Annotated in this window: 48 protein-coding genes, 1 tRNA gene, 3 other RNA genes and 2 pseudogenes; 25 read left to right on the top strand and 29 right to left on the bottom strand. The window is 40.4% G+C overall.

All coding sequences use genetic code 11. The features are described from left to right. Window positions 1–164 precede the first annotated feature (164 nt). The 5 genes from WA352_RS19040 to WA352_RS19020 all read left to right on the top strand — a co-directional run bounded on the left by WA352_RS19040 (window position 165) and on the right by WA352_RS19020 (window position 3,346). Window positions 165–404 (top strand): DUF551 domain-containing protein, encoded by a 240-nt coding sequence (locus tag WA352_RS19040; protein WP_336143644.1) that lies wholly within the window; start codon window positions 165–167, stop codon window positions 402–404. Further along, window positions 404–655, top strand: a complete 252-nt coding sequence (locus WA352_RS19035) for a hypothetical protein (protein WP_336143642.1) — start codon at window positions 404–406, stop codon at window positions 653–655. The genes WA352_RS19040 and WA352_RS19035 overlap by 1 nt, the downstream gene beginning before the upstream one ends. A 3-nt stretch (window positions 656–658) precedes the next feature. Next, entirely contained in the window at window positions 659–925 is a 267-nt protein-coding gene (locus WA352_RS19030; protein ID WP_291349715.1) for a hypothetical protein, read from the top strand. A gap of 116 nt (window positions 926–1,041) precedes the next feature. Beyond that, window positions 1,042–1,626: an anthranilate synthase component II gene (locus tag WA352_RS19025; protein WP_004652659.1), complete on the top strand. Its 585-nt coding sequence runs from the start codon at window positions 1,042–1,044 to the stop codon at window positions 1,624–1,626. Between the two features lie 355 nt (window positions 1,627–1,981). Next, window positions 1,982–3,346, top strand: coding sequence for an L-cystine transporter (locus tag WA352_RS19020; protein ID WP_336143637.1), 1,365 nt, complete (start codon window positions 1,982–1,984; stop codon window positions 3,344–3,346). A 59-nt stretch (window positions 3,347–3,405) separates the two neighbouring features. On the opposite strand, the pseudogene WA352_RS19015 reads toward WA352_RS19020, so the two are convergent. Together WA352_RS19015 and WA352_RS19010 are read right to left on the bottom strand one after the other, a co-directional pair. Next, window positions 3,406–6,178, bottom strand: a pseudogene (locus WA352_RS19015) (M1 family metallopeptidase). Between the two features lie 7 nt (window positions 6,179–6,185). Further along, the gene (locus tag WA352_RS19010; RefSeq protein ID WP_336143635.1) at window positions 6,186–8,918 is read right to left on the bottom strand and encodes a TonB-dependent receptor plug domain-containing protein; all 2,733 of its coding nucleotides are present in this window, start codon (window positions 8,916–8,918) and stop codon (window positions 6,186–6,188) included. A 369-nt stretch (window positions 8,919–9,287) separates the two neighbouring features. Between WA352_RS19010 and trpD the strand changes: the two genes are divergently transcribed. From trpD to WA352_RS18980, 6 genes are all read left to right on the top strand, one after another. Then, the gene (gene trpD / locus WA352_RS19005) at window positions 9,288–10,337 is read left to right on the top strand and encodes an anthranilate phosphoribosyltransferase (RefSeq protein ID WP_032812186.1); all 1,050 of its coding nucleotides are present in this window, start codon (window positions 9,288–9,290) and stop codon (window positions 10,335–10,337) included. Window positions 10,338–10,346: 9 nt separating this feature from the next. Further along, complete coding sequence (gene trpC, locus WA352_RS19000; RefSeq protein WP_336143631.1) at window positions 10,347–11,153, top strand: indole-3-glycerol phosphate synthase TrpC; 807 nt, start codon at window positions 10,347–10,349, stop codon at window positions 11,151–11,153. Window positions 11,154–11,281: 128 nt separating this feature from the next. After that, window positions 11,282–11,701, top strand: a complete 420-nt coding sequence (locus WA352_RS18995; protein ID WP_336143630.1) for a hypothetical protein — start codon at window positions 11,282–11,284, stop codon at window positions 11,699–11,701. A 205-nt stretch (window positions 11,702–11,906) separates the two neighbouring features. Then, entirely contained in the window at window positions 11,907–12,596 is a 690-nt protein-coding gene (locus WA352_RS18990; RefSeq protein ID WP_171549729.1) for a Smr/MutS family protein, read from the top strand. 91 nt (window positions 12,597–12,687) lie between these two features. Next, the gene (gene folE / locus WA352_RS18985) at window positions 12,688–13,236 is read left to right on the top strand and encodes a GTP cyclohydrolase I FolE (protein ID WP_005202404.1); all 549 of its coding nucleotides are present in this window, start codon (window positions 12,688–12,690) and stop codon (window positions 13,234–13,236) included. A gap of 16 nt (window positions 13,237–13,252) precedes the next feature. Next, on the top strand, window positions 13,253–13,615 hold the full coding sequence (locus WA352_RS18980) for a cupin domain-containing protein (RefSeq protein WP_336143626.1): 363 nt from the start codon (window positions 13,253–13,255) through the stop codon (window positions 13,613–13,615). Window positions 13,616–13,658: 43 nt separating this feature from the next. On the opposite strand, the gene WA352_RS18975 is transcribed toward WA352_RS18980, so the two are convergent. The 4 genes from WA352_RS18975 to hemE all read right to left on the bottom strand — a co-directional run bounded on the left by WA352_RS18975 (window position 13,659) and on the right by hemE (window position 18,183). Then, complete coding sequence (locus WA352_RS18975; RefSeq protein ID WP_336143624.1) at window positions 13,659–15,539, bottom strand: Lnb N-terminal periplasmic domain-containing protein; 1,881 nt, start codon at window positions 15,537–15,539, stop codon at window positions 13,659–13,661. 78 nt (window positions 15,540–15,617) lie between these two features. Further along, complete coding sequence (locus tag WA352_RS18970) at window positions 15,618–16,088, bottom strand: DUF3015 family protein (RefSeq protein WP_004808553.1); 471 nt, start codon at window positions 16,086–16,088, stop codon at window positions 15,618–15,620. Between the two features lie 184 nt (window positions 16,089–16,272). Then, the gene (locus WA352_RS18965; RefSeq protein ID WP_336143622.1) at window positions 16,273–17,067 is read right to left on the bottom strand and encodes a DUF817 family protein; all 795 of its coding nucleotides are present in this window, start codon (window positions 17,065–17,067) and stop codon (window positions 16,273–16,275) included. A 42-nt stretch (window positions 17,068–17,109) separates the two neighbouring features. Next, window positions 17,110–18,183: a uroporphyrinogen decarboxylase gene (hemE, locus tag WA352_RS18960; protein WP_241271792.1), complete on the bottom strand. Its 1,074-nt coding sequence runs from the start codon at window positions 18,181–18,183 to the stop codon at window positions 17,110–17,112. 197 nt (window positions 18,184–18,380) lie between these two features. Here hemE and WA352_RS18955 point away from each other — a divergent pair, with 197 nt between their 5' ends. Then, window positions 18,381–19,586 carry a L,D-transpeptidase family protein gene (locus WA352_RS18955; protein WP_336143620.1) on the top strand — a complete coding sequence of 402 codons (1,206 nt, stop codon included), beginning with the start codon at window positions 18,381–18,383 and terminating at the stop codon, window positions 19,584–19,586. A 51-nt stretch (window positions 19,587–19,637) separates the two neighbouring features. On the opposite strand, the gene WA352_RS18950 is transcribed toward WA352_RS18955, so the two are convergent. Then, complete coding sequence (locus tag WA352_RS18950; protein WP_171549722.1) at window positions 19,638–20,915, bottom strand: diguanylate cyclase; 1,278 nt, start codon at window positions 20,913–20,915, stop codon at window positions 19,638–19,640. A 163-nt stretch (window positions 20,916–21,078) separates the two neighbouring features. Between WA352_RS18950 and pyrC the strand changes: the two genes are divergently transcribed. The 3 genes from pyrC (at window position 21,079) to WA352_RS18935 (ending at window position 22,858) form a co-directional block, all read left to right on the top strand. Then, on the top strand, window positions 21,079–22,113 hold the full coding sequence (gene pyrC, locus WA352_RS18945) for a dihydroorotase (RefSeq protein ID WP_005202392.1): 1,035 nt from the start codon (window positions 21,079–21,081) through the stop codon (window positions 22,111–22,113). Then, window positions 22,098–22,763, top strand: a complete 666-nt coding sequence (gene rnt / locus WA352_RS18940; protein ID WP_026057574.1) for a ribonuclease T — start codon at window positions 22,098–22,100, stop codon at window positions 22,761–22,763. Before pyrC ends, rnt begins: the two co-directional genes overlap by 16 nt. Before the next feature lie 19 nt (window positions 22,764–22,782). After that, window positions 22,783–22,858 (top strand) — tRNA-Glu (locus WA352_RS18935). 68 nt (window positions 22,859–22,926) lie between these two features. On the opposite strand, the pseudogene WA352_RS18930 reads toward WA352_RS18935, so the two are convergent. The 7 genes and pseudogenes from WA352_RS18930 to WA352_RS18900 all read right to left on the bottom strand — a co-directional run bounded on the left by WA352_RS18930 (window position 22,927) and on the right by WA352_RS18900 (window position 33,999). Beyond that, window positions 22,927–23,472 (bottom strand): annotated as a pseudogene (locus WA352_RS18930) (DUF2726 domain-containing protein). Between the two features lie 119 nt (window positions 23,473–23,591). Continuing rightward, on the bottom strand, window positions 23,592–24,836 hold the full coding sequence (locus WA352_RS18925; RefSeq protein WP_336143615.1) for an NADH:flavin oxidoreductase/NADH oxidase family protein: 1,245 nt from the start codon (window positions 24,834–24,836) through the stop codon (window positions 23,592–23,594). Window positions 24,837–24,947: 111 nt separating this feature from the next. Next, window positions 24,948–26,543: an ABC transporter ATP-binding protein gene (locus tag WA352_RS18920; protein ID WP_336143646.1), complete on the bottom strand. Its 1,596-nt coding sequence runs from the start codon at window positions 26,541–26,543 to the stop codon at window positions 24,948–24,950. After that, entirely contained in the window at window positions 26,521–27,531 is a 1,011-nt protein-coding gene (locus WA352_RS18915) for an ABC transporter permease (protein ID WP_005202386.1), read from the bottom strand. Before WA352_RS18915 ends, WA352_RS18920 begins: the two co-directional genes overlap by 23 nt. Next, window positions 27,531–28,601, bottom strand: a complete 1,071-nt coding sequence (yejB, locus tag WA352_RS18910) for a microcin C ABC transporter permease YejB (protein WP_005202384.1) — start codon at window positions 28,599–28,601, stop codon at window positions 27,531–27,533. The genes WA352_RS18915 and yejB overlap by 1 nt, the downstream gene beginning before the upstream one ends. A gap of 295 nt (window positions 28,602–28,896) precedes the next feature. Then, window positions 28,897–30,738: an extracellular solute-binding protein gene (locus WA352_RS18905; RefSeq protein WP_005202380.1), complete on the bottom strand. Its 1,842-nt coding sequence runs from the start codon at window positions 30,736–30,738 to the stop codon at window positions 28,897–28,899. Window positions 30,739–30,744: 6 nt separating this feature from the next. Beyond that, a complete protein-coding gene (locus tag WA352_RS18900) occupies window positions 30,745–33,999 on the bottom strand; it encodes a LysM peptidoglycan-binding domain-containing protein (RefSeq protein ID WP_005202376.1) in 3,255 nt (1,084 codons plus the stop codon). A 531-nt stretch (window positions 34,000–34,530) separates the two neighbouring features. Between WA352_RS18900 and dnaQ the strand changes: the two genes are divergently transcribed. The 3 genes from dnaQ to nudC all read left to right on the top strand — a co-directional run bounded on the left by dnaQ (window position 34,531) and on the right by nudC (window position 38,415). After that, window positions 34,531–35,889: a DNA polymerase III subunit epsilon gene (gene dnaQ / locus WA352_RS18895; RefSeq protein ID WP_005202374.1), complete on the top strand. Its 1,359-nt coding sequence runs from the start codon at window positions 34,531–34,533 to the stop codon at window positions 35,887–35,889. A gap of 127 nt (window positions 35,890–36,016) precedes the next feature. Then, entirely contained in the window at window positions 36,017–37,663 is a 1,647-nt protein-coding gene (locus WA352_RS18890) for a hypothetical protein (RefSeq protein WP_005202373.1), read from the top strand. Further along, entirely contained in the window at window positions 37,663–38,415 is a 753-nt protein-coding gene (nudC, locus tag WA352_RS18885) for an NAD(+) diphosphatase (protein WP_004808578.1), read from the top strand. The genes WA352_RS18890 and nudC overlap by 1 nt, the downstream gene beginning before the upstream one ends. A gap of 18 nt (window positions 38,416–38,433) precedes the next feature. Here the strand turns inward: nudC and WA352_RS18880 are convergent, their stop codons facing one another. From WA352_RS18880 to WA352_RS18865, 4 genes are all read right to left on the bottom strand, one after another. Beyond that, window positions 38,434–39,306 carry an alpha/beta hydrolase gene (locus WA352_RS18880; RefSeq protein WP_005202371.1) on the bottom strand — a complete coding sequence of 291 codons (873 nt, stop codon included), beginning with the start codon at window positions 39,304–39,306 and terminating at the stop codon, window positions 38,434–38,436. A gap of 3 nt (window positions 39,307–39,309) precedes the next feature. After that, window positions 39,310–40,020, bottom strand: a complete 711-nt coding sequence (locus tag WA352_RS18875) for a BON domain-containing protein (protein WP_004808582.1) — start codon at window positions 40,018–40,020, stop codon at window positions 39,310–39,312. Between the two features lie 71 nt (window positions 40,021–40,091). Next, complete coding sequence (locus tag WA352_RS18870) at window positions 40,092–40,496, bottom strand: YraN family protein (RefSeq protein ID WP_005202369.1); 405 nt, start codon at window positions 40,494–40,496, stop codon at window positions 40,092–40,094. A gap of 12 nt (window positions 40,497–40,508) precedes the next feature. After that, window positions 40,509–41,441 carry a penicillin-binding protein activator gene (locus tag WA352_RS18865; protein WP_005202366.1) on the bottom strand — a complete coding sequence of 311 codons (933 nt, stop codon included), beginning with the start codon at window positions 41,439–41,441 and terminating at the stop codon, window positions 40,509–40,511. A 16-nt stretch (window positions 41,442–41,457) separates the two neighbouring features. Here WA352_RS18865 and rsmI point away from each other — a divergent pair, with 16 nt between their 5' ends. Beyond that, window positions 41,458–42,300, top strand: a complete 843-nt coding sequence (gene rsmI / locus WA352_RS18860) for a 16S rRNA (cytidine(1402)-2'-O)-methyltransferase (RefSeq protein ID WP_005202365.1) — start codon at window positions 41,458–41,460, stop codon at window positions 42,298–42,300. A 65-nt stretch (window positions 42,301–42,365) separates the two neighbouring features. Here the strand turns inward: rsmI and WA352_RS18855 are convergent, their stop codons facing one another. After that, entirely contained in the window at window positions 42,366–43,007 is a 642-nt protein-coding gene (locus WA352_RS18855) for a cation transporter (RefSeq protein WP_005202363.1), read from the bottom strand. Window positions 43,008–43,068: 61 nt separating this feature from the next. On the opposite strand from WA352_RS18855, the gene WA352_RS18850 reads away from it, so the two are divergent. Then, window positions 43,069–43,518 carry a MerR family transcriptional regulator gene (locus WA352_RS18850; RefSeq protein WP_005202360.1) on the top strand — a complete coding sequence of 150 codons (450 nt, stop codon included), beginning with the start codon at window positions 43,069–43,071 and terminating at the stop codon, window positions 43,516–43,518. 23 nt (window positions 43,519–43,541) lie between these two features. Here WA352_RS18850 and WA352_RS18845 read toward each other — a convergent pair whose 3' ends face one another. From WA352_RS18845 to WA352_RS18825, 5 genes are all read right to left on the bottom strand, one after another. Beyond that, a complete protein-coding gene (locus WA352_RS18845; protein WP_005202358.1) occupies window positions 43,542–43,790 on the bottom strand; it encodes a hypothetical protein in 249 nt (82 codons plus the stop codon). A 173-nt stretch (window positions 43,791–43,963) separates the two neighbouring features. Then, complete coding sequence (locus tag WA352_RS18840) at window positions 43,964–45,196, bottom strand: FAD-dependent monooxygenase (RefSeq protein WP_005202356.1); 1,233 nt, start codon at window positions 45,194–45,196, stop codon at window positions 43,964–43,966. Next, window positions 45,193–46,404 carry a 2-octaprenyl-6-methoxyphenyl hydroxylase gene (ubiH, locus tag WA352_RS18835; RefSeq protein ID WP_005202354.1) on the bottom strand — a complete coding sequence of 404 codons (1,212 nt, stop codon included), beginning with the start codon at window positions 46,402–46,404 and terminating at the stop codon, window positions 45,193–45,195. The genes WA352_RS18840 and ubiH overlap by 4 nt, the downstream gene beginning before the upstream one ends. 183 nt (window positions 46,405–46,587) lie before the next feature. Further along, entirely contained in the window at window positions 46,588–47,907 is a 1,320-nt protein-coding gene (pepP, locus tag WA352_RS18830) for a Xaa-Pro aminopeptidase (RefSeq protein WP_005202353.1), read from the bottom strand. Between the two features lie 69 nt (window positions 47,908–47,976). Then, entirely contained in the window at window positions 47,977–48,609 is a 633-nt protein-coding gene (locus tag WA352_RS18825; RefSeq protein WP_005202352.1) for a UPF0149 family protein, read from the bottom strand. A gap of 66 nt (window positions 48,610–48,675) precedes the next feature. Between WA352_RS18825 and WA352_RS18820 the strand changes: the two genes are divergently transcribed. From WA352_RS18820 to ssrS (WA352_RS18800), 5 genes are all read left to right on the top strand, one after another. Beyond that, window positions 48,676–49,230 carry a hypothetical protein gene (locus WA352_RS18820; RefSeq protein ID WP_004808598.1) on the top strand — a complete coding sequence of 185 codons (555 nt, stop codon included), beginning with the start codon at window positions 48,676–48,678 and terminating at the stop codon, window positions 49,228–49,230. A gap of 2 nt (window positions 49,231–49,232) precedes the next feature. Next, window positions 49,233–49,517 carry a cell division protein ZapA gene (locus WA352_RS18815; protein ID WP_005202351.1) on the top strand — a complete coding sequence of 95 codons (285 nt, stop codon included), beginning with the start codon at window positions 49,233–49,235 and terminating at the stop codon, window positions 49,515–49,517. 309 nt (window positions 49,518–49,826) lie between these two features. After that, a non-coding RNA gene (ssrS, locus tag WA352_RS18810) (6S RNA) lies at window positions 49,827–50,016 on the top strand. 139 nt (window positions 50,017–50,155) lie between these two features. Then, window positions 50,156–50,344, top strand: a non-coding RNA gene (gene ssrS, locus WA352_RS18805) — 6S RNA. 137 nt (window positions 50,345–50,481) lie between these two features. Further along, window positions 50,482–50,663, top strand: a non-coding RNA gene (gene ssrS / locus WA352_RS18800) — 6S RNA. 104 nt (window positions 50,664–50,767) lie between these two features. Here the strand turns inward: ssrS (WA352_RS18800) and WA352_RS18795 are convergent. From WA352_RS18795 to WA352_RS18775, 5 genes are all read right to left on the bottom strand, one after another. Then, on the bottom strand, window positions 50,768–51,208 hold the full coding sequence (locus WA352_RS18795; protein WP_005202350.1) for an SMI1/KNR4 family protein: 441 nt from the start codon (window positions 51,206–51,208) through the stop codon (window positions 50,768–50,770). 80 nt (window positions 51,209–51,288) lie between these two features. Continuing rightward, window positions 51,289–52,527 (bottom strand): putative solute-binding protein, encoded by a 1,239-nt coding sequence (locus WA352_RS18790; RefSeq protein ID WP_005202349.1) that lies wholly within the window; start codon window positions 52,525–52,527, stop codon window positions 51,289–51,291. A 230-nt stretch (window positions 52,528–52,757) separates the two neighbouring features. Next, complete coding sequence (locus WA352_RS18785; RefSeq protein ID WP_004808602.1) at window positions 52,758–52,958, bottom strand: hypothetical protein; 201 nt, start codon at window positions 52,956–52,958, stop codon at window positions 52,758–52,760. A gap of 419 nt (window positions 52,959–53,377) precedes the next feature. After that, window positions 53,378–54,169, bottom strand: coding sequence for a trimeric autotransporter adhesin/peptidogylcan-associated protein TpgA (gene tpgA / locus WA352_RS18780; RefSeq protein ID WP_005202348.1), 792 nt, complete (start codon window positions 54,167–54,169; stop codon window positions 53,378–53,380). A gap of 65 nt (window positions 54,170–54,234) precedes the next feature. Beyond that, the coding region (locus WA352_RS18775; RefSeq protein WP_336143604.1) for a YadA-like family protein at window positions 54,235–56,729 on the bottom strand (2,495 nt) is incomplete at its 5' end.

The raw sequence follows: 56,729 nt of genomic DNA, 5'->3' as shown, positions 1-56,729 counted from the left end.
TTGCGTGGTGGTGCCAGTTGAGATGCCTGATTCATTTAATGATGCAACAACAGACTACTTTAACGATATATCTGAAGGTGAAAATTATGATGCTTTTGTAAAACTTGTTGATATAGACAATAAATCAATTTGGGCGATGGCTGTAGAAGCAGCAAGGGGTGGAAATGAGTAATTGGATTAGTGTTGATGATCGGCTGCCTGAATTTAGTGTTCCTGTCTTTGCTGGATTTTATAGAGATGGAGAGTTCGTTTGGTGGATATTTGAAAGATATGACGAAGATGAAGGTTGGTGCTGGGCTAGATATGAGGGCGATTTAGAAAGTGATGCCTATGCAGATGAATATGAAATTACGCATTGGCAACCATTATTAGAAGATCCAAAAGCGGATGCGGAGGAATCTTAATGTCAAATTCTTACGAGATTAGAACCTTATCTGATTTATTAAAGGTTCCTACAGATCGATTGCATGACTGCATGGCTGAGCTTGCTGATGGAATAATAGCTTTTAAAGCTAACTGTGAAGCACTAGACATTCACAATGGACTAGATGAAATCACTTGGCATGATGATCAAAAGAAAGACCAGCGGCATAGTTTCCTCTGTGAAGATGGTAGAGAGCTAAGAATTGATTTAAAAGCGGATGCGGAGGGGTGATAGATGCAAACAAGCGAACAAGAACTTCTTCAGGAGATTTTGCTTGAGGTTAAGCAAATGAAACAGCAGTTAGCCCGAGTCAATGAGGAGCGAGTTTGTATTGAAGAATTTTGCCGTAGACTGAATTGGAAGAAAACAAAGTTTTATTCCAGAATACAACAAGGTGAAATTGAATCCCCTATTAAAGATGGTCGATTCAGTTACTACCTAAATTCATATGTGAATGAGGTAGTCACAAGAGAATCAAAATCTGCTACATTAGCCGCTTAAGTAAAGCGGCTTTACTTTATTTATAACAGCCACTTCTCTTAAAGTGAGTAACAATGTGAGTAACACCACACAGCACTCAAACAAACATTTAATATAATCAATAGGTTGATTCTAAAATGCTTCTAATGATTGACAATTATGACTCATTTACTTACAACATCGTTCAATACTTTGGCGAGTTGAATCAAGAAGTAAAAGTTGTTCGTAATGATCAAGTGACATTAGAGGATATTGAGCGATGGCAGCCAAAATATCTGGTGATTGGTCCTGGTCCATGCTCTCCAAGTGAAGCAGGCATTTCAATTCCAGCCATCAATCACTTTGCAGGCAAAATTCCTTTGCTTGGTGTTTGCTTAGGTCACCAAGCCATTGGACAAGCCTTTGGTGGCAATATTATCCGTGCCAAAACAGTGATGCATGGTCGCCTATCTGACATGCACCATAGCGACAAAGGGATTTTTAGCAACTTGCCATCGCCTTTTGCTGCAACACGTTATCATTCATTGGTGATTGAGCAAGAAACTTTGCCAGAGTGCTTAGAAGTGACATGCTGGACCAATCAAGCAGATGGCACGATTGAAGAAATCATGGGAGTCAAACATAAAACACTGCCTGTGGAAGGTGTGCAATTTCACCCTGAGTCTATTTTGAGCGAACATGGTCATCAAATTTTCAAAAACTTCTTGGATATTTATGCTTAATCTCAAGATTTAACAATACGAAGCATCTAAACAGCCTATTTTTATAAGTAGGCTGTTTTTATTTTGAACATATAAAAACAATATACAACTCATACATACGGTATAAATTTTCAGCATTAAAATTAATCTGAAAACTTACACTTAAAAACAAGTCATTCTTTTTCAATAATTAATCCACTTTTCACACGTTATAAAAAGTAAGTTCAATCCTCAATTTCTGTTTTGTCTGATTGCATTTTACTTTTTTAGATTAACTATAGTCATAGGAATGATTAAGTTTCAGGGCGGCTGGATGATAGAATCTAAGTCATTGTTCTTAGCATTCCCCCTGAATGATCTATCAGGATAACCTATTGTGAATACCTTGGTTTTATTGAATATTATTGTTTTCGTCCTGCTCATGGCAGGATTGTTTTTTAGCTACCGTAAAGATTGGAGTCTCTCCAAAAAAGTTCTGATCGGTATGATCGTAGGTATCTTTTTTGGTTTAGCCCTTAAAGCGGTCTATGGTGATAACCCTGTTATTGAACATTCAATTGCATGGATTAACCTTGTTGGTAATGGTTATGTACAACTATTACAAATGGTGATCATGCCACTGATTTTCATTTCAATTTTAAGTGCAGTGGTGAAACTACATCAAACCACGTCTCTTGGAAAAATCAGTGTACTCGTGATTGGTATCTTGTTAGTGACCACGGCAATTGCCGCACTTGTCGGTGCAGGCATCACCAATTTATTCGGCTTAACGGCTGAAGGACTGGTACAAGGCACCAAAGAAGCAGCACGTCTAGCAACCATCCAAAGTCAATACATTGGGCAAGTGACAGATTTAGACGTTCCAAAACTCTTACTTTCACTATTCCCTCAAAACCCATTTGCTGATTTAACCGGTGTTCGTCCAACAGCGATCATCAGTGTGGTAATTTTCTCTGCATTTTTAGGTGTGGCAGCACTTAAACTGATGGATAAAGACACCGTCAATGGAGAAAGAATCAGACACGGGATTGAAGCACTGCAAGCCTTGGTGATTAGTCTTGTCCGCTTAGTGATGCAATTTACGCCTTATGGTGTATTGGCATTGATGACCAAAATGGTGGCAACAGCAAATGTAGCCGACATCTTTAAATTAGGTGAGTTCCTCGTTGCATCTTATCTTGGGCTTGCAATCATGTTCCTCGTACATGCACTGATTTTGCTGTTTGTACGTGTCAATCCAATCGACTTTTTCAAGAAAGTTTTTCCTGTTTTAACTTTTGCATTTACCAGTCGTTCAAGTGCAGCCAGTATTCCACTCAATATCGAAGCACAAACCAAACAATTGGGTGTGCCTGAAGGGATTGCCAGCTTCTCTGCTTCCTTTGGTGCAACCATTGGTCAAAATGGTTGTGCAGGCTTATACCCTGCGATGCTGGCAGTCATGGTTGCGCCAACAGTGGGTATCAACCCGCTTGATCCATTGTGGATTGCTCAGTTGGTTGTGGTGGTGACCCTGAGTTCGATTGGTGTTGCAGGCGTTGGTGGTGGTGCAACCTTCGCTGCTTTAATCGTCCTCCCAGCCATGGGCTTACCGATTACTTTAGTCGCGTTACTGATTTCGATTGAGCCATTGATTGATATGGGGCGTACTGCTTTAAACGTCAACGGTTCGATGACTGCAGGCACAGCGACCAGTCAATTACTCGGTGTTAGAAATCCACAACCCGATAATGATGCTTAAAACACACTGAAAATAAAAAAGCCAACGCATGATCGTTGGCTTTTTTATAATTGAATAAATTACAACTTCAACTGTTGCACGAGTGAACCATCTTGCTTCGCCACTAAGGATTCACACAGTTGGATACGTTCCTTAGTTTGATTTAAACCACGCTCAACCCCAACCAGTTCTTTGGTTCTCGGTGCAAAGAAGGTATTTAGCTGTGTTGCGTCTTGTTGTGAACAGGCTGCACCACTAAACATGGCGGGGAAACGTCCAGCAGAAGATCTACCTAGACGATCAAACACAGCATCGTGATTGGCCTTAAACCATGACCAGAGTCCGCCTTGTTCACCGCTATAGCTATTGATTGAGTTAATCACGGTACGTACCTCACCGACTTTCACACGTGGGTCTAAAACTAACTGACGTGCCTGCTGACGTGTTTCCACCTGATTGGCAGAGCCTAAGGCTGTGAGAATCGCCAAACGTTGGGTCGGTTGAGTAATCCGTTGCAGTTCTCCCACTAAACGATCAAATGTAGGCTGTCCTTTTTCTTGGACACGGACTGCCAAAATCGTTGGCAATAATTCTGGGGTGAGCTGGGCAAAATTCAGTTGTTTTTGAGCGAATAGAGCATCGGATTGTTTTAACAATTGCTCACGCACTTCAGGTACCTGAATTTCCAATGCAAGAAATTGGGCTAATTCACTCCGCCACAAGCTATCCTCAGCAGACTCACCTGCTTTGCTCGCATAACCCAATTGATTCAATTTAGGTAGATACAAATTCGCCAGCACTTTTCTAAAATGTTCACGTTCTGGCTCTGTCTTCAACACATGGCGCTGGATTGTGCTAAGCTGCTGAAACAATGCCGTACTAATTTGTCGGCTATTCGAGTTCGCAAATTTCTTCGCCACATCCACTACCGCTAACAGGTTAATATCACCATGGTTAAATGCTGCTGAAACAGCATAGGCATAGGCCAATTGTTCAGTATTGGAGAGTTTTTCCGTAGCGGCGGTCAGACGAGCAAGTTCTGGTTCAGGCAAACTAAATTGGTAATAGCCTGCGGCATCAGCATTTGGAATATACCAACTGTTAATACTTGCACCTTTAAGTTCAATTTTTGCTTCAGCTTGGTCAACCAGTTCACATTGGACTTTACTCGCTGCATTTGGAACTTCATAGCGTACACATAATGGTACACCCCAAAGGCTATTGGCATTGCCTTTAGAACCAACAGGTAAATAACGCGTTTGTTTTACATTTAAAAAGACTTTATTGCCTTGTTGCTGTAATGAGGTATTCAGCAACGGTACACCTGGTTGATCAATAAAACTTTTCGCCGCTTTGCTAAAACGCTCAGCTTGACCAGACTGTTCTGCGAGGGAGCTAATTAAATCATTAGCGGTAGCACTGCCATATTGATGCTTGTGAATGTAATTACGCACGCCTTGTTTGAATTTTTCTTCGCCTAAATAGCTCTCAAACATATTTAAAACGGCTGCACCTTTTTGATAAGTAATGCCATCAAAAGCCGTTTGAATATCTGCATTACTTAAAATTGGCTGACGGATACGGCGTACACTGACCAAACTATCGCTTTTCATCGCGCCTGCGGTATCAACGACACGTTCTAAGTCAGCGTTGAATTCAGGATGTAATTGTTGGGTAATTTTACTTTGCATCCACGTGGCAAAAGATTCATTCAACCACAGGTCATCCCACCACGGCATGGTCACCACATCCCCAAACCACTGATGTGCCAACTCATGTGCATTGACATTAAATGAACTCTGCACAAAAGACACGGGAGAGTCTTTATCCAGCAACATCAAATAATCTCTAAATGTGATCAGCCCTGGATTTTCCATAGCGCCAGCAGCAAAGTCAGGTGCAGCAAGCAAATCCAGCTTGTCGAATGGATATCCGAATGCAAAATAATCTTCTAATGTTTTTAAAATCGCGGGGGTTTCAGACAAGGCATGCTGCATTTTTTCGGCCTTAGCATCGGGTGCCAGACCTCGTAATTTAATCGCCTGTTTACGCCACTCAGTCGCACCAATATCAGGACCTTGTTGTACTTGCCAAGGACCAACCGCCAATGCCAGTAGATAGGTTGGTAGTGGTTTGGTCGGTGCAAAGCTTAAAGTTTTCCACCCCGATTGTTCGACCTGTTCAGAGACTTGATTGGTATTGGCAAAACCAGAATATTTGATTGGTATGGTTAAGCGAATATTAAATGGCGTTTTAAAGCGCGGCTCATCAAATGATGGAAAAGATTGACGGGCACTGATCGCTTCCATTTGGGTCATGACATAAGGTTTACCCTCAAACTCAATTTTATAAATACCATCCAGTTGCTGATCATAATCTGCGTTAAAATCCAATACTAAGCGGTATTGTCCTGCGGGTAGTGTCTTGGCAAATTTAATCAGACTGACACCATCGACTTCCGAAGCTTGCTCATATTTGGCCGTGGTTTTCTGCCCAGTTGCGGATAGGATGTTGGCGTCTTTTACCGATAAAGATTTACCATGAATCCAAACATGATCGGTTGCTTGGGTCAGTTTTAAATGGATTGTGGTTTTACCCGTATAACTTTTTTGTGCAGGATCAATTTTAAAATCTAAATCATAAGATTCAGGTATGGCCCATTCAGGTAATTTGCCGATTGGAATTTGTTCATTGCTATTTGATGCAAAAATCTGTGTTGCAGATAATGAAAGTAATGTTGTCAGTAGCAATTGTTTTTTAAATGAAGGTTTGACCAACATAGGAGATCTGTCCTCTGTAGTTTTTAAAATAAAAAGACGCAGCAAATGGTGTACCACGTCGCTGCATCCACACATCATTCTTAGAATTTATAATTAAACTCCAACCAACCCTGACGGCCGATTGGTGAATATGATCCTATTGGATAATATGGCCATCCGCCTGTGTCATCGTGTTTCACTTTGTCAAATAGATTGTTCACAATGATTGATGCAGAGGCCTTGGGTGAAATTTTATAAGTTCCACTCCAATTGACTAAATAAGTCGGGCTTAAGTAAGCCGTTTGATTACCGTTTGGAATCTTGCCATAGCGATTGACTAATATGGTTGATGCCCAATCACCGAGACTCCAACTGAGACTGGTATTAAAGCGGTCTCGCCAATCTGGAATGGTTAAGTCTTTTAAATAGTTATCTTTCTCGCCATCTTTTGACTGTTGATATTCACGTTCAAGCACACGGCTATAATTCACCGTCCACAGGAAGTTACCTAAATTTTCTGTTTTCCAACGCCATTTACTGGTGAAATCAATCCCTCGAGTATGATCTGAGGCAGCATTGATCGGAACAATATTGATATTGTTGATCACATTTGGATCAACCACTGCATTTGTAGGATTGCGCTCTACACGTGCCAACGCATCAACACATTGTGCCGAATTGATATCTTGTGCACCCAAACGACAATCAGCTTCTAAGCGTAAAATCTTATCTTCACTTAAATTGGTTACCAGATTATCAATTTTGATATCCCAATAATCAACGGAAATATCAAACTTATTACTCGGAGACCAAACAAACCCTGCACCATAAGATTTACCTTCTTCTGGCTTTAAATCTTTGTTGCCCGTTAGTGTGTAGTTCGCGCCAGGCGAATAATCTTTAAAGCTACATTTATCTAACGCTTGCCCCGTTTGACTACAACGTAAATAATCGGTGGTACTTGGGAAATACCCTCTTTGTTTATTTAAAAACAGATAGTTCATATCTGGTGCACGAAAACTGGTGGCGTAGTTGCCTCGCACCAATAAGGTTGGATATGGTCTAAATTCTAAGCCTGAACCAAATGTGAATTTATCAATACTACTATCTGACAAGGCATAGCGGTCATAGCGTCCAGATAAGGTTAAATTGAGTGGCTTGGCTAAAGGTAAGAATAATTCCGTACCCAACGCCTGACGGGTACGTGCCCCACCATATTCGCCACTGGAAGTGGCATTATAGAAGTCCCCATTTTCCACCGCCTTATCGGGTTTGATTTTAAAACCTTGGCGTCCAATTTCTGCCACCGCAGCAAGCTTAGCTGTTCCTGCAGGCAATTCAAACACATCACCGTTGGCACTTATAGTTAAACTCTGTGCCCAAGACTTGTCGTTTTCCTCAGTTGTACCTGAAATGCTTCTAAACTCACTCGCGGTCAGTGGCCGACTGATACGATCTAAATGCGGGGAATAAATTGGAATACCATCTTGATCTGCCCCCAATTGCCGACCTAAGAAATATTCATCAACATTCGAACGTACCAGCCCTTGTTTACCCAATTGACTGGTATAAATCGAGCCATTATAGGCTGCTTCATAACGCCAGCTACTGTCCCCAATATCGCCACGGATACCAAAGTTCAAATTAGAAGATAGTTCTTTCCATTTTTTATTGGCTTGCTCGACACCACCGAGTTCTTCTGGTGCAAAACGTCGTGTCCAGATTTCATAATTTCCTGTGTCTTGATTGAGGAAATAGCCACTACTTGCGCCTAAAGAAGTCCATGTCGGGCCACGGGTATTGTTTTCAATTTGATTGGCACCAATCAAAACATCTGCGAACAACTGGATTTTCTCATTCAGTTCATAATCTAAACCGAGATAACCATTTTGACTGCGATTCTTGGTTTGGACCGTCCAATAGGTCGGTCGGGCCAGACCACTGGCACAATTATCGGTCCCCGCTTTTCCAATATTTTTTACTGAGCCTTTAAATAGATCATCAAATGCGTCACAGCCACCTATAGAAAGGTACTGACCTGTCTTGGCATTTTTACGTCCAACGATCGTGTCTGGCTTTTCCCCTCGAAGCGTTCGGCTCGACATGAAATCTCGGTCAGCCGCCCAAATTGGTTCGCGCCCACTCAGTTCAACACCATAAACCAGATTGAGCTTGTCCAATGTTTTACTGCCACTCAATTGTAGACGTAAATTTTCACCACCTTCTTTAGTGCCACCTGCCTTGATATTGAATTGTGTCCCATCAGTTTTCTTTTTCAGGATGATATTGACTACACCCGCAATCGCATCTGAACCATAAATCGCGGAAGCTCCACCATTTAAGATTTCAATGCGGTCAATAATCGCAGTCGGAATATTGGCTAAATTGACAAAATTCACAGCGCCGTCATAAGGCACTGGATAATCTGCAACTCGGTGTCCATTAATTAAGGTTAAGGTATGGTTCGGCCCTAAACCGCGCAAACTAATCGCATTGGCTGCGGGAGTAAAAGTATTGCCATAATCCGCGCCTTGTACAAAACCTGTGTTTTGCGTCAGGTTATTCAAGGCATCAAAGGCATTACTAAAACCGTGTTTCTCGATATCGGCTGCGGTAATCACGGTCACACTGGTTGGGCCATCTTTCTGGGCTTTGGAGATACGTGAACCTGTCACCGCAACATGCACCACTTTATCCGATGTTGTCGTTGTTTGTGGCTGTTCTACATTTGTCTCCGCATGGCTCTCTAATGGATGAAGACATGCAATAAAGACAAAAACAAAACAACCTTTGTTTTTAACAGCCCCAAGATATTTCAAGTAATTTAGATACATATTTATGAATGAGTAAAATGAAGACCGCCCTAATATATCTACTTTTATTTAGTTGATTTATACACATTTTTTATAGGGATATGTGTGAATAAGATATACCAAATGGTTGATTATTTATCATAAAAACTAAAATAACTCCCCCATAAAATAAAACCTTTTTCATTCAATCACTCCCAGTCACAAATTTACCAATGCGCCTAAACGGGTTAAATTTTAAAAACTCTCTAGCCACAACCCAAATCTTGAGTTATTTTCTGCTAACATAGCCCTTTAGCGGGTGGGACACACACCACATAAAGCTGAGCTATCCTTCATCATCAACCACTTTCATCCAAATTCTTTAATCATTAAATGCTGTAACTCATGACTATGAATATCCAACAGGCACTCAATAACATTACCAAGAACATCCATCTGACCCAGCCACAAATGGAAGATGTCATGCGCAGTATCATGCAAGGTGAAGCCACTGATGCTCAAATCGGTGCGCTAATGATGGGCTTGCGCATGAAGGGTGAAAGTATTGATGAAATTACAGCCGCTGCACGTATTATGCGTGAATTCGCGATTAAAATTGATGTCAGTGATATTCCTCATCTGGTAGATATCGTGGGTACAGGTGGTGATGGTCAAAACTTATTTAATGTTTCAACCGCTTCAAGTTTTGTGATCGCTGCTGCGGGAGCAACTATTGCGAAACATGGTAACCGCGGTGTATCAAGTAAATCAGGTTCTTCTGACGTGCTGGAACAGATTGGCATTCAACTTGATTTAGACATGCAGCAAACAGAACGTTGTATCCGTGAAATGGGCGTAGGTTTCCTGTTTGCGCCAAATCACCATAAAGCCATGAAATATGCGGTAGCGCCACGTCGTGAATTGGGCATTCGCAGTATTTTTAACTTACTTGGTCCACTCACCAACCCTGCTGGCGTAAATCGTTTTGTAATTGGCGTATTCTCAGATGAACTTTGCCGTCCTATTGCTGAAGTATTAAAACAGCTTGGTGCCGAGCATGTACTGGTGGTGCATTCTAAAGATGGTCTGGACGAAATCAGTCTGGCTGCACCAACTGCAGTTGCTGAACTCAAAGATGGCGAAGTTACTGAATGGACCCTGAACCCTGAAGACGTTGGTATCGCCTCTCAAACTCTCACCGGTTTAGTCGTCAATAGTTCTGAAGAGAGCTTAAAGCTAATCAAAGATGCTTTGAGTCGTGATAAATCAGACGTAGGCGAAAAAGCAGCAAATATGATTGCACTGAATGCAGGTGCAGGCATTTACGTCGCAGGTATTACCAAAACCTATAAACAAGCTGTTGAGCTGGCTCAAGATATTCTTTACGGCGGACAAGCCTTAGAAAAAATGAGTATCTTGGCTGAATTTACCAAGACATTGAAACAATATCAGGCAGACTAAGGACTTCTCATGATCGATATTCAAAATACCATTTTAGGTAAAATTGTTGACCGCAAACATGAGGAGCTTGCAGTACGTTTAAAACAACGTAGCTTGCATGATGTTGAGCAGTGGGCAAATGCAGCAACGCCTGTGCGTGGTTTTGCTAATGCTTTACGGCACAAGCGTCCTGCTGTGATTGCTGAAATTAAAAAAGCATCACCTTCTAAAGGTGTGATCCGTGCAGACTTTAATCCTGCAGAAATTGCACAACAATATGAACAGGCGGGCGCTGCTTGCTTATCGGTATTGACCGATGTGGATTTCTTTCAAGGTGTAGACGAAAATATTGCGATTGCACGTCAGCATTGTGCCCTACCTGCTTTGCGTAAAGATTTCTTGATTGATCCTTATAATGTGGTGGAAGCACGTGCGCTACATGCCGATTGTATTTTATTGATCGTGGCATGTTTATCAGATCAACAACTGGAAGAAATGTCAAAAACGGCATTTGAACAGCAGTTGGATGTGTTAGTTGAAGTGCATGATGAATATGAATTAGAGCGTGCGCTAAAACTTTCTGAACAATGCATTTTGGGTGTGAACAACCGTAATCTTAAAACCTTTGATGTGGATTTAAATACCTCATTGCGTTTAAAGAAATTATTGCCTACTTCCCGTATTTTGGTCACTGAAAGTGGTATCGCCACACCTGCTGATGTAGAAATGATGCAAGCCAATGATATTCATACTTTCCTTGTCGGTGAAAGCTTTATGAAACAGCCTCGCCCTGATCAAGCATTTCATGAATTGTTTGGGCAACCTGAGCAGATCTAAGCAAATCAGGTTCAAGGTAAAATTTTGCCTTGAACCTTTAAAATGTTGCTAGAACTAAATATAAACTCTAAATAAAGAATAAAAATTAGAGTTTAAAATACTAAAAGATTAAAAATTAATGAAACGAAATGAGTAATTTTTTATTAATCCTGGGTCTGATCTTTTTAGTTGGCTTTCCTGTTTATAGTCATCTATTTTTCTACGAAAAAATTCAGAGATTTAAAGATCCAAGAGTTTTTTACTACTTTACGATTATTCCTGGCTGCATTCTTATTGGCATTGCCATGTATTTCTCCCCCGCAAAGACCTACATCAAAACTGAAGAGTGTGGCATCGTAAAACAATATAAAATGTTCCCGAAGAAACGAAGTCAAATCGAGCGTCTAGCGATTGTCATGGACCAATCTGGCTATATTCGTTATTTTGACTTTGATCATACTCTGCCGCGTGTTCAAGTAAATGAGCATACATGCTTTGAACTTTATGATCGCTTTAAGAATAAAAGCTTAAACCAATCACGCATTATCAAAATTATTACGCCTCCTTAAGTAATAAACGCCATTAAACATTTAGTTTTTTAATACAAAGATCACAGTAGAAGTAAAAACTAAATTAATTTCTCACCTACACATTCAATTCTGTCTAATGATTTAAATTGCATTCCTTTTCCCCATGAATGCAATTCAGTTCAAATCATCATGGTTTCGGACTATAATTTTATATCTCTCGTATCTTGCCAATTTTTCTAAACTTATGAGTAAACACGATTCATCGCTTTCTAAAGACCAGTTTAACTTACTGAAAGCCTTTAAAAAGCAAATCTCTAATCCTCAAACGAGTGCTATTGCCAAACAAGCAGAGTCACAAAAAGCTCCAGCCGTTGCTGAAGAGTTGGAAGATACTGAGCTTTTTAAAAAAGCCCTGCTTGGGGTAAAACCAATCGACAATCAAAATATTGCCGATACTCGCGTTGCACGCAGTAAAAAAGTCGATGCCCAAACCTTGGCAAAACGTGCAGCAGCAGAAGGTGGCGCAGAGCAAGAGCTTACAGAAATTTCCGATACCCAAGCAATCTTAAATCCTGTTGCCAGCCAAGCAACTTTAAGCTATCGCATTGCGACCTTGCAGCACAAAGTATTTGAAGACTTAAAAGCAGGCAAAATTCGCTGGTTCGAGGCGGTTGACCTACATGGCTGTACCGTTGAGCAAGCACGTGCTGCGGTTTTACAAGTACTTCAAATGGCAAAAGATGAAAATCAAAATGTCGTTAAAATTGTGCACGGTAAAGGGCCTGAAGCAATTTTAAAAACCTATGTCAATGGTTGGCTCAGACAGCATCGTGATGTGCTTGCTTTCGTTAGTGCGCCAGAAAATCAAGGCGGTACAGGAGCGGTTTTAGTCCTGCTCAAACGTGCCGAAAAGAACCCTAAGTACAAACAGTAATCGGCATTTTTATCAAAATTAAGATTTCCAATCGTTTTCTGATACAATTGCCGTTTTTGTTCAACCCACCTAAGTGAACATTGTTATGTCTATGCAGCAATCGTACGCAAATATCTTAACTGCCGTTGGTGAAGACCTAAATCGCCCGGGCTTAAAAGATACGCCAATGCGTGCGGCTAAAGCTTTCTCTTTTTTAACTTCTGGCTATAGCAAAACGCTTGAAGAAGTTACAAATAGCGCGCTCTTCCCTTCCGATAACCATGAAATGGTATTGGTCAAAAATATTGAATTTTATTCACTTTGTGAACATCACCTACTGCCATTCTATGGTCGTGTGCACATTGCATATTTACCTGAAGGTCAAGTTTTAGGTTTATCAAAATTTGCGCGTATTACAGAAATGTTTGCACGTCGTCTACAAGTTCAAGAGAACTTGACACAGCAAATTGCAGAAGCAGTTGCAGAAGTGACTCAAGCACGTGGTGTTGCAGTTGTAATTGACTCTGCACATATGTGCATGATGATGCGTGGTGTAGGTAAACAAGAGTCGACTACACGTACGGTTTCTTTTGTTGGTGATTTTAAAACCGACAAAGATGTACGTCGTGAATTCTTAAGCGCTGTTCCTGAAAACTATTAAGCTAAGCAGCCCTAGAATGTCATCAGTTCAGTTAGCAGGTTTCGGCGATTTAATCGCAAATGAAGCAAGTATTGATTATCCTCGTCCTGATCGTTTGGTTCGAGGTAATCCTGAACGTCTAACCTATAGTTTATATGAACATCCACATATGGACTGTGGCATTTGGCAATGTGAAGTCGGTGCTTGGAATATTCAATTTGCTGCCAACAAACAAGAGTTTTTTCAGGTCATTGAAGGAATTGTGCGTATCCACGACGCAAAAACCAATTCTTTTATTGAAGTAACTGCTGGAAATGCAGGGATTATTCCACCCGCATTTGTCGGTACATTTGAAGTCATTGAAGCAGTTAAAAAATACTATGTGATTGTTGAGTTTTGATCTGCCTAGCCCGCTCCGATCAAACTTTCATAATATTTAACCGCTAAAAAAAGTGTACATAACCCACGCCAATTTTATTCCAGTCTTTATGATCCTGCTGTTCAAAATCCCAGTTTAAACGTAAAGCATGATTTGTATTCAAACTATATTGAAGTTGCGTACCGACTCTTAAATTCCACTGACTCCGATCTTGCCAATACGGTAACTCAATCTGTACCACGCTGTTAATATTGTCTGTCCACAGATTCATACATCCTACCGTTGGTCCTACTCCAACACGCCAGCCTTTATCTAAATTTTTGCCACCTTGAATATGACTTTGCAACTGGGCATAACACAAATTTCGACGATCATAATCTGCCACGCTATAGCCAACTTGCATATTTAGATTCATCACACCATGTTGCTGATCCTCACTAAACTGCCCTTTCTCAACTGACTCCTGTTTCCAACCTAAATTAAAACCCCAAGTGAGTGGTGATTTAAAGGGCTGAATCGGGTTATAGGAATTTACCGACAGTAGATCTAAATGTTCTAACTTAAGCTTGTCGTCACGGTATTGCAGACTGCCATCTAAAAACAAAAGTTGTGTGCCTGCACGATAGCCACCTTGTGGATCTATCAAATCGTGATAAGCCTGACGATGCCCAAGTTCAATAAACTTCTGTCCTTGTACTTCACCCACATTTACCGACAAGTTACGGGCATGGTGCCCTTCTACAGGCTGCTTTTTCGGGCGTATCGGTTCTTGACGCTGTTTATCAATTTCGATTTGACTACGCTGAGCAAGCAACTGACGTAATTGAGGTTGGGCAAAATCCGCATCTACCTTATGGCTAATATATTGTAGATATAAATCGTCATAAGCCATTTCTAAAATCTTGGCCTGATCTTGTGGCTGATATGCTTTTAAAATGGGTTGAGTCTGATCTGTCTCGGTAAAAGCAACCTGATGAGCGACTTTGGCTAAAGCTGTGCCATGCTGCTTGGCTTGAGCAAGTAATTGGGTTTCCAAAGCTGGTCGATACACGACTTCTTTTACTAAATTTTGTTGATCGACAGCCTTCAAGGTTTCAATTGGAATGGCAGCATAGTTAAACTGCTGTTTTAAGTTTAAATTAGGACGTACTAAATCAATTAAGCCAAGTAAACGGTAGGCACAGTTATCGCTAACAAAATAATAAGGGAAACTCACATGCTGCATTTCCCAAATATGCTCAACTAGAAACCGAGTTTCCTCTGGGGTTAAATTCAGCTCATACTCCCACAGGTCACGGCTTTCAAAATCACCATATTCTTTTACCTTACGGTAATACGGCATTAGAGAATATTCGCCAGGATACTGTCCAGTTAAGCCCTTCCATGCATAAGACCAGTTATCATCACCTTTCACTGTGGCAGCATAGTTCACGGCATAGGACACTAGATTGAGTTGCTTCTGATCTTTAGGGTCTAAGCGTAGCAAGGTATGTCCAAACATCGAACTAGGATTACCCATAAAATCCGTTGCATAAATCAAAGTCGCTTTATACGGCTTGATTTGATTGATCCAATCCTCAAATTCCGTACAATTTACTTTTGGCAGCTGTTGATCACTGAGGTTGAGCTGTTGCATCAACCAGCGGCTACGCGCGGGAAATTTACAACGGATGGATTGGTTATCTGGAGCTTCTACGAATAAGGCTTTAATGTCGGCTTGTAATTCATTCTTTAAATTTTTTTTACCATCTTTTGCATAAAAATAACCCGCATAAGTAACTTCACTATTTTGTTTTTGGTCGGCATACATCAAGCGCTGCCATGTGATGTGCTGATCTAATTGTTTTTGTTTCGCGATGTCCAAATAAGTTTGAAAATCTGATTCAACCGTCGCATGGGCAAAGTTGCACATCAAAAACGCAAGCGCAAAAGTAGCTAATTTCATTCAATCGCAATTTTTAAAATAATAGGAAATCGGTATAAGAAAACCCTGCCATTAAGACAGGGTTTTAGCATGAAGCAATTAAACGTATGCTTTAAGCACAGCGTCTTTTGCCATCACGCCTTGTAATGCATCAAGAACTTGCAGTGAGTTGGTATTTTTGCTTGAATAAATTTCAGCAAAGTTTGCTTTAGACACAGCAAAGAAACGTGCTTTGTCATTGGCTTTAATTTGCATTAATTCAGCAAGCACATTTAAGCTTTCGCCTTGGCCAACGGCCATATCACGCGCTAAAGATTCAGCATTTTCATTGGTAAAAGTCACCACTTGAGCTGTTACAGTACCACCTTGACGGCATCCTAAAGTACCAAAAGTAATACCTAATAATTGGTTGGTAAAAATACCATTGGTTGTCGCAGCAAGAATTTTAGGTGCAACACCTTTTTTACCTGCCCAAATTTGTGTACCAGCACCACAACCGACATCATTATCAGCCATTGCAACTGTTGAACCAGCGGCCAATAGAGCAGCTAATGCAATTTTTTTTAACATAGGAACGATCTCCAGTATCAATTATTCTTCAGTATTTGTTATCACTATTGTGTTGTGTAATTCTTCCTACACAAAAGTTAAAATAGCGAGCTTAGCGCGCTTTAGCAAATAAATTTTGAAATATATCTGAAATATTCATAACAAAAGGAAATTAGATGCTCGTTTTAAACGATCTTCGAATGGCCTAATTTAACCGCCAAGCCCCATTTTTATCTCGCGTCCCCAAGATTTTTAATACCAACACTAAGCTCAGCAATAATAATAAATACCATGAACCTAATTTACCCCACCCCACCATATGCCATACATCGACTTGGCTTGGGTACAACCAAATTTTATAGAAGGTACTGATGTTCTCTGCAATCCAGATCAAGAAGGCAAGCAACAATAAAATCGGCAACATTGGCACCCTAAAACGATGCTGTTGCAATTGAAAATAAAGTTTTGTTTTCCAGAAAATCACAATACTCCAAATAAATAATGCAACACGAATATCAGGAATAAAAAACTTGGTCATAAAGTTGAGATAAGACAACACTGCCAAACACAGCATATTGCCAAAATTCGGCAAATTCTCGAAGGAAACGTTATAGAGCCGCAAAGAGCGTGCAAAAAAACTCCCCACTGCTGAATACATGAATCCCGCAAACAACGGCACAGTAAGTAATTTCAATACCGCTGGTTGTGGGTACTGCCATGAGGCAATCGCTGGATGGGTCAAAAATATTTCCATTCCCATCGCCATGATATGGAATAAAGCAATGACTTTTGCTTCTGCCCATGACTCAAGCTTTAAATAGATCAGACAGACTTGAATGATCAAGGCATAAAACAACAAATAGTCATAACGAAAGAAGCCCCAATATTCATGACTTCCCATCGGTGCGGTGACTGCAAATGCAATCAAAAGCAACAATCCAAATAAGGCAGCCGAAGCTGCCTTAAAGATAAAGTTGAGCGGTAATACAATCAACTGCACAAAACTGATCCTAGCGTGTTTATTTTGAAATACTTAAAAATATCAACCTAAATATTTAGCACTGTATTCATGTACAGTATCTACAAAAATCTTAGGTTGTGCTGGATCGACCCATTGGGTAATACCATGACCTAAGTTTGCGATATAGCCTGTTTTTTCACCATTGGCATAAGCATCATCAATCATGGCTTTCACTGATTTTTCAATTGAAGCGGCTGAACCATAAAGCACAGCTGGATCTAAATTACCTTGTAATGCAGCTCGTCCTGCAACCACATCACGTGCAGTATAAAGCGGTGTGGTCCAATCTAAACCAAACGCATCAGCCCCTGTGGTGAGCATCGTTTCCAACCACTGACCACCACCTTTAGTGAACACAATAATCGGAATACGTTGACCATCTTTTTCACGTTGAAGACCTGCAATAATTTTGGTCATGTAGTTCAATGAAAATTCAACATATTCTCTATGCGCGAGCGCACCGCCCCAGCTATCAAAAATCTGGATCGCTTGTGCACCTGCATCAATTTGCGCATTCAAATAATCAATCACTGAATCAGCTAAATGATCTAGCAAAGCATGTAACACTTCTGGCTGTGCGTACATCATATTTTTAATGAAGCGAAACTCTTTACTTGATCCACCTTCAACCATATAAGTTGCTAAAGTCCACGGACTGCCAGAGAAACCAATCAAAGGAACTTGGCCATTTAAAGCAGAACGAATGGTCGAAACAGCATTCATGACATAAGCCAGATCAGACTTAGCATTTAATTTAGGTAAATTTGCCACATCTTGTTCAGTACGTACTGTTTTATGAAACTTTGGCCCTTCGCCTGTTTCAAAATACAAACCTAAACCTAAAGCATCAGGAACCGTTAAAATATCTGAAAATAAAATCGCAGCATCAAGCTCATAACGGCGTAGTGGCTGTAAAGTCACTTCACAAGCAAATTCGGTATTTTTACATAGAGATAAGAAATCCCCTGCCTGCGCACGAGTTTCACGATATTCTGGTAAATAACGCCCTGCTTGACGCATCATCCATACAGGCGTGGTGTCTACAGGCTCACGTAATAAAGCTCGTAAGAAACGATCATTTTTCAACGTTGTCATTACCAATCTCTAAATTGTTTCATGTAGCGCGCATCATAACAAAGTTAGCTAGGAATTTATAATTTCAATAGCATTCAAATTTATGAGCTGAAATAAATTTCGCTTTTACACAAAACTGCTACTGCAAGCTGCATTATTTTCTGTAATACTTGCAATATCTTATATCTCAATATGAATAATTCTTAAGGTTGAATTACATGTTTGTTCGCTCATTACTCGCTATGAGTTTAAGTTGTATTCTTGCTAATGTTGCTTTTGCTGCGCCAACAACTGAGCAACCATTAAATCCAAAACAAATTACAGGTTCGGTCCAAGATCCGATTGATCCCTTAGCCATTGAGCGTTCGGCATCAAGTGTTGTTGCTGACCCTGCGTCAAGTGTTGCAGCTCCAGCGGTATCTGAACCTCAAGTCAATACGGGTGCGGCATCAGTCGTATCGCAAAAATTAGAAAATACACCGGATACCACCACGGCAACAACCGCTGCTCCAGCTGCTAAAATTTCATGGACTTTAGACAGCATGAATAATGCTGAATATCCTGAAGCTTTGCCAAAAGGACAACTTCCTGCCTACGCACGCGCACATGTCATGTTGAACAATGCACATGCATCACCAGGTGCGATTGATGGTTCAAACGGTAAAAATACGCTAAAAGCAATTGCATCATTCCAGCAAATGAATGGTTTAACACCAACAGGTCAGTTAACCAAGGAAACTTGGGATGCATTGGTTGCTAAGCAGACTAAGCCAGCTTATGTTGAGTACACCATTACCGATGCAGACTTAAAAGGTCCATATGCTGACTCAATCCCTTCTGATTATGCACTACAAGCAAAAATGAAAGGTTTGTATTACACCCGCGTAACAGAGATGTTAGGTGAAAAATTCCATATGGATGAAAATTTCTTAAAGAAACTGAATCCAACTGCAACATTTAAAAAAGCAGGTGAAAAAATTATTGTGGCCAATGTCCGCAATGACTTACCTGAAGATATTCATTTGATCGTTGCACACAAAGGCGCAAGACAGCTTTATTTGTTCAATAGCCGTAATCAAATGATTGCATCATTTCCTGCAACAATTGGCAGTACTGATACGCCTTCTCCAGCAGGTACCTATAAAGTAGTCGGTGTTGCCAAAAACCCTTGGTATAGTTATTCACCATCTAACTTTGTGCAAGGTAAAAACCTTAAACCACTTTCTCTACCACCTGGTCCAAATGCACCAGTCGGTAATATTTGGATTGGTTTAAGCAAAAAATCATTTGGTATTCATGGTACACCAAACCCATCTTTAATCTCTAAGACTGCATCACACGGCTGTATCCGTTTAACCAACTGGGATGCCAATGACTTAGGTGCTAAAGTACGTTCAGGTGTTACTGTAAAATTCTTAGAATAATCTAGGCATTTTCTACAAAAAACCGAATATCAAGCACTGATATTCGGTTTTTTATTTCAAAATACTTTCTTCTATATTTGGTAAAGGCTGATAATAAATCTGATTGCGTCCAAGTTGTTTTGCTCGATACAAAGCTTTATCTGCTGTATGAATCAACATCTCTTGGCTAATTTTTGGATTACCATTAAATACCGTAATCCCCAAACTAATAGTTACATGATTAGATACCAATGATTTATCATGCGGAATCATTAAGCGGTCAATTGCACGATAGATATTGGTCGCAACTGCATAAGCACCTTGTGCAGAGGTCTCAGGCAACAGTACAACAAACTCCTCCCCTCCATAACGAGCAATAAAATCCATATGTCGAATCGAGCTTTTAATAGTTTTCGCAATAGCTGAGATCACCTGATCGCCCATTTGATGCCCATAAAAATCATTATAGTTTTTAAAATAATCAATATCGATAAATAAGACCGATAGCGATTTGCGCTCTTTACAGGCTAAATCATAGTAATAGGTACACATCTCTTCAAAGGTACGTCGATTTGACACATCGGTCAGTTCGTCATGCTGACTCAGATGTAACAGCTCAGATGCCTGTATCCGTAAAATCTGCTCATCAATTTCTGAAATTTTGGACTTTATAAATATTTTTCTTTCTTTTGAAGTCAACATCACACTAATCGAGAAACCCAGCAGTAAGCTTCCTATTAGTGTGCGCCCAATCATCAAAAAATCACTAGGGTTATCAAACCAATATAAAAGAAACAAAATCGAAATTGCGGCAAAGGAACCAATCCATAACATATGTAGTGGTCGAATGCCACTCAGGATAAAACCCAACATATACAGAAATGCAATGAGGACCATGGCCTGATTTTGCAGTACCAGATTTGAAACACTCATCATCAAAAATGAGGTGAATACAATGGTCAGGAACACTATCAGGCAAGCGGCAGGGTAAAATAAAGGATTGAGTTTTTTAAAGCGTGAAAAAGCCCAGAATAAGAACAGTGCAATCCCCACAACAATTAAGCTGAGAATACTGTAGATAAAATCGAGGGCAAAATATGTACTGCCACGAATCACGAGAAAATTAGATGGCAGGATCAACAGCACAAATATGGTATAGGTAATCACCCCCTGACCAAAGAACTGAATCGCATTGAGACGTGTTCTGTCTACATTAAATTTCCAGAATTCATTTTCTAATTTTTGCGGTAAAGTTTGATGGGTATTCTTAGATTTAGAATGTTGGGCAACAAGCTGCTCGAGGTCTTCTTTCGACCTCCGCAATTGATCAAGATCATAGCCGTTGTCCATCCCAGATACTCTTTTTATGCTGCACTATTTTTGTGCCGCATAAAAAATAACATAAATTATCATTTTGTCATGCGCTTTGCTTAACCACTTATCCGTAATTCTAGTTACCATTTTCACACTTTATGCATTATTATTTGTATTATTTTTAAGTTTGAAGTAGACCTTGAATACTCTTACACTTTTGCAACCTGATGATTGGCACGCACACCTGCGTGATGGTTTAGCTTTAAAACGTACTGTTCCTGATTTAGCCAAACAATTTGCCCGCGCAATTTGTATGCCCAATCTTGTCCCACCCGTTAAAACGGTAGAAGAAGCTTTAGCTTATCGCGAGCGTATTCTTGCCCATGTGCCTGAAGGCTTAAATTTTGATCCGCGCATGGTACTTTATTTTACCGATTACACTTCTCCTGACGAAGTGCGTAAAATTAAAGAGTCTGAATTCGTCAATGCGATCAAGCTTTATCCTGCGGGTGCGACCACCAACTCGGATAATGGTGTTAGTGATATTCGCAAAGTGTATGCCGTGATTGAACAACTGGAAGAACATCAGGTTCCATTGTTACTGCATGGGGAAGTGACGCATAATCACGTCGATATTTTTGATCGTGAAAAAAGATTTTTAGATGAAGTGCTATCGCCTTTACTCAAACAGTTCCCAAAATTAAAAGTCGTGTTAGAACACATTACAACAAGTGATGCGGCGAATTTTGTACTCGAACAAGATCGTAATGTTGCAGCAACCATTACTCCGCAACATCTATTATTTAACCGTAACGACATGTTGGTTGGCGGCGTAAAACCGCATTTCTATTGCTTACCGATTTTAAAGCGTCAAACCCATCAAACAACATTGTTGGAAGTCGCAACCAGCGGTAATCCGAAATTTTTCTTAGGTACTGACAGTGCACCCCATTCACAAGATGCCAAAGAAAATGCCTGTGGATGTGCGGGTTGTTATAGCGCACCAAATGCCATTGAGCTGTATGCACAAGCCTTTGATCAAGTCGGAAAGCTAGAACGCTTAGAAGGCTTCGCAAGCTTATTCGGTGCTGACTTCTATGGTTTGCCACGTAATACCTCAACCATTACCTTAGTCAAAGAAGATATTACTATCGCAGAATCTTTAGACTATCTCGATGACCAAAAAATTATCCCACTTCATGCAGGCAAAACCTTGCATTGGAGAAAAGTGTGACCCAAGAAGAAAATAAAGCCCCTGTCATCGGACAGCGTTTTCGTGGATTCTTACCTGTTGTTGTCGATGTGGAAACAGCAGGTTTTAATTCGCAAACCGATGCCCTACTCGAAATTGCGTGTATTCCGATCATCTATGATGAACACGGGCAATTTATACCTGGCCCTTCATTCCAAGCGCATATCAACCCTTTTGAAGGCGCAAATCTTGACCGCCGTTCATTAGATTTTATTGGTATTGATCCTTTCAATCCAATGCGTGTTGCGATGGCTGAAGATGAGCGCACTGCCTTGCGTCGTATTTTCAAATCATTGACTGAAGTACGTAAAGCTCAGCATTGTACTCATGCTGTATTGGTTGGTCACAATGCACACTTTGATTTAGGTTTCTTACAAGCAGCAATTGCACGCACAGGAACAAAAAATCAAAATCCATTTCACAGTTTTTCAGTATTTGATACTGTGACGCTGAGCGCAGTCATGTTTGGCCAAACCGTGTTGGCACGTGCATGTATTCAGGCGGGAATCGAGTTTGATGGTAAAGAAGCACACTCTGCTTTATACGATACTCAGAAGACTGCTGAACTGTTTTGCTATATTTTGAACAAACTGTCTCCACACCTTCTTGACAGTTTGGTGACAGAACCCTAATATACACCCACCTCAAGAAGTCCCTATCGTCTAGAGGCCTAGGACATCGCCCTTTCACGGCGGTAACCGGGGTTCGAATCCCCGTAGGGACGCCAAATTTGAAAAAGCCACTGCATTTTAAGACAGTGGCTTTTTTATTTAGTTAAAATATTTCCAATAGCAATTAAAGTACTTTTTGTTCATTTGATTCGGTTTCAAAAATAAATGCCTCTGAGACTAAAGTTGTTTTCTCTTGTGTTTCAGATTCAATAGTTGTTGTTTCGATAGAAGTTATTCCAAAATCTTTTTTAACTTAATCAATATCAGGTGTTCTTTGATAACGAATGATTCGATGTCCCGCCTCAATGATTAAACTATCTCTATCGGCATCTTTATCTTCTTTCCCTTTATGAGATGAGTCATCAAGCTCAACAATAGCCACAATATTGAACTGTTTATCTAATACAACAAAATCCGCGATCTTCCGATTGAACAAATTCCTAGTGGCATAGCCCTGAGCTGTCATAAATGCACTAAACGCAACCTGTGCCAAAACAATATGCTCTGGTAATACTTCCCTTAATCTTAAAAAAGTTGGTTGCTCATTCATTGTTAGAATCCGTTTACCCTTAATCGGATTACGTGCGCCACCTTTGTTTGCTTTTTTAGTATTACCTAAAACTAAAGTAACAATTACAAACACAACAATTAAAATAATTATCCAAGTCATAAATATTCCCCTTAATACGAAAAATATTCTAAATGAAATAGTCAAATTATTAAAAGAATTGTTTAACCAGTATTTTTATTCACTAAAATAAAAAGGACTCCGAAGAGTCCTAAAATATATTATGCAGATTTACGTGAATTTACCCGACCTTTTACAACCGCCTTGATATTCCCCTTCGCATAATTTAAGAATACCAACAATGGTGATAATTTTGGATTCGGCTTTTTACCTTGTCCAATGGCCTTAAACTGCGCTGCATACCAAATGATTTCCATAATTGCCATTTTATCGACAAATGGAATTCCTGTTTTGATTTGATTCACTGCATAACGCACATCATGCCCTGCAATCAAACGATCTGTTAAATCAACTTCAACCGCCAATGGACGTGCAATACCAATAAAATCACATGCACCACTTTCAAGTGCAGCATTCATACCTTCTACAGTACGGAAACCACCTGTTACCATCAATTTACAGGCAACATGTTGGCGAATTTTTTCTGCAAATTCCAAGAAATAAGCTTCACGCGCAATGGTACTGGCTTTACGTTTTTCTGCCTTAGCACCTGCCATTGCAGGGGCTTCATAGGTTCCCCCAGAAATTTCAATAATATCGATTCCCGCAGCATCAATCGCTTTGAAAACGGTAATGACATCTTCTTCTGTGATCCCACCACGTTGGAAATCTGCTGAGTTCAGTTTGACCGAAATGATAAAGTTTTCAGAAGTTGCATCGCGTACCGCCTGATAAGCATCAATCAAGAAACGCATACGATTCTCAATCGAACCACCCCATTGATCCGTACGCTTATTGGTTAAAGGCGATAGAAACTGGCTAATCAGATAACCGTGTGCGCCATGCAACTGTACACCTTCAAAACCTGCTTTTTCACATACTGCTGCTGCTGTCGCAAAACGTTGGATAATATCTAAAATTTCTTCATGTTTAAGCTCGCGTGGCGTACCGAACATTGCTGCAAGCATTGGGCTAAAAGGCACAGCTGAAGGTGCAACCGTTTCCTTATTTAGACCTTTTGGACATTGGCGACCAGGATGTGACAACTGAATCAATTGCACCATGCCATGTTTTTTCCCAACAGCAGCCCATTGCTTGAGTTTTTCCAGATCACGCTCGGTTTCAATTGCAACCACACCCGGTTCATTTTTAGCGCCTACATTCACCATTACGTTTCCTGTAATGGCACAGCCCAAACCACCTTTTGCCCACGCTTCGTATAAACCAATCAATAGATCATTGGGTTGTCCTACATCATTCGCGAGCGCTTCGCTCATTGCCCCTTTGATAATACGGTTTTTAAATGTGGTGTTACGAATCTGGATACTGTCTGCAATCTGACTCATGGTCGTCCTCTGCTACAATTAGAGTATTTGCTCTAATTTAATCTGATTATTGTTACTGTCAAGCATTCTTCCGATGAACTGACAATAGCATATGTCAATTTAATTACAATGCTAATATTCGCTAGCAGAAATAAGCTGACGGGTATATTCAGTCTGAGGCTGGCTAAATAAAAGTGCTGTGGTTTGATATTCCAAGGCTTTGCCTTGATGCATCACTAAGACTTTTTGGCACAGTGCTTTAATGACTTGTAAGTCATGACTGATAAAGATATAGCTAATGTGTTCTTGCTGCTGCAAACGACGTAACAATTGAATGATAGCCAACTGCGTAGTCCGATCCAAGGCCGAGGTCGGTTCATCCAGAATCAGTAGCTTTGGTTTTAGCACCAATGCTCTTGCAAGTGCCACACGTTGCCGTTGCCCACCAGAAAGTTGATGTGGATACTTATCTTTGTCCGCTAAAGATAATTCGACTTTTGCCAAAACAGCGTCAACTTCAGCTTGGCACTGTTGCATTGAAATGGGTTGAAGATGAAGCCCTTCGGCAATGATCTGTTCAACTGACATACGAGGATTCAGGCTACTAAATGGATCCTGAAACACAATCTGAAAATCACGTCGAAGTGGTCGAAGCTGTTTTTGAGTCAACAGGTTTAAATCTTGTGCCTGAAAATGAATAGAACCTTCGCTACTGATCAGCCTTGCAATTGCAAAAGCCAAAGATGATTTACCTGAACCACTCTCTCCAACGATGCCTAAAGCCTCTCCCTGAGACAGACTCAACTGGATGGATTCTGCTGCAACTTTATAAGCTTTAATCCAATGAAATAATCCCTGCTGAATCGGATATTTTACTGTGACGTTATTTAATTCAAGCAAGGTTTGCGTCGGCTGTATCGCCAAAGCTTGTCCAAAATTATGATTGAGCAAATGCTGTGTATAGCTCGTTTCAGGATAGGTAAATATCTTCTGAACTTCACCCTGCTCTTCAACTTGTCCTTGATTCAGTACCACAACCTGATCTGCATAATGCTTAACTAAATTAAGGTCATGGCTAATCAAAATAATCGCCATCTTTCGTTGCTGCTGTACGCGTTTTAACAACGTTAAAATCTGTGCTTGTAATACCACATCTAAAGCCGTGGTTGGTTCATCCGCAATTAAAATCTCAGGCTCTAAAGCCAAAGCCATTGCCAACATGACTCGTTGCCTCTGCCCACCAGACAACTCATGTGGATAGCACTTCAGTATATGTGCTGCATCGTGGATCTCGACATCCTGCAACAACGCCACACACCGTTTTCGAATCTCAGTCTTGGCAATACCGAGTCGCATTAGACTCTCGCCTAGCATCTGCTCTACTTTGTGCAAAGGATTTAAAGCGGTCATCGGCTCCTGAAAAATCATAGCTATGCGTTTGCCACGTATCTGCTGTAACTGACTCTTGCTCAAAGCCAGCACATTTTCTCCATCGAGTTCCACTTTGCCTTGTACTGTAAAATGTTCAGGCAACACACCCAGCACAGCCAACAAACTAATGGTTTTACCAGAGCCACTCTCTCCAACAATCGCAACCGTCTGCTCTGGATATAAATCAAAGCTCAAATTTTCAAGCAAGCTTTGTCCTGTTTCACTACGAATACTCAGTTGTTGAACCGTTAATAACGGGGATTGATCAAGCGGTTTATCGTCTTGGGTCAAATGCATCACGTGCAGCCTCCCCGATATAAATCAATAACGAAAGTACAATCGCCAATGTAAAAAAGCCAGACAGCACCAACCACGGCGCATCTAGATTATTTTTACCCTGTAATAATAATTCACCCAATGATGCAGCATCAGGCGGTAGACCATAACCTAAAAAATCCAATGCAGTTAAGGCAATAATATTGGCGGTCAACATAAACGGAATCTGTGACAAACTTGAACTCATTGCATTCGGTAAAATGTGCTTAAAGATAATTTTATGATCCGTTACGCCCAACGCTTGCGCTGCACGGACATAATCAAAATTTCGCGCACGCAAGAACTCTGCACGTACGAGCCCAACCAACTGAGTCCAACCAAATAGCAACATGATCAAAAATAGCCAATAAATGCTGGGACTAAACATACTGACCAAGATCATGACAATGAACAACATTGGTAGACCACCCCAGACCTCCAAAATCCGCTGCCCAACTAAATCAACCCAGCCGCCATAGTAGCCCTGTATTGCGCCAACCATGATGCCAATCACCGCAGAACATAGGGTTAAAGCAAACCCAAATAAAAGAGAAACACGCAGGCCATACAAAATTCGGGCAAATACATCACGGCCTTGGTCATCAGTTCCAAGCCAATTTTGCGAACTTGGCGCTGAAGGCACAGGTACTGCCAATGATAAATTTGGTGTTTGATAAGCAAAAGTAACCAGTGGAGAAATCATCCAGCCATGTTTTTGAATCAATTGTTTTACGGCTGGGTCTTGATAATCTGTAGCAGTTTCAAAGGTGCCGCCAAAGGTCGTTTCTGGATAATCTTTCAAAATCGGGAAATAAAAAGACTGCTGATAGCGAACCAACAATGGTTTATCATTGGCAATCAATTCAGCAAATAAGGACAATACAAAGATCGTTAAAAATAAAATCAGACAGCGAAATCCCAATTTATTTTGCCTAAATCGATCAAAACGTGCACGCATCAAAGGGGACATTATTTTCCACCTCTTGATTCAAAATCAATGCGTGGGTCAATCACTTGATAGAGTACATCACCGATTAAACGCAATATCATCCCGAATAAGGTAAATAAAAATAAAGTACCAAAAATCAGAGGATAATCACGCTGAGTAATCGCTTCAAAACCTAATAGACCAATTCCATCTAAATTAAAAATGATTTCGATAAATAAATTACCGACAAAGAAAATGCCGACCAAAGCTTCTGGTAAAGCGGCCACAACCACTAAAATTGCATTGCGAAACACATGCCCATAAAGAATCTGATTGTCATTCAGTCCTTTTGACCTTGCAGTCAGTACATAGGGCTTTTGCAGTTCTTCAACAAATGAATACTTCGTCAGATAAGTTAACGCCGCAAAACTACCGAGCACCATACTCAAGATGGGCAAATACATATGCCACAAATAATCTTGTACTTTTGCCCAGAGGCTCAATTGGGCAAAGCTCTCTGAAACCAGACCTTGTAATGGAAACCATTGCAAATAACTGCCACCCGCAAAGAAAACAATCAACACAATAGCAAATACAAAGGATGGAATGGCATAACTTACGGCTAATAATAAGGAAGTAGATTGATCAAACAGCAAGCCATTATTTTTGGCCTTTTTGATACCTAGCGGGATTGCGATCAGATAGATCAGAAAGGTGCTCCACAAGCCCAAAGACAGCGTAACAGGCAGCTTTTCGTATAACAGTTGGGTCACAGGTTTATCTTTAAAAAAACTGTTCCCAAAATCTAGGCTTAAATAGCCTTTCAACATCAGCCAAAAGCGTTCAGTAGCAGGACGATCAAAACCATACTGGGCTTTGATTATTTCAATCATTTCAGGGCTTAAACCACGCGCACCCTCGTATTGTGCCAAGGTGGTCAAACCTGAGGGCGCATTATTGCCTACCCCTAAGCCTTGCGCATTTTGGATTTGCTGAATCGCTTGTTCGACTGGTCCGCCTGGGGCAATTTGCACAATACAAAAATTAATCAATAAAATGAAAAATAATGTCGGGATCATCAATAACATTCTTTTTAGAATATAGTGAACCATTGAAGTCGAACCCTTATTAATTTATTTACTAAGTTTTTATGAAATCTAACATGAGATAAAATACACGGAAACGTCATCCACAACCTGCGTGTTTTAAACAAGATAATGTTTTGCGAAAGAATAAAAGAGGCCCAATAACTAAACAGGTTTTGTGGATGACAATGCCTTTGGTTACTTTGGGCGAAACAAAAGTAACTCCAGCTGAAAGCTTATCTTGAAATTAAGATGAGAACTCGGTAAGACTCCGTTATATTAATCTAACGACTTCATCAAACGCTAGTCCAAACCATTCTAATTAATGCTTTTGTATAGACTGCTCCTGTTTCTTAGCCTTATTTGCATCGACCCACCAATACTCCCATCCTACAGAAAGTTTTGGTTTAACCGAAGGCTGCTGATAGATATCCCAGTAGGAAAACCAACGCTCAGGCTTTCCATAAGTCAAAATTTGGTAATATCCTGCACGCAATAAACGATCAAGCACACGCGTATACAACACCACCTCATCGCGTGTTTTTGCCGCCACAATTTTCGCGATCATCTGATCAATCGCAGGATTCTTAATCCCTGAATAATTATAATTACCCGCCTCATCTGCTGCTGCACTCCCCCAGAATTGGGCCTGTTCTTTTCCTGGAGTTAAAGTCTGTGGCAGTTTCAGCACCATCATATCAAAATCTTGATGACGAATCCGTTCCATATATTGCGGTACATCCACCTGCCGTAGTTGAACCTGAATACCTAAACGCTTCAAATTGCGCACAAAAGGCATTAATTCACGCTGTGGATTTTCTTGTTGCATCAATAATTCAATTCGAATGGCTTTACCTGTTCGATCATATAACTGCCCATTGCGAATTTGATAACCAGCATCTTTTAAGATCTGTTGTGCAGTCAATAAATTCTGCCGATTGAAACCACTGCCATCGGAAACAGGATAGCGCCAATCAGCCAAAATACCTTGTCGCATCACTGGATTGAATTGGGCCAAATATGGCTTTAATAGGTTTAGTTCAGCAGCACTCGGGCGACCAGTTGCAGCCAAATCAGTATTATCAAAGTAACTTTGTAAACGCTGATTTTGATTAAAGAACAGTGCCTTATTTTGCCACTCAAAATCATAAGCGTAGGTTAATGCCTGACGTAGATAAATATCATTGAGTGGCGCACGGCGGATATTAAACACCAAACTTTGGATATCTAGAGGAGTACCTAACTGCGTTTTATACTTTTTGACTAAACCTGATTTCACTGCTGGAAACTGATAGGCTGTGACCCAATTACGGATATTTTTTTCTTCGTATAAATTAAATTGTCGAGATTTAAACCCTTCAAAACTCACATCTAAATTTCGATAATACACATATTTCAGTCGATCAAAATTATAGCGGCCTTTGTTTACTGGCAAATCTTTGCCCCAATAGTTTGGACTGCGCTTATAGGTAATACTACGCCCTGCATCAATACGATCTACCACATAAGGGCCTGAACCGATAATCGGTTGAAGGGTGACACGACCAAAGTTCTTATTTTTCCAATCCAATTTTGAGTAGATCGGCAGGCTCGCCACAATCAGTGGCATTTCCACATTGTTCTTAGACTTAAAAATAAATTTGATTTGATGTTTAGATAATATTTCAGTTTTAGCCAAATCTGACAAATACATTTGAAAGCCCAGATTGGCTTTGGTCTGATAAGTATCGAAGGTAAATTTCACATCTTCAGCAGTTACAGGCTGACCATTATTAAATCGTGCTTGTGGATTCAAGTGAAAGGTCACCGATTGCAGCTGATCAGGATCATAACTGACCTTTTCTGCAAGCAGCGGATACATCACACGCGGCTCGTCCAGCGAACGATCCATCAAACTATCAAACAGATAATTAACGCCTTCGGTTGAACTGCCCTTGCCATTCATGCTGTTTAAATTATCAAATGTCCCTAAACTCGATTGGCTCAGCGTACCACCCTTCGGTGCATTCGGATTAGCATAAGGCATCACCTTCAACTGTGCATATTTAGGCTGTACATGCATCGCCAAATACGGCGTGGTTTGCATTGCCGCAAATGGAGACTGAGCAAAAAGGCTTAGTCCAGCATATAGACTAAGCCTTTTGATTAAACGTAAATGAATCATTTACAATTACAGATTAGGCACTTTAATCACGTCACCAATACGTAACTGGGTACTTGGCGTTAAATCATTCATTTCTGCCAGCGCACCTGTATCTAAACCATAACGACTTGCTAAACCAATCAGCGTATCACCACGTTTTACTTTGTATTCACTCACTGTTTTAGGGACTGAAATACTTTGACCACGTTGCAGGCTTGCATTGGCTTTTAGATCATTTAACTCAGCCAGTTCACGACCAGACATCCCAAAACGATTAGCAATACTGTTCAAAGACTCACCTGCTTTGACACTATATCTTTCAGTATTACGGCTTGGTGCTGATGTTTTTGGTGTTGTTTTACTATTCTCTACCTTTGCGGTTTCAGCTTTCGGTAAATCACCTGTCAATTTTAGCTTTTGCCCAATACGAACATTACTGCCGCGTGTTAAACCATTTAAACCAGCAACATAATCGAGCTGTAAATTATGACGACTCGCGATATTGCCTAAAGTATCACCAGATTTAACCGTATAAATATCAGGTGTAGTTTCTTCTCTCGATTTGGTCGTATTGCTCGCAGTGGTTTTTGTAGGCACATCACCCGTCAGTTTCAAACGTTGACCAACACGTACACCCGACGTTCTTTCCAAGCCATTCAGATCGGCAACATAGCTCAGTTGAAGATTGTACTTGGCTGCAATCGCATTCAAACTATCACCCGACTGCACCACATACTGATCAGGTACAGTTGAACCCGCAGGAATCTTGATGCTTTGACCCAAACGCACGCCGCTATTTGACTTCAAATTATTTAGCTCAGCCAACTCACTCAAGCTAATTTTCGACTTGGTTGCAATACTTGATAAAGTGTCGCCACGCTGTACGGTATAGTTTTCAGTTTTATAGTTAGTCGATGCACTTACATTTTCGTATTTTACGTTCGTCTTCGTTGGCTCAGGTGTTTCCTGAGTCTGAGAAACTTCGTGTAACGGCACATTAATTTTTTGTCCAACGAACAAGCTACTGCTCGCAGTTAAACCAGAGGTCAAATCAGCCAATTCCTGATTCGATAATGCATAACGATCCGCAATCAGCTTTAAATATTCGCCACGCTTCACCGTATATGATTTGGTTGCAACTTTTTGAGTCGTTGTTGCCTTACTGTCAGTCACACGTGCTGCCTGTTGCGTTGTACGGGCATTATTTTTTGGCTCAATCAATGTTAATTTTTGCCCAACGAACAAACCATCAGTCACAGACAAATTATTATAATCCGCCAACTGTTTTAGAGTTAAATCAAAGCGTGAAGCCAAGTTAGTTAAGCTATCACCCGACTGCACTACATAGCTCTCTGGCTTTTCAGCAGCTTTAGGTGCTTCTGGTTTGGCATCATATAAATATAAGCTTGCACCAACAAATAAGGTACCGTTTGGATCAATCTGGTTCCACTTGGCAACATCACGCCAGTTCACGCCATTTTTTTGCGCAATCACAGCTAAGGTATCGCCAGGCTGTACCACATAGGTGCTGCGCTTGCCTTTTGGTGCAACGACAACAACATCCGTATCGGTTTTAATGTATGGCTTGCCTTGGTTGCGTTTGGCGTCTTCACTGTTTGCAGTGGCAGTATCTTCAACCAAGTTTTTTGGATAAGAGAAGCCTCGGCTCACCTCTTGACCTTTTTCATCAGCAACCGATTGACTGGTTTGAATCGCAGTTAATTTAATTTTGCCATCGAATGGATCAACAATTTCTGTGCCTTTTGGTGCAATTGCCTTAATTTCTGCAACAACTTGATCTTTCTCAGCTTGAGTCGCTTGTGGCTCTAAGACTTGTGCAACCGTTTCTTTTTTGCCTTCTTCTTTTATTGCGGCACTAATTTGCTCACGTTCTTTTAAAGAAATTGGTGGTTCAGTCACCACAGGCTTCACATTTGCGGCAGGCGTGATTGCGACAGGAATACGTGGTGCGCTTGGAACATCAGCCCCTGCAGCAAATGAAGCCAACGCATCCGAACCTCTAGGCGTATTAACTTTACTGGTACTGATTGAGGAAGTTGTTGGACGTGTTGTATTACTTGCCGTTAAATTGGGTGGCGTTGCTGTCGATGCAGTAATACTTTGCCCACTATTGGTCGTTGTACGAATCGTCGTTGAGCTGCTCAGTGGATTGGTATTCATTGGCGGTGGGTTTTTATTGCTAGCCCAGAATCCACCAGAACTTGCCTTACCAGAACGTAATTTCGCATCGATTGAGGGACTTAAATCTGCTGGAATTAAAATCCGCATTGGACTCATTGGGTCAACCATTTCGCCACGATAAGCTGGATTCAGTGCATAGAGTTCAGCTCGACTTAAGCCCGTAATCGATGCAATCTGATTGAGTTCCATTGGACCAGCCAGACTTACTTCACGGAAGTGAGGACGGTTTGCAATTGGTGGTAAGCTCACACCATATGCACCTGGGTTTTTAATAATTTGAGCAACAGCCAAAAACCGTGGAACATAGTTCATGGTTTCTTGTGGAAGCTTCAATGACCAATAATCGGTTGGTAAACCTGCAGCGCGGTTACGGTTAATCGCCTGTTGAATACGACCCGGTCCCGCATTATATGCAGCTAATGCCAGTTCCCACGAACCAAACTGATTGTATAAGCTACCAAAGAATTCATACGCAGCACGTGTCGATTCGACTACATCACGACGTCCATCATAGAGGCTGGTCTGTTGCAAACCATAAATACGCCCTGTACTTGGGATGAACTGCCATAGACCTGCTGCTGCTGCACTACTGGTTGCTGCTGGGTCATACGAACTTTCGATAATCGGCAGTAATGCCAATTCTGTCGGCATACCACGACGTTCAGCTTCTTTTACGGTGTGATATAAATAGCGGCTGGCACGCGCACTTAAACGATCTAAATATGGTTGACGAGAAATAAACCAGCTACGTTGTGCTTCAATTCGTGAATCCCAATGGTTCAAGTCCATCTTGAATCCAACCGTCATTCGTTTCCACACATCACCATGTTTCAGTACCAATAAACGGTCGCCTTCCACAGCACGCATGTCGGTTGCAGACAATAAGTCTTCAAGTGAATCTAAACTGCTTGCATCTAAATAACCTGAGCCAGCTTGCTTTGAAGACGAGCTTTTACTTGATTGAGGTGTTGAAGAACAACCTGTGGTGATTCCCAACGCAACGAGAGCAGAAGTGAGTACAGTAATTTTGAATAATGATGTTGCAGATGCTTGCGACACCAATGTGCTCGATTTATACATAAAAACTTCCAGTCAACTCACGCTAGTTTATTTCTTAATTAGGGGCTATTGATGTTTCAACCATGCATACGTTATAGGCTAAACCATTCAAACAAGGCATGGGACAAAGACAATCATCGCTCTTTGTCAAGTTTCACAACGAAGTTTGGAAAAGTTTTAGCCATGACTTGAGCAAGTACAAAGCACTGCTTTGGTCACAGCACAAGGCAAAACTCTTCTGTCATCTGTGAAACGTCAACAGACTTAGCCATTGTAGTAAAGCATGTCACTTAGACAAGGCAATAATTTAACGTGATTTGCATGGAAATGTTACAAGAAATTAAAAAAGATGAGTTTTGTAACGTTCAGAAGCCAAATTTAGCTTTACAATAGCTGTTATTGTTATGGGGATGCTAAAATTCCCTGCTTATTTTAGCTCAAGTAAAAGTCTTATTCTTTTGTTCTATGTTTAAGTAACACTTGAATATTGGCTAACTTTTTGTGCGATTAAAATATTCAACTTCTTATTCTGCTTATTGTTCAGGTTCAAATATGTCACAAACAATCACACTTTACGTTGATGGCGCATGCAAGGGTAACCCAGGTCTTGGGGGTTGGGGCGCGTATGTCATTACCGAACAAGGTGAACACAAGCTGTTTGGTGGCGAACCTGAAACAACCAATAACCGTATGGAGCTTCAAGCTGCGATCGAAGGCGTTTCTTTTTGCCCGACCGATGCCCGTTTAATTATTTGGACAGACTCCAATTATGTCAAACAAGGCATTACTGAATGGATTCATGGCTGGAAAAAGAAAAACTGGAAAGATGTTAAAAATCCTGATTTATGGCAGAAACTGGATGCGGTCTGTGCCAACCGAGAGATCGAATGGAACTGGATTAAAGGCCATGCTGGACATGCAGGTAATGAAATGGCAGACCAATTGGCAAATTTAGGTGCAGAACAAACCGCTCAACAACTAAAATCGCCAACACAGGCTAACGCTGATACAAAAAAGCCTGAATCCGATTGGCTCTTAAATGACCCTTTCGGATTAGATATTGATATGGATAGCGATGAAATGATCGAAGAATCAGAACTTGAAGAAGTCTTGGATAATATGGGTGACAATACAGCATCAGATGAAGTGGTCGTCGAAGCCGCTCCATTAAATCAGCATCCAAATATTGTCATTACAGAAGCCAAAGTTCATCTACAGGGCCCTCGCCAGCTCATTCTTGATACGGAAACCACAGGTTTTTACTATCAAGATGGCGACCGTATTATTGAAGTCGGTGCAATTGAAATGATCAACCGTAAACTCACGGGTAGTTCAATTCATATCTATATCAATCCAGAAAAACCCGTCGGTGACTCTGAAAATGTGCATGGTATCAGCGATGACTTTTTAAAAGACAAACCGAAATATGCTGAAATTTCCGATACGCTTTTTGCCTTCTTAAAAGGCGCCGAAATTATCGCGCATAACGCGACCTTCGATATGAACTTCTTAGATATGGAGTTCAAACGTGCTGGCTTACCTTTATTGTCTGAGGTTTGTGAGGTTACCGATACCTTGGCACTGGCCAAGAATAAGCACCCTGGTCAAAAGAACTCATTGGATGCTTTGGTACGCCGTTATGAAATTCCAGCACGAGATCGTACTTTCCACGGTGCCTTACTCGATGCTGAAATCTTAGCCGATGTTTATCTTGCCATGACGGGTGGGCAAGTCTCATTTGATATGGACGCCCTTTCTCAAACAGAACAAAATCAAAATAAATCCACCCGCCTACGTGTCCAAGTTGACTTACCTGTGATTCAACCGTCTGAACATGAATTAAATGAACATGAGACCTGGGTCAAACAATTTGAACAAAAACATGGAGAGCCTTGCCTTTTCGCAAAATAAATTTTCCAGTCAATGTAATTTTTTGTATTTCAAGCCTCTAAAGTTAAGTTATATTAACCTTTAAAGATTTAGGCCTCCTAAAAAAGGAGGTCCATGGATATAACAACTTAGGAAAGGTGTAGGTCATATGTCTTACCAAACCTCGATTCATTTCGACCCAACGGCATTATTAATAATAAAAAATGAAATCGACAATTCGATTAAATTGGTAGAAACAGCAGTCAATACCCTTGCCGAAGAACAAGCACTACCTTTCGGGATTGATGATGCGCTGAACCAGTTTGAACAATGTACGCAAGTTCTCGCGTTAATTGATATGCCACATTTATCACAAATTACTCAATACTCTGCCGAGCTGATGCGCAAAATTATGGCGCAACCACAGCAAATCCAAACCAATGATGTTATTGCGCTCAGTGAAGGTACTACCATGCTGAAGCGTTATATCGAATTCATTTGTTTACGTGAAGTAAAAGTTCCTCAATTCCTACTCGATACACTGAACCGTTTAGAAAAAGCCCTAGGTAAACCACTGACCAAAGAAGGTCAAACGGTACAACCATTGCTTGAGTTCATTACCCCGAGTTTTAATTTGCCTCAGGCACCAAGCTTGGAACAATCACAATATATTCATCAACTTTATAAATTGTGTTTAAACAAGCTCATTAAGCAATCTGAAACCCCCCTTGATCTACAAGGGATCAAATTGGTCGGCGTTTATCTTGCAGGTTTAGCGGCGGGTCAACCAAGCCAACAATACTGGCAGTTGGTCAATGTAGGGTTAAGCCATATTGATGAGCTTTCAATTACCGAAGCACGCTTACGTACGTTGATTCAAATTGAAACCAATATCGGTAAATTCCTCGCTCAATCGGCCAGCTTTAAAAACAGCATTGCTGATCTTGCAGACATCCTATGTATTTGTATTAGCCAAGAAGATGATGTGTCACAGCATATTCGAGATCAACTCAATATTGGTGATGAGTTACTTAGCGATACGCAGCTACAAGTACTAAGCCGTCATTTATACGGCCCTGACTATGAAACGGTACACACCATCAGTCAGTTAATGACAGATGAGATGGCTCAAATCCGTAATGAGATTGAATACAACCATCAAAATATGTCAGCTGAAAAAACCCAAGAACTGCAACAAAAACTACATCAGCTTTCGAATGTTTTCAAAGTACTGAATCTTAATGAAGCAGCACGAGAGTTAACTCAGCAAGCGGAAAAATTAAGCCAACCAAATACATTAACTGATGCAACTTCGGTACAACAGTTAATGAACAGTATTTTGGCTTCAATGAATTCGATTGGGATTTTGGAACGTAATTACACGTCTAGTCGTTTACAGTTACGTGTTAATAACATGCAAATCTCGCTTGATCGTTTAGATGAAGCACATAAAGCGTTATTGACTGAAACCAAAACCTTGATTGATACTTTAACGCAAACCTTAAGTCTCTATGTACAAGATCCTACAGCACATAGCTTAGAAGCGTTACCCGTGTATCTGAAGGAACTTTCAGGCGCTGCTCTGTTCTTAGGTAGTTCAGCTCAACAAACTGCTTTATTAGGTGCAGCGCACTTTGCCCAATATCGTTTAGCGCAAAATCAACCTCTCGATGCCGAACAAATTAATTGCGTCTTAAACGTTGTCGCAGGTCTAGATTTACTGGTTGAGAACTTAAAGAACAAGCAACCTGTATTGCAATCTATGTTTGATGTGGCATTATCAAACAGTCAGCAATTACAAACCATAGCCGCATAATGACTCAACTATCACTTGCTTATATTTTTCAACACCAAAAACTGTTAGTCGACCAAAATCTACAACTGCCCCAAGTTGAGAAATTAGCAAGTGACCTCCCCATCCATCATAATGATCACGTCATCGCACGTGATCTGCTTGAAAATGAATCTATTCCTGAAGGCTATCAATTAGTTCCGATTCGGGAACTGATTCAGTCTTGGTCAAGTAGTGATTTCCTGCAAGCCAGTCGAGCAGTTCAATTACTTGAATGGCGACGTAACCATAAATTCTGTAGCCACTGTGGTCATGCGACTGAAATTCACCCTAAAGAATATGCCATGGTTTGCCCAAGTTGTGCTTACCATCAATATCCTCGCGTACAGCCTTGTATCATTACCATTATCACCAAAGGTAACGATGAGATTTTGCTTGCCAAATCAGCGCATAACAAAAGTAATATGCATGGCTTAATTGCTGGTTTTGTTGAAGTGGGTGAAACTTTAGAAGAAGCCGTGCAACGTGAAGCATTTGAAGAAGTTGGACTCAAACTTAAAAATATTCGTTATATGTCGAGCCAGCCTTGGCCATTTCCTAGTAATTTAATGATTGCCTTCCATGCTGAATATGATTCAGGTGATATCCAATTGCAGCTCGAGGAAATCAGTGAAGCAGCGTTTTTTAAATTTGATCAACTTCCAGAAATTCCGTTTAAAGGCAGTATTGCCCATAGCATGATCATGCAAATCATCGACAATAAAAAAGCATCTTAAACGATGCTTTTTTATTGATTAGGGGTCTAAGGCTTCATCCAAAAAGTGCAGGATCGTCCGTTTGGTTTTGAAATAATGGCTCATCAAACTGGCCAGTGTCGCCACAATGGTAATATGCCCTGTCTTTGGAATCACGGCGATATGACTATGATTGCCTTTTTCTCTGAGTGCTTTATCTAGATCAAAACTATTTTCCTTGCCCACCAACTGATCTTGTTCAGCCATCAACAAATAATGCTTAATTTGATTCGGCTCAATAAAGTAATACGGCATCACTTGTTGATACGATACTTTCTGATCAAAAGCATGTTCAGCTAAAGGATCACCCTTGTAGTCAAAGTGATATGGCCCAGCCATCCCCACAATTGCTCTAATATTTTCTTTGTATTTAAAATTTTGTGAATAGGCAGAATACACCACAGACATGACATTAAACGCACCCGCAGAATGTCCCATTAAAATGATGTTATCTGTCGAAATATTTAGCTTGCTCTGATTCTGATTTAAATAATGAATGGCTTGAGCAATATCATCAATAAAGGTCGGGAAGATATGTTCTGGTGCAAGATGGTAGTTAATCACTGCAACATCATAACCTTCACGGGCAAAAGTTTCCCCAATAAACAGATACTCACGTTTGTTACCATGCTGCCAAGAGCCACCATGTACAAATACGATAAGTGGCCTTTGCTTTTTAGGATTTTTAGTTCGATACAGATCCAAACGCTGTCTTGCTTTCAATCCATAGGCAAGATGCTCTTCTTTTTCAAAGGTATCTTTGGGTGTCAGGTAATTGATCGAATAACTGGCAAAATCATAAAGGCGAAACTCCTGATAGAGGTTTTTCGCCTTTATTACATTTTCTTGTACTTGTTGAATAAGTTGCTTCATAAATTAAGGATTAGTTGGAGTAATGGTCGCAGGTTCCGCCTGATCAGGATCAATTGCAACAGGTGTCTCAACTAAAGGCTGTGTAGTCACAGTGCCCACCATTGGTGCTGCTGCTGTTGAACTAGCAACAGTGCCTGAAGGTTGATCCGTGTTGTCGATGAGTGTCACAATTTTAGTCACATTTCCAACTTTTTGTAAGACGTCATCTAAATCTCTTGATTCAGCAGTATTTAAACGTCCCATCACGTACAACACACCATTTTCAGTATGCACTAATACTTTGCTGTCAGATACTACAGGGGCTTTCATCAACAAACCGCGGGTATTTGCAGTCACCGTTGCATCTTGCATGATGGTGTTATAACCGACCTTGTCACCTACCGTAATATAGTTATGTACGGCTTTTACATCTGACATCGAACGTAAGTTATCTTCTGCCAATTGTTTTAAATATGGATCAGGGACTTGTCCAGTCAATAAAACATTGCTGTGGAAACTTTCAATGTTGATACGAGACTGTTTAAAGCGGTGATCTAATTTGTACAAATTAATATTTGCAGTACGCTTGATCGAAGAATCAATAAAAATCTGCCCAAGACTGCGTTCACCACTGTTCGTTCCAACGGGTGAACTTCCTGTGCCACCAGAAATAAAACTAGCACATCCCGATAAACTTGCAGCGCAAAGCAACGTAATCGATAAACGTTTTAACACTTGGCAAGACTCCCTATCTACAAACAAATTTGTTCAATTTTCAATATTTAGCTTTAAATTAGACTTCTTAATTAATCTAAAGTAAATGCGTGTTCAATCCATTGCTGATCATACTGCAATTTTGAAAAATCTGGTTGTACTGTTTTTGCAATTTTCTGTGGAAAATCAAAACAAATCACATCAAAACGACAATCAAAGTCCTCATAATGTGGAGATTTCTGTAAAAACAATTGAGCTGTCTTAATAATTTTACGTTGCTGGGCGAGTGAAACCACCTCATAGGCTTTCGCATAACTTGCTTTCGATCTGGCTTTGACTTCGACAAAAACGAGTTCCTTTTCCCGTTCAACGATTAAGTCAATTTCCCCATAACGTGAATGATAATTCCGCGCTACACATAGATATTGTTGGGACTGTAAAAGAGCAAGTGCTTTCTGTTCAGCCCATTGCCCTAAATCATGTACTGATTGTGACATACCTGCCCGATCTTATTTTAATGCTTGAATACCCTTTTTCTGCTGTTGATAGCAATAAGGTTGGCGATAAACTTTCCCGTCTTTCACATCAATTGCCCCAGTTCGACCTTCAAAGGAAAAGTGTCGATCTGGACTATTTAAAAATTGCTGACTAATACTCCATGCATCACCACCAAAGGCCAATAAGCGTTGAAATGCCATATTTTCTGGTTGTTCTTTATATGCAGCGACTAGGTCTGCCCATTGTCCGTTATATAAAGCTGGTGTATCACAAAAACTGAGTCCCATCGGAATGCTCTTGTCTTGCTCAATACTCAACGCAGTAGCATAAATATTTTTTTCAGGTAAAGGACCTAGTTGCTCTAACCACTGTTGATCGCCCAACAATAACAGCCCTTCTTTACGCGCAAGTTTTTTAGGACGTTCATTGACCACATGAATATCTGAGCCAAATTCAGACATGAGTGCCATCATAAATAGTTCTGTTGCAGATTCAGTTCCAGCTTGACGTAATACCAATAGATTTTTAATTTTGTCTTTCTTCAATAATTGAGTTAATGCAACAGCATCATGCTGTTTTGCCAAACTAAATTGCCATACATTGGTGGTCTGGTTATTCACATCATTTAATGCAATTACAGGAATTGCTGGATTCAGTTGCATCACAGTTTCAATTTCAGGCCGTGCCAATGGCCCAACAATCAGTCGAGTCTTACTGTTGACCCTTTTCTTAAAAATCGTATCGATGTTATTTTTCGCTGAATCTACAAAAATGATTTTTTCTTTGCTGCCAGATGCTGTATAAGCGCTCAAGAAACCACGTTTGATGCTTTGACCAGCTCGCGCCATCGTACCAGATTCGGGTAGAATCACCAGTACGTCCGCATAAACTGGACTCACACATGCCGCCAAACATAGTAGCAGCCAATATTTTTTGTAATACATTAGGGAGTTACCTTTTATGAGTGCTCAATTATTTGTTGTAGCAACCCCGATTGGGCACTTAGATGACATGACCTTTCGTGCAATTGATATTTTAAAATCTGTATCGGTAGTTGCCGCAGAAGACACTCGTCAATCTGCTCAATTATTCAAACATTATAATATCTCAACTCCACTCACAGCGTGTCATGATCACAACGAAAGTAACAAAATTGATCAACTTCTCCAAAGAATGTTAAAAGGAGAAAATGTTGCATTAATCAGTGATGCTGGTACTCCACTGATTAGCGACCCAGGTTTTAAGCTGGTTCGTGCCGCTCAAGAACATGGCATTCGTGTCATTCCAGTACCGGGTGCTTGTGCAGCAATTGCGGCATTAAGTGCAGTGGGTTTACCGAGTGACCGCTTTAGCTTTGAGGGTTTTTTACCATCGAAAGCATCGCAACGAATCAGCCAGCTTGAAAAGCTCAAGGATGAAACCCAGACCTTGATTTTCTACGAAGCACCTCATCGTATTTTGGACAGCATCAAAAATATGGTGCAAGTCTTTGGTGAAGAGCGACCTGTTGGTTTTGCCCGCGAAATTACCAAAACTTTTGAAACCATCAAGAAGATGACTTTAAAAGAATTGGTTACTTTTATCGAAAATGATCACAACCAAGAAAAGGGTGAAATTGTGGTTGTGGTCGGTGGAGCATCTGCGGAAAAAGATATGGAGCAGGATAAACTGGATGCGTTGTTGAAACGTTTATTACAGGATTTATCGGTAAAAGCGGCGTCACAATTGGCTGCTGATTTGACGGGTATAAAAAAGAAAGTGGCGTACCAACGTGCTTTGGAACTCACCCAACAAGATCAATAAAACCTAAGAGGGAGATTTTTTAAATCTCCCCTTATCATCTCAATATGAAATAACAACAATGTGTTTTAGGCCTTAGTCATGATATTAACCTGATCTCGTTTTCTTTCCATTCTCGCCTGCTTAATCACTGCCAAACCAGAAGAAACACCTAAATACGCAATAATAAAGGCTACAAATAAATCAGGGAACATGGTTCCTGTGCCGAATACACCAACAGCTGCGATGATAATGGCGATATTAGCAATCGCATCATTCCGACTACATAACCATACCGAGCGCATATTTGCATCGCCATCACGGAATGCATAGAGCATCAATGCAGAGATAACATTGACAACCAATGCCAGTACACCAATCGCCCCCATAAGCATTGGTTCAGGTGTTACACCTAGCCACCATGACCAGAATACTTTAACAATCACAAAAATACCAAAGGCAGCCATGGTGATTCCTTTGACTAAGGCTGCGGTCGCTCGCCAGTACAAGGTCATGGACAATACAGCTAAAGAAATGGCATAGTTTGCTGCATCACCCGCAAAGTCCAAGGCATCCGCCCAGAGCGACACAGAACGTGCATGTGATCCTCCGATAATTTCGACAAAGAACATCAATGCATTTAAAACTAAAGCAATCCATAAAGCCTTTCTAAACTTTGGACTAATTTTTTGTGTTGGCGAACACGTTGTGTTGCATCCACATCCTGCCATGACTTTTCTCACTGAATATTTTATAGTGATTTAAAACCCTAGAGTAACTCCAGAGTCAAGCATGATCAGTTTTAGCATTGGACAATTAGCAAAAAAGTCAGGTGTATCTGTAGATACGATTCGCTATTACGAAAAAATTGGGTTGCTGGACAAAGCCCAACGAACGGCGGGAAATTACCGTCATTATTCGGAACAAATGCTTTCAGAATTGTTATTTTTAAAACACTGCCGAGAACTGGGCATCACCATACAAGATATTCAAAAGCTTAAGGGTCTAGCCGAAGATCCAAATCAAACCTGCATGGAGGTCGATCATCTGATTGATCAATATCTTGCCGAGGTTTCACAGAAGATTAAGAATCTGGAACATCTCAAACAAGATCTAAGCCATTTAAAACAACAATGTTCACAACATCGTACCATTGAACAATGTGGCATTTTAAAAGAGTTACACCAACCACTTGAGTGTGAACATGAGTCACACCAACATAAAAAAGCACCACAACCGTGATGCTTTTTTATATCAATTCAGACTTAATCTTGATGCTCACCTGGCGGAACTTCAGTAATACGCCCACCACGTGCAAGAAACGCAGCCACTTCATCTTCTAAAGCTTGGCGTTGTTTCTGCTTCGCAGTCACGGTTAAAGTTTCCGCTTCAGCAAGATCAGCGTCATTGGCGCTCGATTCTTCACTCTCTGCACCACTTTCTGCCGCTTTCGCCTCTTCGTCGTCTACAGCAGAATCTTCTGTGTTTTCGTCGTAATCATTCATTTCCGTCATCTTCATCTCCCCACAATGACTCAACTCTCATCATCGCTATTTGGCCATCAGAACTAGGTGGAATTTAGCAAGCTCTTCAGATTTAGCAAAGCACAATATTTGTTAAAACGTACTTTTTATGACCAAATTCACTCTGATTTATAAATGATTGTTTAAAAAATATCTACTATTTTTTAACATGCATATTGTGTGTCTTTCAATGTCCCTAATCCATTGGCTTGTTGCATAAAACGATCCTTAAACCAATCGAACTGTTCAACCTGTTTCAAACCAAAATTTCTTGCCCAAACAAAGGGAAATAATTCTGAACTTTCAATCCATCCAATCGCAGACATACTATGCATCATGGCGTCGTTTTGACCCTTACGTTGGTGTTCATAACGCAATAAAGTCTGTTCGTTGGCCCACACACCACGTTTTAAATCGTGTAGTAACACATCACACAACACAGCGGCATCTAAACAACCAATATTCACACCCTGTCCAGCCAAAGGATGGATCACGTGCGCGGCATCACCAATCAGTGCTAAGCCTGATTTGATGTAGCGTTGCGCTGCACGTGCTTTTAATGGGAATTGTGCTCTAGAACGCACCTCAACCACCTCACCCAACATATGTAGGCTTTCTTGCGTCAATAGTTGCATAAATGCTTGATCGCTGAGTGCTGAATACTCATCAGCATAATCATCTGGTAAAGTCCAAACAATTGATTGCCAATAACCGTTTTCTTGAGGATCAAGACTTGCCATCGGTAAATAAGCCAATGGTCCTGTCGGTAGGAAAATCTGTCGAGCCACATATTGATTCGGGCGCGTGGTTTTAATCGCACAGCTGATCGCAGCCTGCTTATAATCCAGTACATCTAAATCAATATACGCCTGCTCACGTACAAAAGAATTCGCACCATCTGCACCAATCAGCAACTTGGTTTTTAATGTCGTGCCATCTGCCAATTGAATTGACCAGCCTTGCGGAATCTGTTCGATCCGAATGACTTTGACTTGGGTACGATAGTCTTTGAGCTGTTGCAGCATTTTTTGTTGAATCGCAACATTCAAAACACTTGGCTCAACCATTGAACCTAATGCCTGATCTGATTGAGGTTGCTGCTCCGAAGCATGACCAAAATTAATTTCACCATAGCCATTTTTATTCCAGACCTGCATGCCTGAATAGGGCATTTGGCGTGCTAAATCATCCCAGACATCCACTGTTTTGAGTAAATGAATGGTGGCTTGACTGAGTGCCAATACCCTTGGATTCATGACTGACAAAGTTTTATCCTGATCAAGTACAGGTGCAGCATCTAGCACCGTCGCCTGTACCCCACCTTGCGCGAGTAATAAAGCTGTTAAACCGCCAACTAAACCACCACCGACAATAACGACATCTAAGATTTCACTCATGCTTTTAGCCCCATTGCATAATTGGCAACCAAAGGCTTAACACCTGGAATCACATCAAAAGCAATCAATCCTGTATTGCGTAATAATTTGAGGATTGGATTCTGATTACTAAAACCACGCACCACCGAATCACAGAACTTGATTACACGTTGCTGATCTTTCAAACGTGATTGTTCATAGGCCAATAAATTTTCAGGCGCGCCAATATCATCTGATTTTGCTAACTGCTCCATCAGGAACCGAACCAGCACATCTGCATCACGCAAGCACAGGTTAAAACCTTGCCCTGCCACTGGGTGAATGGTATGTGCTGCATTCCCCATCAACACCACACGTCCAACCGCCTGCTTATCTGCTAACACTTGCGACAATGGATAGCTAAAACGTTTGCCTGTTTTTTCAAATTTCCCTGCTCGATCCCCATAGGTTTCCTGTAGAGCATCAAGGAAATGTTGATCATTTTCTTCACCTAACCATTCTGCTTCAGTACCTTTTTTCACAGGCCAAACTACTGAACGGCGGTATTCGCCTGGTAAAGGTAGAAGTGCCAATGGTCCCAACGCACTAAAACGTTCAAAGCCAACCTGCTGGTGCGGCTTAGAAGTCTGTACAGTGGTCACAATCGCGACTTGGTCATAATCATGTTCATCTACACCCACGCCAATGGCTTGGCGGCAGAAAGAATCGCGACCATCAGCAGCAATGACTAACTTGGACTTTAAGGAATGGATATATTCGCCATTACGCATGGCTTCGATTTGTACCTGATCTGCATCTTGCGTCAGTGAAGTTACTTGCACACCATCAATCAACTCAATCAACGGCTGTTGACGCACTTGGGTGAGTAATACTCGACCTAACCAAGCATTTTCAATCACTTGCCCAAAGCTTTCTACTTTTTCTTGCTCTGCAACGAGACGAGCCTTACCAAAACTGCCTTGCTCAGTAATATGCACTTGCAGAATTGGGGTAGCATGTTGTTGTAAGGCTTCCCACAAACCTAACTTTTGGTAAATCTGTACGCTGCGGCGTGATAATGCGGTATTACGCGCATCAAAACTGGAATGATAAGGCGCAACATTTTCATCATCAAAATTCGGATATTTCACAGCTTCTAATAACTTTACTGCGATATTAGATTTTGCCAACATTAAAGCAAGGCTGAGTCCAACCATACCTCCACCGACAATGATGACTTGTTGCTGCATAATATTATTCCTTATCAGTTTTTCATGACTTGATGTTTCGGGACTATCTTACTCTAACTCAAATCAGGATTGGAATTTGTACTTTGTTTGGTCTATGTTTTTAAAATATATTCAAAAGTTGTCTTGGTCATCAAACGAAATAAAAAAGGCCTATCGATCGATAAGCCTTTTCTCAATCTCAACTTAATGGCTTGCCATCAAGCTTTCAATCTCTTCAACAGTTTTCACTACATTCTTGGTCAAAACCAATGGACCATTTTCCGTAACGACAATATCATCTTCGATACGAATCCCGATACCCCGCCATTTTGCATCGACGGTTTCATCATCAGGTGCAACATATAAGCCGGGTTCAACAGTGACCACCATACCTGCTTCATAAACGCGCCAGTCTTCGCCAGTCTTGTATGCACCAACATCATGTACATCCATACCCAACCAATGACCTGTACCATGCATAAAGAACTGACGGAATGCTTCGCTTTCAATCAATTCATCAACATCGCCACTCATCAAACCAAGATCAACCAAACCTTGAGTTAAGATTTTCACTGCAACTTGATGTGGGTATTTATAATGATTGCCAATACGTGTCGCATCAATTGCAGCAAGCTGCGCTTCTAAAACAATATTATATAACGCCTTCTGTTCAGGACTAAACTTACCGTTGACAGGGAATGTACGCGTAATATCTGACGCATAGAATTCATATTCACACGCTGCATCAATAAGTACTAAATCACCATCTTTGAGTGGCTTGTTGTTTTCAACATAATGCAAAATACAGGCATTTTCACCGCCACCAACAATACTGTTATATGACGGTACGCAACCGTTTTTCCCAAAAATATAATTGAGTTCTGCTTCCAGTGCATACTCCATCATCGCAGGTTTAACAGTTTGCATAGCACGAGTATGTGCTTCGGCACTAATATTCGATGCGATCTGCATCAACTCAATTTCTTGGGCTGATTTTTTCAAACGCATTTCATCAACAATACGATCAAGCTGAATCAACTCAGCAGGTGCAGCACTACCTCGCCGCTGTTCTGCATCTGCCTTTTGAATCCACTGACTAACACGTGCATCAAACTCAGCTTGCTGACCAATACGATAGTAAAGACGCTGTTTATTTAGAATTTTTTCGATGATTTCTTCATCTAATAAGTCAATCGCATAAGCTTCATCTGCATCATAAATTTCAATCGCACCATCAATACCAGCACGATAGCCATGCCAGATTTCCATTTCACGATCACGTTCACGGCAGAACAAACTGTAGCTATACTCTTCACCTTCGGCAAAGGTTTCAATAACCGCAACCGCCTCGGGCTCGGCAAATCCAGTGAGATAATAAAAACTACTGTCGGCACGATATTTATAATCAGCATCGCGATTACGATACATTTCTGCTCGTGTCGCAATAATTGCAATGCTATTGCTGCCTATTTTTTTAGCGAGAATATCACGACGTTGTTTAAAATCGGCTTGACTTAATTTCATATAGTCCTTCTGATGAAGATGAATGATTGTAAGTATCTTTATTTATAAGGTGTTAAGGCACCGCCCGAGTTAACTCGGACGATGTGGGGTAAACATTTCTACTACTGTTTGTGGATCAGCTGGATTGTCTTGATTTCTGCTTTTGGCATGAAAGTTTTGCAATAAAGAACTTTCGGCTACAGGAATCTTGGTGCGACCAATCGATAAGCTCACAGGAATCAAGCGTACAAACTCATACAGTTCCTGATAGCTTTCTTCACCTTCTTCATCATTATCCGAGTCTTCGAACTCAACAGCTGCAACATCTTGTAAATGTTCAATCAGCTCTTGTTCCTCAGCACGGATATGACCAGAAGCCAAACCAAAACCCAGTACCACCCCTGCACACCAATCTGCCAAGGCTTGAACACGATCAGCTAGCAAATGGTTGTCATCTGGGAGCATCGGTAAATAATCTAATTCATCATCCGATAAAGCATGTGCCACATCTTCTGCTTCATCGGTTAAACTTTGCAGTGCTTCTGGCTGTAAAGCAGGCACATTCAGGGTGTTTAAGATTTGTGACCATTCATCTTCAGTCGGCGCTTGTGTCACACAAACTATACCAGTTAGTAAACCGTGTAACTCACTTGGGCTTGAAATTTCTTCAATCCCATCAAAATGAGCATTCCATTCTGTCCAACCTGAAATATCGTCTTGCATTCGTTTATCCAACCTCTATACTGCTGTATATATTACCTTTGATTGCAACTCTGTGCGACCTTCGTTATGTTAGAACAATTACAGCGTCTACAAGCGCATATTGGTGTTTTAAAAACACGCTTACATCACTTAGAGCGAGAAAATACTTCGCTCACCGAAGCTAAGCAATTAGCTGAAACGGACCAACATGCACAAATTGTGCAGAAAAATAGCATCATCACGCAAAAGCAGGAAGAAGTTGATAACTTAACTGAACAACTGACTCAGTTACAAGATCAATTTAAACAACTGAATCAAGATGCAACAACTTTAGCGGAACGTTATAGCCGTTTAGAGAAAAGCACCACTGATTTGAAAAATCGCTTTCAAGAAATCTTGGCTGAGCGTAATGACCTACGTGTCAATAAAGAAAAATTACAAGCACAACAACGCCATAGTCAGCAAGAGATTCAAGATTTACAACAAGATCGTGATCGCTTATTACAAAAAAATGAGCTAGCAAAATCTAAAGTCGAGGCTATTATTCAGCGCCTTTCAATTTTAGGCACAGCACAGGATCAGCATGCACAAGAAATTCAGCAGCTTGCTCACCCTAATGCTGAAACCCAAGAGGAGATCTGATCATGAGTGAACCAATCGTTGTCGAACTTCGCTTAATTGAACAGACTTTCCGTCTTAATACGACAGAAGAAAAACGTGAAGAGTTAGAGCGTGCCGCAGAGCTACTTAATCAAAAATTCCATGACATGCGTCGTAGTGCCCCACGAGTTGAACATAATAAGCTTGTGATTATGGTTGCGTTACAGATGGCACAAGAAGTGTTTAGCTTAAATAAATCTTTGCAACAGTACGCTCATTGCGAACGGCTTTTAGAAACTATTCTAGAAGATGTTGAACAAAATATCTGAATGAAAAAAGCCTGAAATGCAAATTTCAGGCTTTTTTATTAAACAAGCTTTCACACAAAAATAATTTTTCCTTTTTATCTTACTCCCATTGTAATTTTTATCACTTCTCTATCTTTTGACCTCAATCAAAGTATTAACATAGAGTCAATTCATATGTTTATTTTTTAAATGTTATTCAGGAAAAAATGAATAATCCTGCTCTTTTCTTGCATAAATGACCTAAACATAAGCTTACACATTGTTAAGCTATACTTACAAATAATATTAGTGGAGTCCTTGCAACATCGTCAGAGTTCACTATAATGCAATCCATCTCTGGAGTACTCGCCAGCCGGTCTGATTCCCCTGAGCCGTGATATCCTTCTTAATTGGAAAGCGTTTCTGAATATTTAGCGTGTATGCCTACCCTGAGTAGGAAACCCAGACAATATACAGCGCTCTCCACCTTGAACCTTAGTGTTCAAGGGTAAAGACATGCAGCGGTACTTCTGGAGATTATTTTTTAATTAAAAAATCGATTTATTTATTATATTTTTCAATTCAGTCACTTCTATTTAACATCTTAACTGTAAACTTAAACTTACAAATCTCTCTATTTTCTCCCCTTGCGACAGCCCCTAATTTCACTATAATTAAAAACATCTCTGAGGTGTACGCCAGCCGGTCTGATTCCCCTGAGCCGTGATATCCTTCTTAATCGGAAAGCGTTTCTGAATATTTAGCGTGTATGCCTACCCTGAGTAGGAAACCCAGATAATATACAGCGCTCTCCACCTTGAACCTTAGTGTTCAAGGGTAAAGACATGCAGCGGCATTTTGGAGACCCATATTTGATTTCAAATAACGATTTATCCTGTTTTTAGATTTTATAATCTTATTAAACTTAATTTTCTAATTGTTAGTAAAACATACAAATCACAATATTTAACTCTTGTGGTCGTTGTTGATTTAACTATAATAGGAAACATCTCTAGGGTGTTCGCCAGTACGTCTATTCCCCTGCCGATACTTAAATTTATGGATGTGTTCTGTGTATTTTGAGTGTATGCCTGCCTCGAGTAGGAAACCCATTAAGTATGCGTCACCTCCACCTTGAACTCATCGGGTTCAGGGTAACGACCATGCAGCGGCACCTCTGGAGTATCTTTTTTAAATATAATTAAAATAATAATTTAACTTCTAATTATATCTTTAATAAAGCATTTATCTCGAATGAACCTTATGCTTTTAACAGTCCCCATTAATTATTTTTATAATAATTCATCACTATCGATTAAATATTGATTTAAAAATGCTGTGAAAGAATCTGCAATTTTTACTTTTTCTACCCCTCCCACTTGATATACAACACCATCCAAACCAAGCTGATCGAGTTGTACCACATACCCCCAACACCAGACTAGATAGTCCGAAAATACAAAACAGTTCGGATATAAATACTTATCTTTATCATAGTAGCTTGAAATACTTTCGAATAATTGAAAGTCAGCCAGCGACAAAAATGTAAAATAGTTATCATCCATATCTCGGTTAGCTATACCATTAAACTCTAAGAAGTAAGTTCTTAAAATTGGCGATAATTTGACTTGATACTTGTATTCAAAAGCCAAAATTTCCTGCCATGTTGCCGGTGTATTCAAGCTTACATTCTGTTTTTGTAATTTACTTTTAATCTTATTAATCACATCCATGATTTACTCTAATAGATATCAATCTAAATAAAGTAAATCATTTCTGCAGACTCAATGATCAATTCTTTGGATATGACTTATCACTCATCTTTCAAAGCACATTCATAATTGCTTGGGTCTTGTGAACAACGTACCTGTTTCAACAACTTCATCATATCTTTGTCGTAAAAACCTTCTTTGGTCATTTGAATCCTCGCTTCACGCATCAATCGAACATAACCAGGTTTGTCGCTTTCATTCAATTTCAACCAAAATTTATCAGGAATTTTTGCTTCAATCTTGTCGACAAATTCAAATGCAGGATTTAACTGCTTAGAAATGACTTCACGTGCAATCGATCCCATACCTGCTGGAAACTTATTACGGTGCATAATCAGCGTCCCTGTCACTTGAATCACAGGAAATTTAATAATCCCACCGACGGCCTTGCCTGATTTATCAGTCATGCCTTTTTGCAATTCAAGTGGCTCAAATAAAATGGCTGGACCTGCCATAATATCGACTTCTTTATTATTAAATTTCCCACCCACAGTTACCAAATCAACAGAGACAGGTTGAGCACCAACGTTCTGTACCAATTTCTTTTGGGTCTCATCAAATTGGAACACGGCAACTTTCTTACCTGCGGCTTTTGCCAAGGTATTAATATTACGATCTGTGACCATGATATAGGCTGCACCTAACGGTACAATTCCAACCACTTCATAATCATTATTTGTCATCTTTTCATCAAATTTTGGATTAGCCAAAACCTGAATCACTGAACTGAGCTGCTTATAGGTTTGTAATGCACCTATCGCATCGACACTGCCCACAAACTTATTAAACTGTTTTGCACGTAAATTACTAATTCCAGCCCCATCACAACGTTTACTACGGAAATCTTCAGTTAATACAGCTTCATTGGTATAGACCTTGAGATTGACCACAGTCGATGCCTGTTTTTTCAATTTTGGGTAATCAAAGTCTAATTTGAATTGTAAATGCGAAGGACGTGTCACGTTCATGTTTACACCAAACTGTTTGGCTACACGGACGATACTTGGAATTTCTGTGATGTAACTGGTTGCTTGCTCAAATGCTTCACTATGCTCACCATTTGGAGAAAACACGCATAAAGTGACTTGTTTAGGAATCTGTTGCCAAGTTTTGGGATCGTTTAATAATTGCTTAACTTTATTTTGTGAATGCGGAGAAAGCGTTAAATCTAGTTTCCCTTCGGGCGCAGCATAACTTGGACTTATCACCCCAAATGATGATGCCAAGATACATGACACAGCGAAAGGCCTCAAAAATGTCGTGAATTTATTATTTTGCATCACCTGTTCCATCCTTAGCTATTTCCCAATAGTTTTATTCAAATTAAGGATAAAGCATAGAAATAGAATTGACTGCTTTTCTTTGGATGGTGTCAATTGAGTCAAAATACAAAAAAATATTGACTATACGAGAATAAACATCCAAATCACAGAATTGCACTATAAAAATAAATCATTGAATAATAAAATTTTATGACCAATTTTTCGACTCAGATGCGATTCTTCTCAGCTTAAATAAACGACCAAACGACATTTTCATCTTGTCGCTTTAATAGAAAATTGGTCTGATAATCATCTTCGACCACAATGTGTTGATTCGAGATCATCTTTACTTTTAGTAATGTGTCATTTTCATAAACTAAATCATTTTTGCCTTCTTTGGTGAGGACAAGTATCTGATCGAGTACAATAAGTTCTTTAGAATCCAACATTGTTTTTCCCTCTATAAAACTGCTTTAAAAAATTTGAATATTTTTATCAAGCCAAGAAGTGAAACCACTCTCGTTACTTACCCCACAAATATTCAATCTAATTATTTAGATACATGAAACTGACATCTGAAAATGTTATTTCATGCGGCGTATATTAGATCACTTTTTAAACAAAATTAAAGCAAATTGTCAGACAGTTCACAAAAATTATTATTTATGCAGAATAAAACCAGAAAATTAAAAACCGCATAAAATCAATAAATTAAAACAAAAAGGAAGATTAAAAAAATAGACAAATATTAATGCCACTTATAGCAAAGTACTGAACACCGTTCAAATTAAGGAGAGTTTTTTACCATCAGGTATTACACGGGAATAAAAAAGGCCACCCTTAAGCAGCCATTTCTTATTGAATAAATTTACCAGCTTATATTTACACGTCGATTTGGAGCTAAGCAGCCTACAAGTTGACTATTTGCCCTATGTCCAGCACATTGCTGGTATAGATCCGTTTGGCTATTAGCTTGAATTTGAATGCGATTCGCATCAACCCCTTCATTGACCAACAGCTTAGCAACGGTATTGGCACGTTGTGCTGATAATTGATGGTTATAGGCAAATTTACCTAAAGGATCTGCAAAGCCAGCAACAATTACAGGGCTATTCGCTGGCGCTTGTTTGATCCGTTGTGCAATTGCTGCCACTGAACTAGGTCCCTGTTCAATTGCATTGGCATTTGAACGATCAAATGCAAAAAATACACTTGATGAACGTAGACTATTTAAATTGGTATCTGCTGGAACTTGATTATTCGCTCCCCAAGCCATTAAACCTTCACAGGCCTCGCCTTTCCACGATAAGCGTTCTGATAATGCTTGCTTGTCAAAGTCTACACGCAACTGACAACGTAAATAATCTTGGCTATTCGGCTGACGAACATCTAATACGTAGTTCCAAGTTTTAACAAAGAACAGACCCTCACTAAATTGAGGATTTCCCAATACATGTCGGATTTGGTCTTTGGTTAAACCTGTTCCTAAACGAGCAACATTATCGTATTCATAACGCTGCACTTGTTTGAGATAGCTCTTTTCAACTGCTGGAAATTTGATTTCCTCTTGTTGAACAACAACTTCATCATCTGCTGCAAATGTCACCATTGCGAAAGAAGATGTGATCCCGATAACCAATGCTTTTATCATATTTTTCATATTTTAACTCTCTTTATCTATTGGAGATGAGGAGAGCCTAAGGGCTCTCCTACATAACGAGTCCCTTAGTCAATTACGCCACTGATACCGATACGTACGCTTGGATCACCTTGTGATGCAGCAGCTACACCACCCGTGATTGACCAACGACCATTATCTGCAGTCTTACGTAAGGTTACGCCGACTGCATTTTCACCACCATGATAAGAAGCACCTGCTGAGTAAGTATATTTGCCAGCGATATATGGTGCAGCTTCCAATGCCATTGCCGCGGCAATACCAGCATTGGCTTTTTTCTCTACGTCATCAATACGTTGATTGGTTGAGTAGAATGCTTGCTCAAGACGATTACTTACATTGTCAATTTTACTATTCAATGCTTGATCGGCTTTGTTTAAAGCATCAACTGCTCCGCCAACATTGTTGTAATCTTTGCCCCCAACATTGTAGGTTGGGTTGGTGAAACTATTGGTAATGTTGTCATAACCAGCTCCGCCGCCTAAGAATTCAACAACTTTTTTGTTTGTTGCATTCAACTGAGAGCCATTCACCGCATCTTTGGATGTCGCACTAATTGCACCATCTTTAACGCCAGTTACAACACGATCACCATCTTTACCAGCCACATTGACACTTGTACCACCAGTGTCTTTACCAACCGTAATTTCACCATTGGCAGTCTGCTGTTGAACCAGACCAGACTTACCGTTGTTAATGTTACTAATGTTGTTATTAATGTTCTGAATATCAGTTGAGTTTTGATCAACTTGCTTCTGAACATTCCACAACTGACCACCATTCACAGCATCTTTAGAACCCTGAGCAACAGTACCATCTTTCACATTGGTAATCGTGGTGCCATTGGCTCCACCACCCAATGTAACCTTGTCTTTGTTGGCATCGTCGTATTTCACTGCATTATTAGCAAGCTCATTCACAGTGTTATTCACATTGCTGATTGCGCTATCCAATTGACCTTTGTTTACTGCATCAGTTGCTTTCGTACCTGCTGCAACATTGATAACTTGCTTATTGCCTGCATCAATGCCTTTAGTCGTCACACTTGGACCACCATCAATGATTAATCCAGTGTTGTTTAACACAACCGTATTATTACCAATTGTGATACCAGCATTATTCAGAACAGTATCACCTGCTTTCACAGAATCAACAGTTAAGTCTTTTGCTGTTGCAACTTCATAGTTATCAGAGCCATCTGCATTTTTGCTCTTATTCACAACAATATTCTGACCATTGGTTACAGTCGTTTTCGATGTTGTTCCTACAGAGCCAATCGCTTTGTCAAGTGCCGTTAATGCATCGCCAACATTGGTTTGATTACCTTGGGCTACATTATAAGTCGGTCCTGTAATTGTACCGTCATTATTAACTTTAGCACCGCCACCCAAACTATCTACAAGCGCAGTTTGAGTCTTGACAACTTGGTTACCCACAGCTTTCAACTGAGCAACATTCACGGCATCGGCATCGTCACTACCTGCTGCAACACCCGTGATTTGACGATAAATACCACTCGCCGCATCACCCACTGCAACTGCACCAGTAGTTGAAGTTGTTTTATCAATTGCTGTCTTATCTGCACTTGTGATAGCAGATAATGCATAACCCGCAACACCCGCACCCGTTGTCGCTGCTGAACCATTACCCAACACAACTGATCCAGCTACTGTTTTGGTTACATTGTTACCAAGGACAAAAGTATCATTTGTAAGCACTTGATTATTGTTACCCACAGAATAACTGTTCGCACCATCAACAATTGTTGGATCACCGATTGCACCAGAGTGATCACCTTTCACTTTGTTACCAGTACCAATGCTGATTGATTGTAATCCAGATGCCTCGGCACCTTGACCAATTGCAATTGACTCTTTTCCTCCAGCCTTACTGTTATGACCTAAAGCAACTGCACTGTCTGCACCAGTTGAAACAATTGCATTTACACCAATCGCAGTAGAGTTGATACCACCTGCACTTGAGTCATTGGTTGCTCCTAAATCGCCTTTAGAAGTATCCGCATTGGTATGGAAGAATTTAATACCATCGGTATTCATCTTCTGTACCGTTTGACCAATCGTCAGGCGATCCGTCGTTTCTTGACCTTGCTTATCGTAGGTTAAGAACAATGAATCTTGATTCTTGTTATCTGGATTTTTATTTACAACCTGATCAATGATATTCACCTTGTTGCCATTACCATCAACAACTTCAGTGATGTTATTACTGATCGCAACTTTCAATTGCTCTTCAGTTGCAGCTCTACCTTTAGTTGCAAAATCACCTGCCGTAATGTCTTTATTGCTCAAGCCTTCAATTGTATTGCTTGATTTATCAACAACTACATTACCTACAGTCACTTTGTCGAAGGTCACATCTTTCGCTGTCGATACTTGATAGTTGCTTGAACCATCTGCATTGGTCGTTGGGGTTACAACAACGTTATCTCCAGCTGTAACCGTTGTTTTCGCTTTGGTTGCTGCATCTTTAACGCTGGTGATCGCACCATCAATCGTGTTCGAGCCTGTGCCACCAATATTAT

Origin of the sequence: Acinetobacter sp. 102 (assembly GCF_037028485.1) — a bacterium.
Taxonomy (GTDB): domain Bacteria; phylum Pseudomonadota; class Gammaproteobacteria; order Pseudomonadales; family Moraxellaceae; genus Acinetobacter; species Acinetobacter higginsii.
Note: the sequence above shows the minus strand (reverse complement) of the source record. Positions and strands in the feature narration are given on the sequence as shown.

Excerpts from the sequence above, each read along its gene's own strand:
- WA352_RS19040 (WP_336143644.1), top strand. The coding sequence starts at position 165 with ATGAGTAATTGGATTAGTGTTGATGATCGGCTGCCTGAATTTAGTGTT.
- WA352_RS19035 (WP_336143642.1), top strand. The coding sequence starts at position 404 with ATGTCAAATTCTTACGAGATTAGAACCTTATCTGATTTATTAAAGGTT.
- WA352_RS19030 (WP_291349715.1), top strand. The coding sequence starts at position 659 with ATGCAAACAAGCGAACAAGAACTTCTTCAGGAGATTTTGCTTGAGGTT.
- WA352_RS19025 (WP_004652659.1), top strand. The coding sequence starts at position 1,042 with ATGCTTCTAATGATTGACAATTATGACTCATTTACTTACAACATCGTT.
- WA352_RS19010 (WP_336143635.1), bottom strand. The coding sequence starts at position 8,918 with ATGTATCTAAATTACTTGAAATATCTTGGGGCTGTTAAAAACAAAGGT.
- trpD (WP_032812186.1), top strand. The coding sequence starts at position 9,288 with ATGAATATCCAACAGGCACTCAATAACATTACCAAGAACATCCATCTG.
- trpC (WP_336143631.1), top strand. The coding sequence starts at position 10,347 with ATGATCGATATTCAAAATACCATTTTAGGTAAAATTGTTGACCGCAAA.
- WA352_RS18995 (WP_336143630.1), top strand. The coding sequence starts at position 11,282 with ATGAGTAATTTTTTATTAATCCTGGGTCTGATCTTTTTAGTTGGCTTT.
- WA352_RS18990 (WP_171549729.1), top strand. The coding sequence starts at position 11,907 with ATGAGTAAACACGATTCATCGCTTTCTAAAGACCAGTTTAACTTACTG.
- folE (WP_005202404.1), top strand. The coding sequence starts at position 12,688 with ATGCAGCAATCGTACGCAAATATCTTAACTGCCGTTGGTGAAGACCTA.
- WA352_RS18980 (WP_336143626.1), top strand. The coding sequence starts at position 13,253 with ATGTCATCAGTTCAGTTAGCAGGTTTCGGCGATTTAATCGCAAATGAA.
- WA352_RS18975 (WP_336143624.1), bottom strand. The coding sequence starts at position 15,539 with ATGAAATTAGCTACTTTTGCGCTTGCGTTTTTGATGTGCAACTTTGCC.
- WA352_RS18970 (WP_004808553.1), bottom strand. The coding sequence starts at position 16,088 with ATGTTAAAAAAAATTGCATTAGCTGCTCTATTGGCCGCTGGTTCAACA.
- hemE (WP_241271792.1), bottom strand. The coding sequence starts at position 18,183 with ATGACAACGTTGAAAAATGATCGTTTCTTACGAGCTTTATTACGTGAG.
- WA352_RS18955 (WP_336143620.1), top strand. The coding sequence starts at position 18,381 with ATGTTTGTTCGCTCATTACTCGCTATGAGTTTAAGTTGTATTCTTGCT.
- WA352_RS18950 (WP_171549722.1), bottom strand. The coding sequence starts at position 20,915 with ATGGACAACGGCTATGATCTTGATCAATTGCGGAGGTCGAAAGAAGAC.
- WA352_RS18925 (WP_336143615.1), bottom strand. The coding sequence starts at position 24,836 with ATGAGTCAGATTGCAGACAGTATCCAGATTCGTAACACCACATTTAAA.
- WA352_RS18920 (WP_336143646.1), bottom strand. The coding sequence starts at position 26,543 with ATGCATTTGACCCAAGACGATAAACCGCTTGATCAATCCCCGTTATTA.
- WA352_RS18915 (WP_005202386.1), bottom strand. The coding sequence starts at position 27,531 with ATGTCCCCTTTGATGCGTGCACGTTTTGATCGATTTAGGCAAAATAAA.
- yejB (WP_005202384.1), bottom strand. The coding sequence starts at position 28,601 with ATGGTTCACTATATTCTAAAAAGAATGTTATTGATGATCCCGACATTA.
- WA352_RS18905 (WP_005202380.1), bottom strand. The coding sequence starts at position 30,738 with ATGATTCATTTACGTTTAATCAAAAGGCTTAGTCTATATGCTGGACTA.
- WA352_RS18900 (WP_005202376.1), bottom strand. The coding sequence starts at position 33,999 with ATGTATAAATCGAGCACATTGGTGTCGCAAGCATCTGCAACATCATTA.
- dnaQ (WP_005202374.1), top strand. The coding sequence starts at position 34,531 with ATGTCACAAACAATCACACTTTACGTTGATGGCGCATGCAAGGGTAAC.
- WA352_RS18890 (WP_005202373.1), top strand. The coding sequence starts at position 36,017 with ATGTCTTACCAAACCTCGATTCATTTCGACCCAACGGCATTATTAATA.
- nudC (WP_004808578.1), top strand. The coding sequence starts at position 37,663 with ATGACTCAACTATCACTTGCTTATATTTTTCAACACCAAAAACTGTTA.
- WA352_RS18880 (WP_005202371.1), bottom strand. The coding sequence starts at position 39,306 with ATGAAGCAACTTATTCAACAAGTACAAGAAAATGTAATAAAGGCGAAA.
- WA352_RS18870 (WP_005202369.1), bottom strand. The coding sequence starts at position 40,496 with ATGTCACAATCAGTACATGATTTAGGGCAATGGGCTGAACAGAAAGCA.
- WA352_RS18865 (WP_005202366.1), bottom strand. The coding sequence starts at position 41,441 with ATGTATTACAAAAAATATTGGCTGCTACTATGTTTGGCGGCATGTGTG.
- rsmI (WP_005202365.1), top strand. The coding sequence starts at position 41,458 with ATGAGTGCTCAATTATTTGTTGTAGCAACCCCGATTGGGCACTTAGAT.
- WA352_RS18855 (WP_005202363.1), bottom strand. The coding sequence starts at position 43,007 with ATGGCAGGATGTGGATGCAACACAACGTGTTCGCCAACACAAAAAATT.
- WA352_RS18850 (WP_005202360.1), top strand. The coding sequence starts at position 43,069 with ATGATCAGTTTTAGCATTGGACAATTAGCAAAAAAGTCAGGTGTATCT.
- WA352_RS18845 (WP_005202358.1), bottom strand. The coding sequence starts at position 43,790 with ATGACGGAAATGAATGATTACGACGAAAACACAGAAGATTCTGCTGTA.
- WA352_RS18840 (WP_005202356.1), bottom strand. The coding sequence starts at position 45,196 with ATGAGTGAAATCTTAGATGTCGTTATTGTCGGTGGTGGTTTAGTTGGC.
- ubiH (WP_005202354.1), bottom strand. The coding sequence starts at position 46,404 with ATGCAGCAACAAGTCATCATTGTCGGTGGAGGTATGGTTGGACTCAGC.
- pepP (WP_005202353.1), bottom strand. The coding sequence starts at position 47,907 with ATGAAATTAAGTCAAGCCGATTTTAAACAACGTCGTGATATTCTCGCT.
- WA352_RS18825 (WP_005202352.1), bottom strand. The coding sequence starts at position 48,609 with ATGCAAGACGATATTTCAGGTTGGACAGAATGGAATGCTCATTTTGAT.
- WA352_RS18820 (WP_004808598.1), top strand. The coding sequence starts at position 48,676 with ATGTTAGAACAATTACAGCGTCTACAAGCGCATATTGGTGTTTTAAAA.
- WA352_RS18815 (WP_005202351.1), top strand. The coding sequence starts at position 49,233 with ATGAGTGAACCAATCGTTGTCGAACTTCGCTTAATTGAACAGACTTTC.
- WA352_RS18795 (WP_005202350.1), bottom strand. The coding sequence starts at position 51,208 with ATGGATGTGATTAATAAGATTAAAAGTAAATTACAAAAACAGAATGTA.
- WA352_RS18790 (WP_005202349.1), bottom strand. The coding sequence starts at position 52,527 with ATGCAAAATAATAAATTCACGACATTTTTGAGGCCTTTCGCTGTGTCA.
- WA352_RS18785 (WP_004808602.1), bottom strand. The coding sequence starts at position 52,958 with ATGTTGGATTCTAAAGAACTTATTGTACTCGATCAGATACTTGTCCTC.
- tpgA (WP_005202348.1), bottom strand. The coding sequence starts at position 54,169 with ATGAAAAATATGATAAAAGCATTGGTTATCGGGATCACATCTTCTTTC.